Origin of the sequence: Klebsiella sp. Q2, from assembly GCF_009900705.1 — a bacterium.
GTDB lineage: Bacteria > Pseudomonadota > Gammaproteobacteria > Enterobacterales > Enterobacteriaceae > Klebsiella > Klebsiella quasipneumoniae.
In genome coordinates this window covers 1-53823 of the sequence record NZ_JAAABE010000004.1, presented here as the reverse complement: position 1 = coordinate 53823, position 53823 = coordinate 1, and the positions used below count along the sequence as shown (strand labels likewise).

Annotated in this window: 72 protein-coding genes and 4 pseudogenes (1 of these 76 only partly in view); 58 read left to right on the top strand and 18 right to left on the bottom strand. The window is 54.9% G+C overall.

Annotated elements, in window-relative coordinates; genetic code table 11:
- The 4 genes in view from GT756_RS15805 to GT756_RS15790 are tightly spaced (at most 9 nt apart) and all read left to right on the top strand, a layout consistent with a single transcriptional unit that may run on beyond the window.
- A protein-coding gene (locus GT756_RS15805; RefSeq protein ID WP_049093373.1) for a branched-chain amino acid ABC transporter permease crosses the window boundary here: on the top strand, window positions 1-720 show its 3' portion. The gene continues 195 nt to the left of window position 1, outside the view; only the last 720 of its 915 coding nucleotides appear in the window; its start codon lies off the left edge, out of view; it ends in the stop codon at window positions 718-720.
- Between the two features lie 9 nt (window positions 721-729).
- Entirely contained in the window at window positions 730-2016 is a 1287-nt protein-coding gene (gene livM, locus GT756_RS15800) for a high-affinity branched-chain amino acid ABC transporter permease LivM (RefSeq protein ID WP_004203256.1), read from the top strand.
- Window positions 2013-2888 (top strand): ABC transporter ATP-binding protein, encoded by an 876-nt coding sequence (locus tag GT756_RS15795; protein WP_004203255.1) that lies wholly within the window; start codon window positions 2013-2015, stop codon window positions 2886-2888. Before livM ends, GT756_RS15795 begins: the two co-directional genes overlap by 4 nt.
- Window positions 2885-3604, top strand: a complete 720-nt coding sequence (locus GT756_RS15790; RefSeq protein ID WP_032456283.1) for an ABC transporter ATP-binding protein — start codon at window positions 2885-2887, stop codon at window positions 3602-3604. The genes GT756_RS15795 and GT756_RS15790 overlap by 4 nt, the downstream gene beginning before the upstream one ends.
- A gap of 5 nt (window positions 3605-3609) precedes the next feature.
- Here the strand turns inward: GT756_RS15790 and GT756_RS15785 are convergent, their stop codons facing one another.
- On the bottom strand, window positions 3610-4503 hold the full coding sequence (locus GT756_RS15785; RefSeq protein ID WP_004203253.1) for a LysR substrate-binding domain-containing protein: 894 nt from the start codon (window positions 4501-4503) through the stop codon (window positions 3610-3612).
- A 283-nt stretch (window positions 4504-4786) separates the two neighbouring features.
- Between GT756_RS15785 and pckA the strand changes: the two genes are divergently transcribed.
- Window positions 4787-6430, top strand: coding sequence for a phosphoenolpyruvate carboxykinase (ATP) (pckA, locus tag GT756_RS15780; RefSeq protein ID WP_160124912.1), 1644 nt, complete (start codon window positions 4787-4789; stop codon window positions 6428-6430).
- Window positions 6431-6479: 49 nt separating this feature from the next.
- On the opposite strand, the gene GT756_RS15775 is transcribed toward pckA, so the two are convergent.
- Window positions 6480-6956: a GNAT family N-acetyltransferase gene (locus GT756_RS15775; RefSeq protein ID WP_004203250.1), complete on the bottom strand. Its 477-nt coding sequence runs from the start codon at window positions 6954-6956 to the stop codon at window positions 6480-6482.
- Window positions 6957-7055: 99 nt separating this feature from the next.
- Between GT756_RS15775 and GT756_RS15770 the strand changes: the two genes are divergently transcribed.
- The 3 genes from GT756_RS15770 (at window position 7056) to GT756_RS15760 (ending at window position 10431) form a co-directional block, all read left to right on the top strand.
- A complete protein-coding gene (locus GT756_RS15770) occupies window positions 7056-7988 on the top strand; it encodes a LysR family transcriptional regulator (RefSeq protein WP_025999206.1) in 933 nt (310 codons plus the stop codon).
- A 326-nt stretch (window positions 7989-8314) separates the two neighbouring features.
- Window positions 8315-9610 carry an MFS transporter gene (locus GT756_RS15765; protein WP_004203248.1) on the top strand — a complete coding sequence of 432 codons (1296 nt, stop codon included), beginning with the start codon at window positions 8315-8317 and terminating at the stop codon, window positions 9608-9610.
- A gap of 11 nt (window positions 9611-9621) precedes the next feature.
- Complete coding sequence (locus GT756_RS15760) at window positions 9622-10431, top strand: substrate-binding domain-containing protein (protein ID WP_174562444.1); 810 nt, start codon at window positions 9622-9624, stop codon at window positions 10429-10431.
- Here GT756_RS15760 and GT756_RS15755 read toward each other — a convergent pair.
- The 16 genes and pseudogenes from GT756_RS15755 to GT756_RS15695 all read right to left on the bottom strand — a co-directional run.
- A pseudogene (locus GT756_RS15755) lies at window positions 10406-10633 on the bottom strand (LysR substrate-binding domain-containing protein); the annotation flags it as partial. The gene GT756_RS15760 and the pseudogene GT756_RS15755 overlap by 26 nt on opposite strands.
- 38 nt (window positions 10634-10671) lie before the next feature.
- Complete coding sequence (locus GT756_RS15750; RefSeq protein ID WP_021312745.1) at window positions 10672-11934, bottom strand: site-specific integrase; 1263 nt, start codon at window positions 11932-11934, stop codon at window positions 10672-10674.
- Between the two features lie 42 nt (window positions 11935-11976).
- Window positions 11977-12222 (bottom strand): excisionase family protein, encoded by a 246-nt coding sequence (locus tag GT756_RS15745; RefSeq protein WP_016244760.1) that lies wholly within the window; start codon window positions 12220-12222, stop codon window positions 11977-11979.
- Between the two features lie 159 nt (window positions 12223-12381).
- Entirely contained in the window at window positions 12382-12600 is a 219-nt protein-coding gene (locus GT756_RS15740; RefSeq protein WP_160124910.1) for a TraR/DksA family transcriptional regulator, read from the bottom strand.
- Complete coding sequence (locus tag GT756_RS15735; RefSeq protein WP_160124909.1) at window positions 12597-13319, bottom strand: hypothetical protein; 723 nt, start codon at window positions 13317-13319, stop codon at window positions 12597-12599. Before GT756_RS15735 ends, GT756_RS15740 begins: the two co-directional genes overlap by 4 nt.
- Window positions 13316-13536, bottom strand: a pseudogene (locus GT756_RS26260) (hypothetical protein). Before GT756_RS26260 ends, GT756_RS15735 begins: the two are co-directional and overlap by 4 nt.
- Window positions 13533-14303 carry a dcm methylase gene (locus GT756_RS15730; RefSeq protein WP_086549568.1) on the bottom strand — a complete coding sequence of 257 codons (771 nt, stop codon included), beginning with the start codon at window positions 14301-14303 and terminating at the stop codon, window positions 13533-13535. The pseudogene GT756_RS26260 and the gene GT756_RS15730 overlap by 4 nt, the downstream one beginning before the upstream one ends.
- The gene (locus GT756_RS15725; RefSeq protein ID WP_160124908.1) at window positions 14300-14956 is read right to left on the bottom strand and encodes an MT-A70 family methyltransferase; all 657 of its coding nucleotides are present in this window, start codon (window positions 14954-14956) and stop codon (window positions 14300-14302) included. The genes GT756_RS15730 and GT756_RS15725 overlap by 4 nt, the downstream gene beginning before the upstream one ends.
- Window positions 14953-15381 carry a hypothetical protein gene (locus GT756_RS15720; RefSeq protein WP_032453664.1) on the bottom strand — a complete coding sequence of 143 codons (429 nt, stop codon included), beginning with the start codon at window positions 15379-15381 and terminating at the stop codon, window positions 14953-14955. The genes GT756_RS15725 and GT756_RS15720 overlap by 4 nt, the downstream gene beginning before the upstream one ends.
- Window positions 15378-16001 (bottom strand): lambda exonuclease family protein, encoded by a 624-nt coding sequence (locus tag GT756_RS15715; protein ID WP_160124907.1) that lies wholly within the window; start codon window positions 15999-16001, stop codon window positions 15378-15380. The genes GT756_RS15720 and GT756_RS15715 overlap by 4 nt, the downstream gene beginning before the upstream one ends.
- A complete protein-coding gene (locus GT756_RS15710) occupies window positions 15998-16333 on the bottom strand; it encodes a hypothetical protein (RefSeq protein ID WP_014342891.1) in 336 nt (111 codons plus the stop codon). Before GT756_RS15710 ends, GT756_RS15715 begins: the two co-directional genes overlap by 4 nt.
- Window positions 16303-16501 (bottom strand): annotated as a pseudogene (locus tag GT756_RS25915) (hypothetical protein). The gene GT756_RS15710 and the pseudogene GT756_RS25915 overlap by 31 nt, the downstream one beginning before the upstream one ends.
- Window positions 16502-16742: 241 nt before the next feature.
- Window positions 16743-17027 carry a host nuclease inhibitor GamL gene (gamL, locus tag GT756_RS15705; RefSeq protein WP_016529276.1) on the bottom strand — a complete coding sequence of 95 codons (285 nt, stop codon included), beginning with the start codon at window positions 17025-17027 and terminating at the stop codon, window positions 16743-16745.
- An 88-nt stretch (window positions 17028-17115) separates the two neighbouring features.
- Window positions 17116-17310 (bottom strand): hypothetical protein, encoded by a 195-nt coding sequence (locus GT756_RS15700; RefSeq protein ID WP_004151303.1) that lies wholly within the window; start codon window positions 17308-17310, stop codon window positions 17116-17118.
- Window positions 17303-17428, bottom strand: coding sequence for a hypothetical protein (locus GT756_RS25910; RefSeq protein WP_072140575.1), 126 nt, complete (start codon window positions 17426-17428; stop codon window positions 17303-17305). The genes GT756_RS15700 and GT756_RS25910 overlap by 8 nt, the downstream gene beginning before the upstream one ends.
- 335 nt (window positions 17429-17763) lie before the next feature.
- The gene (locus tag GT756_RS15695; protein ID WP_032453660.1) at window positions 17764-18453 is read right to left on the bottom strand and encodes a helix-turn-helix transcriptional regulator; all 690 of its coding nucleotides are present in this window, start codon (window positions 18451-18453) and stop codon (window positions 17764-17766) included.
- Window positions 18454-18580: 127 nt separating this feature from the next.
- Here GT756_RS15695 and GT756_RS15690 point away from each other — a divergent pair, with 127 nt between their 5' ends.
- The 50 genes and pseudogenes from GT756_RS15690 to GT756_RS26240 all read left to right on the top strand — a co-directional run.
- Window positions 18581-18814, top strand: a complete 234-nt coding sequence (locus GT756_RS15690; protein WP_004151299.1) for a helix-turn-helix domain-containing protein — start codon at window positions 18581-18583, stop codon at window positions 18812-18814.
- Window positions 18815-18854: 40 nt separating this feature from the next.
- Window positions 18855-19175, top strand: coding sequence for a CII family transcriptional regulator (locus GT756_RS15685; protein ID WP_004141720.1), 321 nt, complete (start codon window positions 18855-18857; stop codon window positions 19173-19175).
- 86 nt (window positions 19176-19261) lie between these two features.
- The gene (locus tag GT756_RS15680) at window positions 19262-20122 is read left to right on the top strand and encodes a replication protein (RefSeq protein WP_160124906.1); all 861 of its coding nucleotides are present in this window, start codon (window positions 19262-19264) and stop codon (window positions 20120-20122) included.
- A complete protein-coding gene (locus GT756_RS15675) occupies window positions 20119-20967 on the top strand; it encodes an ATP-binding protein (protein WP_160124905.1) in 849 nt (282 codons plus the stop codon). The genes GT756_RS15680 and GT756_RS15675 overlap by 4 nt, the downstream gene beginning before the upstream one ends.
- Window positions 20964-21266, top strand: coding sequence for a helix-turn-helix domain-containing protein (locus tag GT756_RS15670; protein WP_160124904.1), 303 nt, complete (start codon window positions 20964-20966; stop codon window positions 21264-21266). The genes GT756_RS15675 and GT756_RS15670 overlap by 4 nt, the downstream gene beginning before the upstream one ends.
- A 236-nt stretch (window positions 21267-21502) precedes the next feature.
- Entirely contained in the window at window positions 21503-22003 is a 501-nt protein-coding gene (locus GT756_RS15660; protein ID WP_254067482.1) for a hypothetical protein, read from the top strand.
- A complete protein-coding gene (locus GT756_RS15655) occupies window positions 22000-22218 on the top strand; it encodes a hypothetical protein (RefSeq protein ID WP_160124903.1) in 219 nt (72 codons plus the stop codon). Before GT756_RS15660 ends, GT756_RS15655 begins: the two co-directional genes overlap by 4 nt.
- Entirely contained in the window at window positions 22199-22405 is a 207-nt protein-coding gene (locus tag GT756_RS15650) for a hypothetical protein (protein ID WP_004178825.1), read from the top strand. Before GT756_RS15655 ends, GT756_RS15650 begins: the two co-directional genes overlap by 20 nt.
- The gene (locus GT756_RS26045; protein WP_216846591.1) at window positions 22402-22956 is read left to right on the top strand and encodes a hypothetical protein; all 555 of its coding nucleotides are present in this window, start codon (window positions 22402-22404) and stop codon (window positions 22954-22956) included. The genes GT756_RS15650 and GT756_RS26045 overlap by 4 nt, the downstream gene beginning before the upstream one ends.
- A complete protein-coding gene (locus GT756_RS15640) occupies window positions 22956-23249 on the top strand; it encodes a hypothetical protein (RefSeq protein ID WP_029602865.1) in 294 nt (97 codons plus the stop codon). The genes GT756_RS26045 and GT756_RS15640 overlap by 1 nt, the downstream gene beginning before the upstream one ends.
- Complete coding sequence (locus tag GT756_RS26255) at window positions 23246-24010, top strand: hypothetical protein (protein WP_254067474.1); 765 nt, start codon at window positions 23246-23248, stop codon at window positions 24008-24010. The genes GT756_RS15640 and GT756_RS26255 overlap by 4 nt, the downstream gene beginning before the upstream one ends.
- Window positions 24007-24309, top strand: a complete 303-nt coding sequence (locus GT756_RS15630) for a hypothetical protein (RefSeq protein ID WP_160124902.1) — start codon at window positions 24007-24009, stop codon at window positions 24307-24309. The genes GT756_RS26255 and GT756_RS15630 overlap by 4 nt, the downstream gene beginning before the upstream one ends.
- A gap of 84 nt (window positions 24310-24393) precedes the next feature.
- The gene (locus GT756_RS15625) at window positions 24394-24624 is read left to right on the top strand and encodes a hypothetical protein (RefSeq protein ID WP_160124901.1); all 231 of its coding nucleotides are present in this window, start codon (window positions 24394-24396) and stop codon (window positions 24622-24624) included.
- 45 nt (window positions 24625-24669) lie between these two features.
- Window positions 24670-24927 (top strand): DNA polymerase III subunit theta, encoded by a 258-nt coding sequence (locus GT756_RS15620; protein ID WP_088296077.1) that lies wholly within the window; start codon window positions 24670-24672, stop codon window positions 24925-24927.
- 201 nt (window positions 24928-25128) lie between these two features.
- Entirely contained in the window at window positions 25129-25596 is a 468-nt protein-coding gene (locus GT756_RS15615; protein WP_160124900.1) for a recombination protein NinB, read from the top strand.
- Window positions 25577-25744, top strand: coding sequence for a NinE family protein (locus tag GT756_RS15610; protein WP_012542614.1), 168 nt, complete (start codon window positions 25577-25579; stop codon window positions 25742-25744). Before GT756_RS15615 ends, GT756_RS15610 begins: the two co-directional genes overlap by 20 nt.
- Window positions 25741-26409: a metallophosphoesterase gene (locus GT756_RS15605; RefSeq protein ID WP_160124899.1), complete on the top strand. Its 669-nt coding sequence runs from the start codon at window positions 25741-25743 to the stop codon at window positions 26407-26409. The genes GT756_RS15610 and GT756_RS15605 overlap by 4 nt, the downstream gene beginning before the upstream one ends.
- On the top strand, window positions 26402-26983 hold the full coding sequence (locus GT756_RS15600) for a recombination protein NinG (protein ID WP_160124898.1): 582 nt from the start codon (window positions 26402-26404) through the stop codon (window positions 26981-26983). The genes GT756_RS15605 and GT756_RS15600 overlap by 8 nt, the downstream gene beginning before the upstream one ends.
- Entirely contained in the window at window positions 26980-27210 is a 231-nt protein-coding gene (locus GT756_RS15595) for a hypothetical protein (protein WP_160124897.1), read from the top strand. The genes GT756_RS15600 and GT756_RS15595 overlap by 4 nt, the downstream gene beginning before the upstream one ends.
- A complete protein-coding gene (locus tag GT756_RS15590) occupies window positions 27207-27347 on the top strand; it encodes a YlcG family protein (protein WP_114264758.1) in 141 nt (46 codons plus the stop codon). The genes GT756_RS15595 and GT756_RS15590 overlap by 4 nt, the downstream gene beginning before the upstream one ends.
- Window positions 27347-28036: a bacteriophage antitermination protein Q gene (locus GT756_RS15585; RefSeq protein WP_160124997.1), complete on the top strand. Its 690-nt coding sequence runs from the start codon at window positions 27347-27349 to the stop codon at window positions 28034-28036. Before GT756_RS15590 ends, GT756_RS15585 begins: the two co-directional genes overlap by 1 nt.
- A gap of 492 nt (window positions 28037-28528) precedes the next feature.
- Window positions 28529-28777: a phage holin gene (locus GT756_RS15580; protein WP_160124896.1), complete on the top strand. Its 249-nt coding sequence runs from the start codon at window positions 28529-28531 to the stop codon at window positions 28775-28777.
- A gap of 2 nt (window positions 28778-28779) precedes the next feature.
- Window positions 28780-29310: a lysozyme gene (locus tag GT756_RS15575; RefSeq protein WP_017898848.1), complete on the top strand. Its 531-nt coding sequence runs from the start codon at window positions 28780-28782 to the stop codon at window positions 29308-29310.
- Window positions 29307-29696, top strand: coding sequence for a DUF2570 family protein (locus GT756_RS15570; RefSeq protein ID WP_160124895.1), 390 nt, complete (start codon window positions 29307-29309; stop codon window positions 29694-29696). Before GT756_RS15575 ends, GT756_RS15570 begins: the two co-directional genes overlap by 4 nt.
- The gene (locus GT756_RS26250; RefSeq protein WP_243817496.1) at window positions 29581-29838 is read left to right on the top strand and encodes an Rz1 lytic protein; all 258 of its coding nucleotides are present in this window, start codon (window positions 29581-29583) and stop codon (window positions 29836-29838) included. Before GT756_RS15570 ends, GT756_RS26250 begins: the two co-directional genes overlap by 116 nt.
- A 137-nt stretch (window positions 29839-29975) precedes the next feature.
- Window positions 29976-30794 (top strand): hypothetical protein, encoded by an 819-nt coding sequence (locus tag GT756_RS26245; RefSeq protein WP_243817497.1) that lies wholly within the window; start codon window positions 29976-29978, stop codon window positions 30792-30794.
- A 61-nt stretch (window positions 30795-30855) separates the two neighbouring features.
- On the top strand, window positions 30856-31596 hold the full coding sequence (locus GT756_RS15560) for a hypothetical protein (protein WP_160124894.1): 741 nt from the start codon (window positions 30856-30858) through the stop codon (window positions 31594-31596).
- Window positions 31597-31599: 3 nt separating this feature from the next.
- Window positions 31600-32931 (top strand): terminase family protein, encoded by a 1332-nt coding sequence (locus GT756_RS15555; protein ID WP_004884204.1) that lies wholly within the window; start codon window positions 31600-31602, stop codon window positions 32929-32931.
- 11 nt (window positions 32932-32942) lie between these two features.
- Window positions 32943-34358: a phage portal protein gene (locus tag GT756_RS15550; RefSeq protein ID WP_160124893.1), complete on the top strand. Its 1416-nt coding sequence runs from the start codon at window positions 32943-32945 to the stop codon at window positions 34356-34358.
- Window positions 34355-35176: a hypothetical protein gene (locus GT756_RS15545; protein WP_160124892.1), complete on the top strand. Its 822-nt coding sequence runs from the start codon at window positions 34355-34357 to the stop codon at window positions 35174-35176. The genes GT756_RS15550 and GT756_RS15545 overlap by 4 nt, the downstream gene beginning before the upstream one ends.
- A 12-nt stretch (window positions 35177-35188) precedes the next feature.
- Window positions 35189-36808: an NUDIX hydrolase gene (locus tag GT756_RS15540; protein ID WP_160124891.1), complete on the top strand. Its 1620-nt coding sequence runs from the start codon at window positions 35189-35191 to the stop codon at window positions 36806-36808.
- Between the two features lie 15 nt (window positions 36809-36823).
- A complete protein-coding gene (locus GT756_RS15535) occupies window positions 36824-37684 on the top strand; it encodes a hypothetical protein (protein WP_160124890.1) in 861 nt (286 codons plus the stop codon).
- A gap of 13 nt (window positions 37685-37697) precedes the next feature.
- Window positions 37698-38729 carry a hypothetical protein gene (locus GT756_RS15530; protein WP_042632526.1) on the top strand — a complete coding sequence of 344 codons (1032 nt, stop codon included), beginning with the start codon at window positions 37698-37700 and terminating at the stop codon, window positions 38727-38729.
- A gap of 71 nt (window positions 38730-38800) precedes the next feature.
- On the top strand, window positions 38801-39283 hold the full coding sequence (locus GT756_RS15525; RefSeq protein WP_042632527.1) for a hypothetical protein: 483 nt from the start codon (window positions 38801-38803) through the stop codon (window positions 39281-39283).
- Entirely contained in the window at window positions 39280-39708 is a 429-nt protein-coding gene (locus GT756_RS15520) for a hypothetical protein (protein ID WP_065801574.1), read from the top strand. Before GT756_RS15525 ends, GT756_RS15520 begins: the two co-directional genes overlap by 4 nt.
- Window positions 39705-40139, top strand: coding sequence for a hypothetical protein (locus GT756_RS15515; protein WP_108704892.1), 435 nt, complete (start codon window positions 39705-39707; stop codon window positions 40137-40139). The genes GT756_RS15520 and GT756_RS15515 overlap by 4 nt, the downstream gene beginning before the upstream one ends.
- The gene (locus tag GT756_RS15510; RefSeq protein WP_001139600.1) at window positions 40123-41061 is read left to right on the top strand and encodes a hypothetical protein; all 939 of its coding nucleotides are present in this window, start codon (window positions 40123-40125) and stop codon (window positions 41059-41061) included. The genes GT756_RS15515 and GT756_RS15510 overlap by 17 nt, the downstream gene beginning before the upstream one ends.
- 4 nt (window positions 41062-41065) lie before the next feature.
- The gene (locus GT756_RS15505; RefSeq protein ID WP_155106104.1) at window positions 41066-42460 is read left to right on the top strand and encodes a hypothetical protein; all 1395 of its coding nucleotides are present in this window, start codon (window positions 41066-41068) and stop codon (window positions 42458-42460) included.
- Between the two features lie 3 nt (window positions 42461-42463).
- On the top strand, window positions 42464-42901 hold the full coding sequence (locus tag GT756_RS15500) for a hypothetical protein (protein WP_047048748.1): 438 nt from the start codon (window positions 42464-42466) through the stop codon (window positions 42899-42901).
- Between the two features lie 3 nt (window positions 42902-42904).
- Window positions 42905-43507, top strand: a complete 603-nt coding sequence (locus GT756_RS15495) for a hypothetical protein (RefSeq protein WP_160124889.1) — start codon at window positions 42905-42907, stop codon at window positions 43505-43507.
- 123 nt (window positions 43508-43630) lie between these two features.
- Window positions 43631-45517, top strand: coding sequence for a lytic transglycosylase domain-containing protein (locus GT756_RS15490; protein WP_254067480.1), 1887 nt, complete (start codon window positions 43631-43633; stop codon window positions 45515-45517).
- Window positions 45518-45519: 2 nt separating this feature from the next.
- Window positions 45520-46245, top strand: a complete 726-nt coding sequence (locus tag GT756_RS15485) for a hypothetical protein (RefSeq protein ID WP_160124887.1) — start codon at window positions 45520-45522, stop codon at window positions 46243-46245.
- Window positions 46242-46517 (top strand): hypothetical protein, encoded by a 276-nt coding sequence (locus tag GT756_RS15480; protein WP_160124886.1) that lies wholly within the window; start codon window positions 46242-46244, stop codon window positions 46515-46517. The genes GT756_RS15485 and GT756_RS15480 overlap by 4 nt, the downstream gene beginning before the upstream one ends.
- On the top strand, window positions 46517-47485 hold the full coding sequence (locus GT756_RS15475) for a hypothetical protein (RefSeq protein WP_160124885.1): 969 nt from the start codon (window positions 46517-46519) through the stop codon (window positions 47483-47485). Before GT756_RS15480 ends, GT756_RS15475 begins: the two co-directional genes overlap by 1 nt.
- A 2-nt stretch (window positions 47486-47487) precedes the next feature.
- On the top strand, window positions 47488-48204 hold the full coding sequence (locus tag GT756_RS15470) for a hypothetical protein (RefSeq protein ID WP_160124884.1): 717 nt from the start codon (window positions 47488-47490) through the stop codon (window positions 48202-48204).
- The gene (locus tag GT756_RS15465) at window positions 48201-48533 is read left to right on the top strand and encodes a hypothetical protein (RefSeq protein WP_004884185.1); all 333 of its coding nucleotides are present in this window, start codon (window positions 48201-48203) and stop codon (window positions 48531-48533) included. Before GT756_RS15470 ends, GT756_RS15465 begins: the two co-directional genes overlap by 4 nt.
- A complete protein-coding gene (locus GT756_RS15460) occupies window positions 48530-49948 on the top strand; it encodes a ubiquitin-activating E1 FCCH domain-containing protein (RefSeq protein ID WP_160124883.1) in 1419 nt (472 codons plus the stop codon). Before GT756_RS15465 ends, GT756_RS15460 begins: the two co-directional genes overlap by 4 nt.
- A gap of 1 nt (window position 49949) precedes the next feature.
- Window positions 49950-50654 (top strand): hypothetical protein, encoded by a 705-nt coding sequence (locus GT756_RS15455; RefSeq protein ID WP_160124882.1) that lies wholly within the window; start codon window positions 49950-49952, stop codon window positions 50652-50654.
- 55 nt (window positions 50655-50709) lie between these two features.
- Window positions 50710-51342, top strand: coding sequence for a hypothetical protein (locus tag GT756_RS15450; RefSeq protein ID WP_160124881.1), 633 nt, complete (start codon window positions 50710-50712; stop codon window positions 51340-51342).
- A 68-nt stretch (window positions 51343-51410) separates the two neighbouring features.
- Window positions 51411-53823 (top strand): annotated as a pseudogene (locus GT756_RS26240) (hypothetical protein); the annotation flags it as partial.

The following is a 53823-nucleotide window of genomic DNA, read 5'->3' as shown; positions in this document are numbered from 1 at the left end:
TTTCCGCTGCTGATTTTCGCCACCCTGGTGTTCACCATCGTGGTCACCGGCGTGTACGGCTGGGCGATCGAGCGCATCGCCTACCGGCCGCTGCGCAACTCGACGCGCCTGGCGCCGCTGATCTCGGCTATCGGGATGTCGCTGATCCTGCAGAACTATGTCCAGATGAGCCAGGGGCCGAACCAGCAGGGGATCCCGACGCTGCTCAGCGGCGCGCTGCGGATGACGGTGGGCGATGGGGTGGTGCAGATCACCTGGACCAAGGTGTTTATTCTCGTCGCGGCGCTGGCGGGGATGCTGATCCTGACCTGGATTATTCAGTACACCCGGCTGGGGCGCATCTGCCGTGCCACCCAGCAGGACCGGCGCATGGCGGCGATCCTTGGCATCAATACCGACCGGGTGATCTCCCTGGTGTTTGTCATCGGCGCGGCGATGGCCGGCCTGGCCGGGGTGCTGGTGACCATGAACTACGGCACCTTCGACTTCTACATCGGATTTATTATCGGCATCAAAGCCTTCACCGCCGCGGTGTTGGGCGGGATTGGCTCGCTGCCGGGCGCGATGCTGGGCGGACTGCTGCTTGGGGTGGCCGAAGCCCAGTTCGCCGGGCTGGTGAATTCGGATTACAAAGATGTCTTTTCCTTTGCGCTGCTGGTGGCGATCCTGATTTTTCGCCCGCAGGGGCTGCTGGGTCGTCCGCTGGTGGCCAAGGTCTGAGGGGGCTCTATGGGTGAACTGACGCGCCAGCCTGCGCGGGAAATCAAAAGCGCGCTGATCGACAGCGTGCTGGCCGGTCTTTGCGCATTAATTGTCTTTGGCCCGATCGTCGGCGTGGTGCTCAAAGGGTATGGCTTTACCCTCGCGCCCGCGCGGGTGGCGATCCTGGTGGCGGTGGTGATGGCCGGCAGGCTGGCGCTCAGCCTGCTGCTGCAGAGCCACAGGGGAAAAGCCTTTATTGCCCGCTTTGAGGGGGCGGATGACGGGGTGTACGTCCGGCCGCCGGGCTACCGCTCGCGGCTGCGCTGGATAATGCCGATGCTGGTGGGCCTGGCCATTGTCTTTCCGTTTCTCGCCACAAAATATCTGCTGACCGTGGCCATCCTTGGGCTGATCTACGTTCTGCTTGGCCTGGGGTTAAATATTGTGGTGGGCCTCGCGGGGCTGCTCGATCTGGGCTATGTGGCGTTTTACGCCATCGGCGCCTACGGCCTGGCGCTGGGCTACCAGTACCTCGGGCTCGGCTTCTGGGCGATGCTGCCGCTGGGGGCGGTGATGGCGGCCCTCGCCGGGGCATTGCTTGGCTTTCCGGTGTTGCGCATGCATGGCGACTACCTGGCTATCGTCACCCTCGGCTTTGGCGAAATTATCCGCCTGGTGCTCAACAACTGGGTGAGCTTCACCGGCGGCCCTAACGGCGTACCGGTGCCGTCCCCTACGCTGTTTGGCCTCGAATTTACCCGCCGGGCTAAGGATGGCGGCATCCCCGTCCATGAGTTCTTCCACGTCAGTTACAACCCCAACCTGAAATTCATCTTTCTCTACGCCGTGCTGTGCCTGGTGGTGATGCTGGTGCTGCTGGTGAAGCATCGCCTGACGCGGATGCCCATCGGCCGCGCCTGGGAGGCGCTGCGCGAGGATGAGATCGCCTGTCGGGCGATGGGGCTCAACCACGTGCTGGTCAAGCTCTCGGCGTTTATGCTCGGCGCGTCGACCGCCGGCATCGCCGGGGTGTTCTTCGCCAGCTATCAGGGATTTGTTAACCCGACGTCGTTCACCTTTTTTGAGTCGGCGCTGATCCTGGCGATTGTGGTGCTGGGAGGAATGGGCTCCACCCTGGGGGTGGTGCTGGCGGCGTTTGTCCTGACGGTCACCCCGGAGCTGCTGCGCGGGTTTGACGAATATCGCGTGCTGCTGTTTGGCGTACTGATGGTGATGATGATGATCTGGCGGCCGCGCGGCCTGGTGCGCACCAGCCGCAGCGGGGTAGCGTGGCGAAAAGGAGTCGCGCCATGACCGACAGCATCTTACGCGTTGAGCATCTGATGATGCATTTCGGCGGCATCAAAGCGCTGAATGACGTCAATCTGGAGGTGGAGCGGGGGTCGATCACCGCCCTGATCGGCCCCAACGGCGCGGGCAAAACCACGGTATTTAACTGCCTGACCGGCTTTTATCGGGCGACGGGGGGGAGCATCGTGCTGCGGGCGCGGGAAAAGGTCACCGATGTCATTCAGGTGCTGGGGCAAAAGCTTCACCCGGACGATTTTCTCCACCCGGCGCAGCTGGGGCGGCGGATCTATTACAAGATGTTCGGCGGCACCCATCTGGTGAACCGCGCCGGCCTGGCGCGTACCTTCCAGAATATTCGCCTGTTCCGCGAGATGTCGGTGATTGAGAACCTGCTGGTGGCCCAGCATACCCAGGTTAACCGCCATCTGCTGGCCGGGATCCTCAATACTCGCGGCTATCGGCAGGCGGAGAGTCAGGCGCTGGATCGCGCTTTTTACTGGCTGGAGGTGGTGGATATGGTGGACTGTGCCAACCGTCTGGCGGGAACGCTTTCCTACGGACAGCAGCGGCGGCTGGAGATCGCCCGCGCCATGTGCACCCGCCCGGAGATGATCTGTCTGGATGAGCCGGCGGCCGGACTCAACCCGGTGGAAACCCAGGCGCTGAGCCGGATTATCCGCTTTCTGCGTCAGCAGCACGGCATCACGGTGCTATTGATCGAACATGATATGGGGATGGTGATGGAGATTTCGGATCATATCATCGTGCTCGACCACGGGGACGTCATCGCCCGCGGCGCGCCGCAGGCGATCCAGGCCAACGCCAGCGTGATTGCCGCCTATCTTGGCGCTGAGGAAGAGGAGACCCGCCGATGAGCCAGCCACTGCTTGCCTTTGATGAGGTGGATGTCTTCTACGGGCCGATCCACGCCCTGAAGCAGGTCTCCCTCACCGTCAACGAGGGGGAGACGGTGGCGCTGATTGGCGCCAACGGCGCCGGTAAATCAACGCTGCTGATGTCGGTCTTCGGCCAGCCGCGCATTGCCGGCGGGGAGATTTTCTATCGCGGGGAGGCGATCAGCCGGAAATCGACCCACTTTATCGCCAGCAACGGCATCGCCCAAGCCCCGGAAGGGCGGCGCATTTTTCCCGATATGACCGTCGAGGAGAATCTGCTGATGGGGACCATTGCCATCGGCAACCGCTATCAGGCCGAGGACAAGGCCCGGATGTACCAGCTGTTCCCCCGGCTGGAAGAGCGGCGGGGACAGCGGGCGATGACCCTCTCCGGCGGCGAGCAGCAGATGCTGGCCATCGCCAGGGCGCTGATGAGCCGGCCGCGCCTGCTGCTGCTGGATGAGCCGAGCCTGGGGCTGGCGCCGCTGGTGGTGAAGCAGATATTTCAGATCCTGCGCGAGCTGACGGCCCAGGGAATGACGCTGTTTCTGGTGGAGCAGAACGCCCGCCATGCCCTCAACCTGTCGGACCGCGCCTATGTGATGGTGAACGGTCAAATCCGCCTGAGCGGTAGCGGCCAGGCGCTGCTCAACGACCCGGAGGTGCGTAAGGCGTATCTGGGGATCAGCGGCTGAGAGAGTTAATCCTGCGCTTCGTTACGGGTTTTAATGTGCTGCCAGAAACGTTCGGCGGCCTGGTTAAGCCGCGAGCCGGAGCGGTAGAGCCAGGCGCCGATCGGCAGCGACAGGCTCTCATCGAGGATCGTCAGTCGGCCTTCGTCCAGCTCGCGCTGAATAGAGTACTGCGGCAGCCAGCCCACGCCGTCGCCATTGAGGATCATGCGCTTGAGCAGCTCGCTCATGGAAGAGACAAAGGTGAGGGAGAAGGTGATCTCCGGCGTGCGGTCGATCACCTGGTTCACCTGGCGCCCCATATAGCTGTCGTTGGCGTATTTCATCAGCGGCAGCACGCCGCGATGTAAATGAAACAGCGGCCGGCCATGTTCGTCGCAGGGGGAGACCAGGTGTAGGTAAGAATCAAAAATTTTATGATTAATAAACGGATAGTTCATTAATTCTTCATTATAGAAGGAGAGGATAAAATCGCTTTTACCCTCTTTCAGGTTAAATACGGCGTCGTTGACGTTAATCGATTCAACATGAAAAGTCTTATTTTTACGGTCGGTGTAACCGGCGATAATTTCCGGCAGCAATAACACCGACAGCGAAGGGGCGGCGTCGATTCTTATTTTTTGCGTGGTGTTATTTAAACCTTTAATACGGCTGATCTGAAAATCCATATCGTCGAGCATATTTCGCGCATAGCCGACAAAAATTTTCCCGCGGTTGGTCAACTGCAGGGGGTTGGCGCTGCGGTCGAAGATGCTGAATCCGAGGGAAGCCTCCAGCGACTGGATGCGTCGGCTGAACGAGGACTGGGAGATATTGCGGGCTTTGGCCGCCAGGGTAAAGCTGCGTGACTCCTCGAGAGCAATCACATCATACAGCCATTTAACTTCCAGATTTGCCAACACCGATCCAGTCCTCAAAAACGCAATAAAGGCTATGCAATTTTAGCATAGCGCATAGAAACTATGCAATTAACATAATTATCGACAGGTGTTAACATTTTTTGGAAAGTTGAGATTTATGAATGCGTATCGGCGACCCTACATGAGCACGATATGAAATCGCGACTCACGGTTATTTATTGCTTTATTTCATTGCCCCGGAATTATCTTATTCAATAGCGGGCGACGAAGACGAAAGCAATGAATAACCCAGGCCTCTTACCTTAAATAGTTTGTCAGGAGTTCCATGTCACAACAAATTGAATCAGTAAAAATGGCTCTGCAGGAGCTGGGGATTAATGCAAGCGGCGAATTGTTTTACAACCCTGATTACGATTTGCTTATTGCACATGAAACCTCCCCTGAGCTGACCGGCGCGGCCCGCGGCGTGATGACCGACTCTGGTGCTGTGGCAGTGGATACCGGTATCTTCACCGGCCGCTCGCCGCGCGATAAATATATCGTCAGAGACGAGCAGACGCGCGACACCGTATGGTGGGCTGACTCCGGCCTCGGCCGCAATGACAATAAGCCATTATCGCCAGACGTGTGGCGCAGCCTGAAAAGCCTGGTCGCAGGCCAGCTGAACGGCAAAAAACTGTACATCATCGACGCCTGGTGCGGCGCCAGCCCGGACACCCGCCTTGGCGTGCGCTTCGTTACCGAGGTGGCGTGGCAGGCCCACTTTGTCAAAAACATGTTTATCGTGCCGAGCGCCGACGAGCTGGCCAGCTTTACGCCAGACTTCGTGGTGCTCAACGGCGCCGGCTGCACCAATGCCAACTGGCAGGCGCAGGGCATGAACTCCGAGAACTTCGTCGCCTTTAACCTGAGCGAGCGTATTCAGCTCATCGGCGGCACCTGGTACGGCGGCGAAATGAAAAAAGGGATGTTCTCGGTCATGAACTACCTGCTGCCGCAGAAAGGCATCGCGTCGATGCACTGCTCGGCCAACCGTGGCGAAGCAGGGGACGTCGCGCTGTTCTTCGGCCTCTCCGGTACCGGCAAAACCACGCTGTCCACCGACCCGCATCGTCAGCTGATTGGCGATGACGAGCACGGCTGGGACGATGACGGGGTATTTAACTTCGAAGGCGGCTGCTACGCCAAGACCATTAATCTCGACCCGCAGGCGGAGCCGGAGATTTATGGCGCCATCCGCCGCAATGCGCTGCTGGAAAACGTGGTGGTGCGCGCCGACGGCAGCGTGGATTATGCCGACGGCAGCAAAACCGAGAATACCCGCGTCTCCTATCCGCTGTCGCATATCGACAATATCGTCAAGCCGGTGTCCCGCGCAGGCCATCCGTCGAAGGTCATTTTCCTTGCCGCTGACGCGTTTGGCGTCCTGCCGCCGGTCTCCCGTCTGACCACCGAGCAGATGCAGTACCATTTCCTGTCGGGCTTCACCTCGAAGCTGGCGGGCACCGAGCGTGGCATTACCCAGCCGACGCCGACCTTCTCCGCCTGCTACGGCGCGGCGTTCCTGCTGCTTCACCCGACCCAGTACGCCAGCGTCCTGGCGGCGAAGATGGCGGAATCCGGTGCGGAAGCCTGGCTGGTCAACACCGGCTGGAACGGCGAGGGCAAACGCCTGTCGCTGCGCGATACCCGCAGCATCATTAGCGCAATCCTCAACGGTACCACCGGCCCGCTGCGCGATGAGGCCATCCCGGTATTCAATCTTGCGATCCCGCAGAGCATTCCGGGAGTCGACAGCGCGGTGCTGGATCCGCGTAATGGCTGGAGCTCAGCGGATAAGTGGCAGGAGAAGGCGGAGAGTCTGGCTCAGCTGTTTATGGATAACTTTAAGCAGTACAGCGATACCGAAGCGGGCGCGCGTCTGGCGCTGGCCGGTCCGCAGCTGCAGAATAGCGCGGTCGAAGCCTGATCCGCGGCCGGCAGGTCGACGCCTGGCGCCGACCTGCTGGCGAGCCGCTTTACTCCGCAAAGGCCCGCAGCGCATCGCCCGTGAGGCGATAACGCACCCACTCATCCTGCGGCTGCGCGCCAATGCTCAGATAGAAATCAATCGCCGGCTGGTTCCAGTCGAGCACGCTCCACTCCAGACGCCCGCACTGACGCTGTACAGCATATTGCGCGATGGTTTTCAGTAGCGCTTTCCCGGCGCCGATCCCGCGATAGTCGGGGGTCACGTACAGATCTTCCATATAGATGCCATTGCGGCCAAGCCAGGTGGAGTAGCTGGTGAAGAACACGGCGTAGCCCACCGCTTTGCCCGCCACTTCGCAGATCAGCGCCTCAGTTTTGCTGCTGCTGGCAAACAGCGTCTCTCTGATCTCCTCTGCCGTCGTCACCACCTCTTCGGGGGCTTTCTCGTAGACCGCGAGTTCATAAATCATGTCGTAAATGGCGGTGGCGTCGTCCGGGGTGGCCTGGCGGATCGTGATGCTCATGGGTCGTCCTGTCTGAATGGTATCAAGGAAAGCAACATTGCTGACCCAGAGCATAAGCGGTATTGTGAAAAGAATTAAGTGCAATGAAATCAGCAAATGATGAATATTATGCATCCAGTCCTGCGCCGGATTGACCTCAACCTGCTGCCGGTGTTTGACGCGGTCTATCGCTCCCGCTCGGTGCGCCTGGCAGCGGAAGAGCTGGCGATGAGCACCTCGGCGCTGAGCCATGCGCTCTCCCGGCTGCGCAGCGCCCTCAACGACCCGCTGTTCTATCGCGAAGGCCACCGGATGTGTCCCAGCGTCTATGCCAGCCAGCTGGCGCCCTCTATCGCTTCGGCGCTGAAATTTCTCAATCAGGAGCTGACGCCGCCGGCGGCGTTTGTGCCGAGCGCCAGCACCGACTGCATGCAGATTGCGATCACCGATTTCACCGCATTCTGCGTCTTTCCGACGCTGATGCACCGCCTGCAGCGGGAGGCGCCCGGGCTGCGGTTTGAGCTTCGTTATCTGCCCCATAGCCCGGCGCTGACCGAGCTGCTGGCGGGCGAGGTCGACCTGGCTCTCGGGTTCAACACCCCTGACGAGCCAGCCCATCCCGATCTTGAGGAGATCAACTGGCTGCGGGACGAATATGTGGTCATCAGTCAGGCTGACCGCACGGCGCTGACCCTGGACGCCTATCTTGCGGCCCGTCATCTGGTGGTAACCCCGTGGAATGAGCGGCAGGGGGTGCTGGACTGCGAGCTGGAGCGGCAGGGCTATTCGCGGCAGGTGGCGGTGAAAACGCCCTCGATGCTGAGCGCCCCCTTTATTATTGAGCAGAGCGATCTGCTGATGGCGCTGCCCCGGCGGGCGGCGGAGACGATGGCCCGCGCCGCCCGGCTGACCATTTTCCCGCTGCCGTTTCCGGTTCCCCCGTTTGACGTCAAGATTTACGCCCATAAACGCAGTGGGAAACGCGAGGCCACCCGCTGGCTGATCTCCCTGCTGCAGACGCTGGGGAACGTCGCCGCGGCGCCGGCGCCCTGAGGCCACATCCAGGTTATTAACCTGTCGCCGCTGCGCATCGCGTTAACCGTCCCGGACCGGGCATGTCTTATACCGTCGGGGGCGCAACCGCGTACCCTAGCCTCGGTCACAAAACGGAAAACTCACATTTTCATCTCCACCACCGATGCTGAGGGTACAGAAAGTGTTAAATGATTGTATATAAAAGTAATGTTAATTAGCTAAATGTTATTTATGCGTAAATTGCATCAATGGATGCGTTTATTACGCTTATTTCATACCGGGTTCTGTTTCAGTCTTCAGCAACAGGCGCGCGACAACGCGTGGATAACAAACTGGAGACCTGCATGCATTCGACAACCTCACTGATGAGTACCCGTGATCGGCTCGGCGCCATTCTGCGCGTCACGTCCGGTAACTTTCTCGAACAGTTCGACTTTTTCCTGTTCGGGTTTTATGCCACCTACATCGCACATACCTTTTTTCCGGCCAGCAGTGAATTCGCCTCGCTGATGATGACCTTTGCGGTCTTTGGCGCCGGCTTTCTGATGCGGCCCATCGGCGCCATCGTGCTTGGCGCCTATATCGACAAGGTAGGGCGGCGCAAAGGGCTGATTGTGACCCTGACGATCATGGCCACCGGCACCTTCCTGATCGTGCTGATCCCCTCTTACCAGACCATTGGCCTGTGGGCGCCGTTGCTGGTGCTGATCGGCCGTCTGCTGCAGGGCTTCTCCGCCGGCGCTGAGCTGGGCGGGGTATCCGTCTATCTGGCCGAGATCGCCACCCCGGGCCGCAAAGGGTTTTACACCAGCTGGCAGTCGGGCAGCCAGCAGGTCGCCATCATGGTGGCGGCCGCGATGGGCTTTGCCCTCAACGCCGTACTGGAGCAGAGCGCCATCAGCGACTGGGGATGGCGTATTCCGTTCCTTTTTGGCTGCCTGATCGTGCCGTTCATTTTTGTGCTGCGCCGTAAGCTGGAGGAGACTCAGGAGTTTACTGCCCGCCGCCATCACCTGGCGATGCGCCAGGTGTTCGCCACCCTGCTGGCGAACTGGCAGGTGGTCATCGCGGGGATGATGATGGTGGCGATGACCACCACCGCGTTCTACCTGATCACTGTCTATGCGCCGACCTTTGGCAAAAAAGTGCTGATGCTCAGCGCCTCTGACAGCCTGCTGGTCACGCTGCTGGTGGCGATTTCCAACTTCTTCTGGCTGCCGGTGGGTGGGGCGCTGTCCGACCGCTTTGGCCGCCGACCGGTGCTGATTGCCATGACGCTGCTGGCGCTGGCTACTGCCTGGCCTGCGCTGACCATGCTGGCGAACGCGCCGAGCTTTTTGATGATGCTGAGCGTGCTGCTGTGGCTGTCGTTTATCTACGGCATGTACAACGGGGCGATGATCCCGGCGCTGACCGAAATTATGCCCGCCGAAGTGCGCGTGGCAGGCTTCTCGCTGGCCTATAGCCTGGCGACCGCGGTGTTTGGCGGCTTCACGCCGGTGATCTCCACGGCGCTGATCGAATATACCGGTGATAAAGCCTCCCCTGGCTACTGGATGAGCTTTGCCGCCGTCTGCGGTCTGCTGGCCACCTGCTACCTCTATCGCCGCAGCGCCGTCGCGCTGCAGACGGCACGTTAATCAGGGAGAGGATGATGCGTAAAACGACAGGAACCCTGCTGGCCACGCTGCTGCTGGCTGCCACCGGCGGCAGCGCGCTGTCCGCTGAGGTCACCGTGATGATCTCCGGCAGCTTCAAAGCGGCGCTGGAAAAGCTGGCCCCGGCGTGGGAAAAACAAACTGGCAACCATCTCGTGGTGATCCCCGGCCCGTCAATGGGGAAAACGCCGCAGGCGATCCCTAACCGCCTGGCGCGGGGCGAACACGCGGACGTGGTGATTATGGTCGGTGACGCGCTGACCAGCCTTGAGAAAGCGGGCCGAACGCAGCCGGATTCGCGCCGGGAGCTGGCCGACTCGCCAATCGGCGTGGTGGTGAAAGCGGGAGCGCCGCTGCCGGCCATCCGCAGCGCAGACCAGCTGCGGGCGGCGCTGCTGGCTGCCCCGTCGGTCGCGTACTCCGACAGCGCCAGCGGACGCTATGTCAGCTCGACGCTGTTCCACCGCCTGGGCATTGATGAGGCGATGCAGAGCAAAGCGCAGATGGTGGAGCGTATTCCGGTGGCCTCGGAAGTGGCGAGGGGAAGTTATGCGATCGGTTTTCAGCAGGTGAGCGAACTGCTGCCAGTGCCCGGAGTAACCTTCGTCGGCGAACTGCCGGATAACCTGCAGTACATCACCCGCTTTGCCGGGGCGGTGACCGTCAGCGCCGACCACCCGCAGGAAGGAAAGGCGCTGCTAACCTATCTGGCCTCACCGGCGGCGCAGGAGACCATCCACGCCACCGGTATGCGAAGCGTGGCCGCCGCTGCGCCGGTCAGCCAGAAGGATACTGTTCAATAATCAGCTTCTCCAGCTCTGCCGCTACGTAGGACTGAATACGGCCGCTGAGGCGGATCAGGCCTACCGTGCGGGTGACCACCGGGTCGGTGAGCGGCACGGCGCGGAGAACGGAATGCTCCCCAGCGGGCATTGACATCGCGGGCACGGCGGCAATGCCGATGCCCGCTTCCACCATCCCCAGCATCGTGGTGATATGACGAGAGTGATTAATTACCTTGTTGATATATAAGCTTATTGTTCTCAAATAACTATGCATTGGGGCATGGATGGGGCAAAGTCCGATAATTTCTGGTTCAACATAGCAATCTGATCGCTGTTACTGTCGGCCATCCAGGCGCCGTAGACATTGAAAACCATTTGGGCGCTTGTGTGCCCCATCTGGCTAGCAATGAAGCTGGGGTTGGCCCCGGCTGACAGTGACCAGCAGGCATAAGTGTGTCTGGACTGATATGCTTTGCGATGCCTTAAACCAGCTCGTTTCAGCGCCGCCTCCCATGAGTCACCAATTGAATCAACCTTGTAATGATAACCAACGTTACTGCTTTTTCTGACCAGCTGAGGATTGAACACAAATGTACAGTCATGAATAGCCGTTCGGCCATACTCCCGTAGTTGTACCTCAATCTGATACTGCTTTCCCAGTCTGGTCATTTCCGCCTGGTTCCTCAAAGCGTCAATGGCTGGTTTGATCAGATGCACGACCCTGTCGGTGCCGGCTTCGGTTTTTGGTGGAGTGAAATCACCGAGTTTCGTATAATTTCGGCGTATGGTCATCGTTCCAGCTTTCAGATCTATGTCTTCCCATGCAAGGGAGACCAACTCACCGTGGCGTAATCCTGTGTAAACCGCAACGGACCACAGGTTTTTCGTTTGCTGATGCGGGCAGGCATCTATGAAACGAATAAATTCGTCACGAGTGAGTGGATCAGGTTCTATCCTGGCCCTTTTAAGCGGCCTGATTCCGTTAAATGGGTTTTCCCGGATATAACCATTATCAGCGGCAAACTGAAACATGCCCGCCATGGTGGTCATGTAATAGTTTGCTGTCGCCACACTCAAACCGTTCTTCACCGATCCCCCCGACAACATATCTTTCCTGACATACAACAGATCTTCCCTGTTCACGGATGAAGCAAGCTTGTTTCCACCAATCCTCAGCAGCATATTCCTTACAACCGATTCATATCGGTCCAGAGCATTAGCGCAGATCTCCAGCCGTTTCAGCTCCAGCCATTTTTCAGACAGAAATTTCACGGTGATATCTTTCTTGCAGATGCCGAAAGTTTTCAGGTTTGGCGAATTGGGGAATTGCGCCGCATAGTCAAAGGTCCCCATGCGGATAGCGAAACAAACTGACGTTCGCAGTTCCCCGGCCACCTTCCTGTTTTTAGCGGTGTCAGGGACACCGAGATTTTCCCTGACACGCTTACCTTTAAAAATGAACCATATGCGGAGTGATTTTCCGTGGTTCTCAACGCCCGTTGGGTATGATTCTTTACTCATTGTTCCCTCCCGACGTCCAGGAGCGGTGTAAGCTTACCTGTTTCATACCGCCCGATCACCCAATGGTTGCTTTTGAGCCTGAATCCATGCGTCCACCGCTTTGCGGTTGTACATGCATTCGCTGGTTGGCTTGGGATCGCCTTCAGGGGAAACGTGCTTATACTCACGCCCAAGCAGCCAGGATGATTTGCGGGCCCGTGTAATGGTGCCGCGTTTCATCCCTGTGACTGCCATCAGCAAGTCCTCTGAAACCCATTCGTTTGGCTCGATCTGGATTATTGTCTGCATGCATCACCTCTGCTGCACTCTTTATCTGATATAGAATTCCCAGCTGCTGGCGACGGCGTTCATAACCTTAATTGCCATTTCAGCCGTTTCCCTGCTGTCGTAACACTGGAAATACATCTCCTGACCAGTACGTTTAAGCTTCATCATTACCCACATACATCACCTCAGGTGCTTACCACGTTCTTCAAACTCTTCCTGACAGTCAGCACAGCGCTGACATCCCGCCACCAGTTCCCGGCGCCGCTCGGGTATCTCTTCCCCACAGTCGCGGCAGTGAGTAGCCGATACCGCCGCATGGTTGATGCGCATGTTCTGGATGGTAATTTCCAGCCGGCGCTCTGCCAGCTCGTTGGCCTGATCGATGATTTCTGCGCTCATACTGCACCACCTTCAACGCGCTTGAACTCGATAACCCAAACCCAAGGGTTGGCCTTCCAGCTTTCCTCGCCATAGATGGATTCCCACAGACGCTGGAATGCAACCTTGGCCGTTGCAAAATCACCCTTCGGAGTCAGGAATGTTCCCGGGTAATCAGGAAGCAAACTTCCTGCAGGCGGAACACCTTCTGCAGTGGCATCTTCCTCGCTGATAGCGTTTAGCCGCTCAACCCGCACGTCGGTGATTTCCAGTAGAATGCGGCTTGCTGCTTTCGGCATATGAATGGATGGCTTCCAGCACGAACGGCCATCTTCATAACCATCGTCATCACCCCAGGTAAAATCACCATCAGCTGCATAAATGGCGTAGCCAGAGTAATAGCCATTGCCAAACGGCATTGCGTGGATGGCAGTCGCTGGACGATCAGGAACCCAGTCAATCATCAAGCCATCGTCACTAAAGGCGTGACTGACAACGCCCCAAGTTTCACGCACCCAGATACGGTCTCCTGGTTTTCCGTAATGGCAAAAATGAGCAGTGGTGCTGCCATGCTTGTGCCTCAGAGATGATTTCCAGCCAATTGCTTCTGGATTAGGGAAAGTGCAACGCTCGATGTCGTCCGCTGGTTGTGGTGCCATAATCCTCCGGGTCTGCGTCTTCCGGCCATCGAGCAGTGCCCGCACCATCTCCCCGCTGAATATCATTCCGCGTTCTTTCATGATTCCACTCCATAGCGGCCGCTGAGCCGCCCAATAACACTGACAAATTTCACCAGGCTGACACCCATCGGCTTTACCTTCTCGTAGTGCTTGCGAAGGATGGGGGGCATACAGCGTTCCACTTCGGTTTAGGCTTTACGCTCATCGCTTTGGTTATCTCTTCTGCGCAGCGACGAGCCTGGGCGCGGAGAGCGTTTTCTTTTTCTTCTGGCGTCATGCTGCCTCCCGCTTCTTGTTGGGATGGGGTGCATTCGAAAGGAAAACCGCCTTTGCAAATCCAAGAGGCGTTGCGCTGCGAATGTTGGCGCGCTCGTCGCTGGGCGGACATTCGTGAATTCGGTTGTCCGGATACCAGTCAGTCACCAATCCGGCAAAGGACGTTCCGGATATAGCCTCGATCGCCTTTTTCTTCGGCACCATGCGGCCGCAGGCCACCTTCACGGCGTCGATAGCCGCTTCAACCATCGGGTGCATATTCTCTGCCGGCGCCTTGAAGCCGTTACCCGTCCAGAGGCAGGTCTGCTTCGTGTAATTGTCATCCGTGCACAGCCCAGTGAACTGGTATGGATGGAACGTGTAATCGGCCGAGCCGAAGATGCTACTGAACACGCTCACCGGGTTTTCGAATGCCCACGGGCAGCCGGCCGCCAAGCCAACCATCCGGCATTGCTCAGCGACCAGCGCGGCCTTGCCCTGGAAATGCGGGTCTTTGGCGCGCTTGGACTCGAACCAACGGGACCCGGAAACAGCCACGTCCGTGCATGGTGGGAAGCCGATGACGATGACGACGTTCTCAGAGCGGATGATCTGAGATAGCCGCGGCATCGCCTCAAGGATGGTTGCCGATATGCGCTCAACAGGACCGTCGATCGAAGTTTCAGGGTGCTGCGGGTCCACCAGGACGGCGCGATAACCTGCTTCGACCCATGGCTCAGCCATGACGCCAGTGATATCGCACAGGCAGATAATGGTTCCCTTGCTCATGCTGCCTCCGTCTTAACAACGTCGATGGCGCATCCAGGTATCAGCTCAACTGAAGCGGTGGCGCATTGGTTCCCCCAGTGGCTCCAGCCTGGCGCTGCACTGCGACTGAACAGCTCAATCCGCGGCACGTCGCCGTAGAGAAGTTCCAGGCGGTGGCGAACTTCCCACGGCTTCTCGCTGTGCGCGCCGAGTGGGCTGTAGACCACCTGCTTAATTCCAGCGTGCTTGCGTTCCAGCCCGGCGCCGCGGGTGGCGATCAGCACGTCTTCGGTATTGGCTCGGGTATGGTTGCCACCGTTCATGCGCGTCTCGGCATTCAACAGGTCGAGGAAGTCGTAAAAGTCGGTCACATCTCCATCTGCCAGAGCCTTGGTAATGCGCAGCTCAGCCAACTGATTCAACTTCACCCAGGTGAAGCCCTTCATCGTGCGCACCGTAAAGCCCCAGGCCTCGGCCAGCTCGATCGCCTCCTGGTTGTGGGTGCCGGTGTACCACATCGCCAGAACAGCGTTATCCGCGGCGAGCTCCCATACCGGGAGCCGCTTCATATCGAGCAGGCTCATGGTGGGGTAGTGATCGACGGCGGCGCCATTGCTGATCGTGTTCCCGTAAGACCAGGCCGGGTCAGCATAGATAAGTGAGTAGCGGTTCATAGGACTGACTCCATTTCATCGATATAGAGGCCAGATGCGATAAGCCGGCGGCGCCGGGCCGCTTTATCAATACATTTCTGGCGGTTGCCAGAGGCGGCCTGAGCTATCGAGCGCTTAGTGAACAGGCGCGTTTTACCCTGCGGGGTAATGACCTTTGGCCTTGTGATCAGGTCAAAGGTGCGATCACAGATGCCGTCTTCGTTGAGCCAGGTTTCCGATGCAATCAGCTGCGCAATGCGGCCTTCTCCCCTGGTTATACCGTTCGCAACGCGGTTAAATTCAACAAGCGTTACGCCGAACTTCTCCGCTATTTCGCTGCCGGTAACAGGGCGGCCGCGCGTCTGGATCATCCAGATCACACGCTCGCGAAGGCCGGAGAATTTTCCTGCTTTGCCGGGCCTGCGGTAAAATGGAGTGCGTTTCATTCGAGCTCCAGTATCATTCGCTTAGTCTCTGCCACAAGGGACAGGAACTCATTCCTTCTCGCGCGAAGGCGGGCTATCTCTGATTGACACTCAGCGGCCGTCAGGCGGTAAACAATGAGTTGCTTTCCGTCAGGGAAATCAGAGCAGTAGCTGATGAAGTCAACCCAATCCCGGCCAGAGCAATCAAGGTGACCGATTAGTTGCCATCTGTATGCCGGATCGAAGGAGCCGCGGGTGAGGGTGGCGTAGTGAGTAGCGGCAATTACCGACTTAATCTCAATCACCCCATCCCGGCCTACGAGTCCGTCTGGACTATCCCCATACGTTTCGTGATCAAAGAAACCGCCGTTATCCACGTCGACGAAGTTCATCTCTTCATACAGCATGCGAGCGATTGGCTCCTGTTCATGCCCGCGCTCCATATGGTCGTTTGTGAAGCCAAACTCAGATTTGCACCCTTTAATCTGCTCAAGAGCTAACTGAAGCGCATAACGCTTGGCTGGCTCACCAAACGCCTTGCCATCGTTAGCCATAATCAAGCCGAAGTTTGAAGCGGTAGCCTTCCCCAGGCGAAGAGCATCCCACTCTTCCCCGTTTTGCTCGACGTCATGCCAGATCATGCTGAGCACTCCTGTTCCAGTTGGCGGCGATGCTCTGGAGAAATGTCCATTCTCGCTAGCACTGCATCCAGGTTGCCATCGCGCTTGAAGGCGGCCTTAGCGTTATTCCATGCCTGCGTTTTTTCCGGCGAAAGCACAGGTTTTGAAACGCGCGCTGGGCTTAAGCGGAGACCTTCAACCGATTCCTTTCCGAACCTGACATTTTTATCGACGTAAACAGTGACTTTCACGCCGACCCAATCCTCAAGGAATGGCGATCCGGTAATGCTTTTCAGCATCTTGCTGTTGGTGGCATTCAGGATCATTGGCTTAAGCTTTTCGCCAGGGCGCAACTCGCGCTCCTCAAAATAAGCGGTGTTAAAAACGTCTTTAGTTTTTTTGGTTTTGTCGCTTTCTAATGTTGCCCGGGCGATCGTCAGCACCGTGGGTTCAACGATATCGGCACTGCTCAGGTATGGAGAATCGAAAGCCTTGCGGTAATGTGTTTTTGAATCTGTCATTTTGCAGCCTCTCTGATGAATCTGTTTACCAAAGGCCTGAGAGCATCCTGAATAGTGAAATGCTCGCGTCGCTCTTTGCTGCTGTCATAAATCGGTGTCCAGCCGCATCCCGTATTCACCTGGATTACCTGGTAACTACCTTTCCCATCTCTCCACTGAATTCCGTTCATCGAGAGCCACTCCTTGAAGTCGGCTAATTTCGATTTGTGGAGTAAATTTCTTCGGGCCATTAACTCTCTCCTTAAAACGGGCAGCCGGTGCGGTGATCCCAGTCGTATTCCGCCTGGGCGTAAGCTACTGCCGAGATGAGGTCGTTATATGCCTCGCCAGCTGCATCGCTGCGGAGGCCTTCGTATGGACTTTTATCCATCGGCACAGAGAAGCGGAACAGGCCTGACGGCTCTTTCGGCAGGGCGTCGATAATTTCCTGCGCACGATCGTCAATCCACTTTTGCTTCTCTTCGGTGAGCGACTGTTCAGCCCATTTCCGTTCTTCGATAGCGTCGTATGCGCGGTATGCGTTCATAGCTCGCTCCTGAAATTTGGTTGTAAGAATCCCGGCACCGTAATGGCTGCCTGATAGCTCAGTTAAATTCGTGCGCTGATATGCGCGGTTAATGCGTCCCGGCTGGAACCAGGTTCGGTTCGATACTGCGTGAAGCATATGGCCGGCGGATGTGGCGCAGATTTCCCTGCGGCTCATGCCAGTAGCTGCCGTCGCGATAGTCGAAGCTGACCAGCCAGGCGGCGCCGGTGCGGCGATTGCGCATCATCACGGCGCGTCCGTTGTTAGGAATTGAGTTAGCCATTGAACACCCCCGTCACGTGCAGAATTTTGATAATCAACGCTGTCCAGATAACGCCGCAGATCAGCAGGCAGTAAATCAGTGAACGAATGCCTTGTTTGCTCATGCCGCACCCCAGCACGGATAGCTAACTGCGATAACAGCAACCAAAAACGGAACGACCTTTAACCAAAAATTACGCCATGCAGGCTTGTCTTCTTCGCGGATCATCTCTTCACCTTTGCCTTAAAGCCGGCCAGCTGAGCGTTTGACTTACGTCCGGCGTTGCCGGTGTTGTTTGGATGGATTGATAATAGCCAAGGCGATTATTCAGGTCAATCGCTAAAACGATATTAACAATCGGAAAAGTGATAAGTGCGTGATTGCTAAAGTAATTATTTTAAGAAAAAAATTTATGCAGGCGTTTTTACGAAGGGTTTGGCGGAGGGATGGCGATAAAAAACCCGCCGAAGCGGGTTATGCGAATCGTTTATATTCGATCGATTGTCTGAGAAGGACTCTGGCCATAACGTAGAACTGGTCTTCATCACCTGGCTCTACATACCATTTTTCATAGATAGGGTTATCCGAAATTACAGCCAGACGGTCCCTTTGCATCTGCAAGCGCTTGACGTGAAGAGTTTTACCAAAGACAAATACATAAACGCCATCACTGTCAAAATGGGTGACACTGATGTCTACGAAAATTTCATCGCCGGGTGATATTGTCGTGTCCATGCTATCACCGGTTACGGTGATTACTTTTATGTGATGAGCTGGCCGATTCCCAAATAGAGATCTGGCCTGCTCTGATGTGTATTCAATCGCACGAATGGTCTCTATGAAATCGTTAGTGATAAGTGCGCCGGGTCCTGCGCTGGCTTTTACATCGAGGACATCTACCCGATAAATGCCATTTTTCGGTGTTACAGGCGTCTGCACTTCCGTGATCTGTATGGAGTCAGCAAGCATTTCACCTGCTCCAGTGGAGAGCCATTCAGGACGCACGCCTAACACAGATGCTATTTCCACTGTTTTGCGAGAGCCGTTGGCGCCATTAAGCAGCTTGTTCACGCTTGACTGAGCCATGCCAACCTCTTTGGCAAGCCTACCTTGCGTATAACCAGCTAATGACATTGCTCGAGCAAGACGCTCAGAGAAATCCATAACACCTCCTCAAAGTAACTCCTTTAATCCTATCGCCATAGCGATTGCTTGGCAAAAAATCGCATAGGCGATTGACAATCTCTTTTGCGATAACCATAATCATCAAAAACCAATAGCTGAGGTGATTATGAAAAACCCCGCAGTAGAAAAAGCGATTTCCATCGCCGGCAGTCAGAAAGAATTGGCCAAGCGATGCGGCAAAGCGCAGTCGACGATCTGCGACTGGCTAAACGGGAAAAAGAGGATTTCTCCTGTGCATGTTCCCGACCTTGTCGCGGCCGTAAATGGAGAGATTAAGGCATATGAGTTTCGCCCTGATCTGCCTTCAATTTTTCCGCCACCAAACAATAGCGCCGCCTGACTGGCGGCCATTCCAAACAACACCAGAGGAAGTATCACAGATGGAGAATGCAATAGCCCGAAAGTTAGAGCCGCCAATCCTCAACCCAATTGAGATTGAAGGCATTTTGTTAAACCGGCTTTTATCCATTGGCCAAAAGGTTTTTGCGGAAATGCGAGGGGTTAGCGAGTCGACAATCAGTCGCCGCAAGAGCGAGGGGTATTACGCCGAGATGGCGAAGGAAATATCAGCGCTGGGTTTGCAGGTTGTTCCGCCGGAGGCGGTGGTAGTTTCCCGCCACTACCTGCAGTCAGTAGAAACGCTGGCGGATATCGGTTTGCGTGCGGAGCGGTGCCGCCCTGGTCCGTTAGGGTGGGACTGATGAAGTGCGCAAAAGGCGAAAGCCGCAGTGCGCGAACACTAACGGCTTTCTACGCGAATTAACTGGATCAATTCACAGGAGTAATTATGGCAAATACTGCCGAAGTAATCAATTTCCCTGTGCCTGTCGTGGCACTACAGGAGCTGCGAGTGGCAGATCTCGACGATGGGTTTACGCGCATCGCCAATGAGCTCCTTGAAGCTGTCATGCATGCGGGTCTGTCGCAGCATCAGCTTTTGGTGTTCATGGCTGTCATGCGCAAAACATACGGCTTCAACAAGAAATCTGACTGGGTCAGTAACGAGCAGATCTCCGTGCTGACCGGCATTCTTCCGCACAAGTGCTCAGCTGCAAAAAGCACCCTGGTAAAGCGGGGGATATTAACCCAAACCGGTCGCGTAATCGGGATTAATAAAGCGGTCAGCGAATGGTCATCTTTACCCGTAAAAGGTACAGAAAAAAAACCTTACCTGAAAAAGGTAACATTACCCGAATCAGGTAAGAAAAGTTTACCCGAATCAGGTAACGCCTATTACCCGTATCAGGTAAACACAAAAGACAAACATACAAAAGACAATAAAGACAATATTAATAACCCCCCTAAATCCCCCCGGGCGGTTTCGTTCGATGCGTCAGCTGTTCAGTTGCCTGACTGGCTTTCTGCAGAGATCTGGTCGTCATGGGTGGCATACCGTCGCGACCTGAAAAAACCGATCAAGTCTCAGCAGACAGTCACCCAGGCTATCAACCTGCTGGACCGCTGCCGGCTGAACGGTTACTCCCCTGAAGAAATTATTAACCAGAGCATCGCGAATGGCTGGCAGGGCCTCTTTGAGCCGAAAGGCGCCAGGCCGCAGCGCCGGCAGGAGTCCCGCGTCACTGAGCGGTTCGCTGACAAAGACTACGGAAAAACCGAAATTCCGGACTGGATGAGGGATCAACAATGAACCTGGACGAACGAATCACCCTGGTCGAAAAACAGCTGCAGGAGCTGTCACAGCCAGCGCTGGACATCCCAAACACCGAAGTCATTAAGCAGTTAGTGGTCTGCGAAAAGCACGGCGACTATGAGCAACGCCAGCGCGTATCAACTGGCCTTGTCCGCCTGCCAGGGGCGCCGACAAGCTGCCCGGGATGCCTGAAAGATGAGCTCGTTTTCCTGCGAAACGAGAAGGCCAAAACGGATGACAGAACTCGCACTGCGAATGTTGAACGCCTGATGCTGGAGCTCAAGATCCCGGCTCGGTTCGAAGCCTGCACGCTGGATAACTACCTGCCGGTGAGCGAAGAAGCAGCGCGGGCGCTAAAAGTCTGCCGAGCGTATGCCAGCCGCTGGCCAGATCGCCGTAAAAACGGCGGCGGCCTGGTTATGTGCGGCAAACCCGGAACGGGTAAAAACCACCTGGCCTATGCAATTGCGAAAAGCGTTATCGCAGAGCACCAGAGTCCGGTCGTGTTCACCACCGCGCTGAAAATCGCCCGGGAGTTTAAATCCACCTGGTCAAAGACGGCGACCCGATCCGAGGAAGAGGTGATCCGCTTCTTCACCAAGCCGGACCTGCTGATTATCGACGAGGTAGGTATTCAGTTTGGTAGCGAAGCCGAGAAGATGATCATGTTTGAAATCATCAACACCCGCTACGAGCGCCTGAAGCCGACGATCCTGATCAGCAACCTGCCGAAGGATGAGCTGACGCAGTTTATCGGCGAGCGCGTCATCGACCGCATGAACGACGGCGGCGGATGCACGATTTCGTTTACCTGGGACAGCTATCGGGAGAACCGGTCATGAAAAAGAACTCTGGCAAACAAGCCGTTATTAACTTCATCGGCCAGCATCCTGGCTGCAGCTTTCAGGATATCCGCCGAGGAACCGGGCTTGACTCTTCAGTGGTCAATTCCTCCCTTTGGCAGATGAACAAAGACGGCCAGGTTAACCGTGAGGGTGAGTGCAGGAGCTATCGCTACACCCTGATCGACACGACAGCCGTAACAGAAAGCGATCCGTCTGTTCAGTATCGCCAGCGTCCTGGCGGCGTAAACCCAATGACCAAACTGTTTAACTATTGCCTGGCGGGAGTAAGAAAATGAAAAACGAAATCGAATTCAAATTTGGTGATTACGCAATCATCGAGCAGAAACGCCACGGTGTACCTAACGAGATGTTTGTTCACAAGGTGGTTGGTCAGCTTCGTTCTAACACCTGGGTTGATGTTCCGGTTAGTGTTCCGGCGACTGAGACACTGCACGGTGAGATGGAGGACATTTGTCTTTGCATCTGCTGCGGAATTGACGAGACCAAAGTTCGCCGTTATCGCGTCAAGGATATGCGACGCCATTCTCCTGTCTCTTTGGTGGCTGATGAAAAGAGCGGGTCGACTATCACACTACAGGCAGTTAACGAGCTCATCGCCTCCCTAGAGAGCGCAGGCGAGCTGTCGATAAGAGAGAAGAAGTTCCTTAAGCTGGCGAAAGCGTTTAAGCAGCTGGCTGCGGAGAATGTGGCGCTGAAAGGTGCATTAACCGGCAGCGCTTACATCAGCTTTATCAAGGCCAACGGCTGGAATACGTCTGCAAGCACCGTAAACGGCAAGTTCGTCAACTTCGCTGACCCTGAGGTTGATTTTGGTTCTATGGTCTTTGCTCACGCCAAAAAGCTTATCGAAGCAGTCGAAACCCCCGCCACCGATCGCATCGTAGCCGAAGCCGAGGCGCGCGGAGTTGAGAAGGCCATCGCCCACCTGGAGAAGAAGTTTAGCAATATCGGCGTGCAGATTATGAATCTGCAATGGCTGGCGGATTCGCTGCGCGAGGGGGCCGACAAATGATGAAGCCGAATCACGTCTATATCGAGGTATCTCATAACCAGAGCGGCGGCCTGTCTCTCTGCGTCAGCAATGACGACTATGGCTATCGTATTTCGGGTGACAAAGTTGGCGGGTGCAAAACGCTGGCTCGCTTTGAGGTCGACGCCAGCGCGCTTATCAAGCAAATTCGCGAGCATGCAAATACAGAGGGGCTAAATGAGCAATCGCATCCCTAATTTCGGCTGGAACCGCCTGAAACTGGCAACGCTCACCTATGAGCAACTGGCGGAGCTTGAGGAGCAGGTTAAGGCCGAGCACGCCTGCAAAAACGGCATTCACCTCTTCGACAAAGCCGGTCAGCGCAAACTCGATGCCCTTAGCTGGGCCGTATACAACAAGCAGAAGGCGGAGCGTGCCGCATGACAACTGATATCACCGAACTGGCGCATGGCAATTCGCTGCGCAAAAAGCTTAATCGCCGCCTGAATGATGCTTATGGGTTTCAACGAACATCAGGCGGCAAACACACCACAATCAGCCTAAGCATTGCTGAGTGCAAATCTGTCATCGCAGCTTTGGATGAGCGTCTCGCGCTGGTAGAGGCGCTGGAGAAGGCGCAGCGTGCGAACGCTGCACAGGACGACCATATCAACCAGCAGCAGGACCGTATTGATCAACTGGAAAAAGGCCATCAGGAAGCCGCAAAGCAAATCAACTCATGGCGTCGGATGGCGAAGCAGAATATCGCTGAGCGTGAAAAGGATATAGCTGAACTGGATGCTGCCCGCCAGCGCATCGCCGAGCTGGAGTCCCGCATTGTCACCGTGAAGATACCATCTACAGTAGAGCCAAGCCCGTTTGCTCCATGGATAGCCAAAGCCTTTTACCAGTTTCACAAAGATACGGTTAATTCATGTGTTACGGTTTTTTCAGATGCGTGCGCCGCCGCCGGCATCAAGGTGGAGACTGAGTGATGTGGAGAGGAACCGATCGCACCAGAAGCCAGATGATACTGACCGAGTATCGCTACGACCCTAAAGCTAAAGACTCCAAATCCGTTTACCTGGTGCGGCATAACAGCCGCATTCATCAGACTGTTCTGGAGCAGCATTTGACAATAGAGCGCGATAGTTTCGGTCGTTTCATACCGACTATCGAACTGAAAGACTTTCCGGAAGGACTTAGCGACCGCGAGTCGATGCTCAAACTTGCCGACTGGCTGCACCGTTTAGGTGTGGCGATCGAGGATAACTGGAGTCAACCATGACCAAATCAACCATAACCAGAGAAGAAAGCATTCAGGCCGTATTTGATTTAAAGGTTGGCTATCGTCTTGGGTTTGCCGACATAGAGATTCTCAAGCGAGTGGCCCGAATGGCGCTGGCCGCAATGGACAGCGAGCCGGTGGCGCTTGACTACCTGCAGGGACACAAAGACGGTCTGGAATGGGCCGCCCTACTGGCAGAAGCCAATCACCCTGAAACAGGAGACTGGCTGTACGATGACCCTATCGAGCTGTCAAAAGCTATTCGCAAAGGTCCAGATATGCCGCCAGCGCAGCCGGCAGCGGACAGCGAGCCGGTGGCGTGGACATGGCACTATCGTGAACAATGGCATGTTACAAACGATTCTCGTCGCGCAGAATTTGTCGCAAAAGATGGTGATGTGGCTGTACTGCCGCTCTATCGCCACGCGCAGCCAGCGCCGGTAGCAGAACGTGAGCCCATCGCCTGGCTCAATGACGCATACTTAGCTCGTGGCGTAGTTGACGGTGAGGCTGGTAGCGAAGATGCAGGCCCCGGATATATTCCAGTGTATCGCGAAGCAGGACCACAGCCAGCTCCGGGAGTGCCTGATGATGTGCTGGACGCATTGCAGAAGGTTGCACGAATACGCCTCAACCTGAATGACTTCGACGGCGATCGCCGCGGTATTGCTGATTGCCTGTGTGATGCCGAAGAGGCGTTAATCGAGGTGGTAAATCGCCGCGCCGCCATGCTCGCCCCCGCCCTGCAGGAGGGAAAATGACGATTGCAATCGATCGACTTAAGGAAGTGACAAGGGACTTTGGTCGCAGGCACATCGCCTACCAGATGGCCAGAGAACTACTGGAGATTTATAGCGGTAACGGCCCGACTGTCTGGAATGTGTTGAGCGATTTCCCTCCTGAAGTTAACGGAAAATATCTGGTGATGACCAGCTATGGTGATATTCGGACCGCCTGCTATGACTGCGAATCAGGGGAATGGAGGGCTTCAGATGGCACCATTACCGGAGTTATCAAATGGATGGATTTGCCAGCCTCCCCGCAGGAGCCAAAACCATGACAGAGGGAATGCGACAGCACCGCGCTTTCGTGCTGACTTGTTGGCTGGCAAGAGCTAAGCGCAAAACCGCGCAGGAGATAACGAATGGAAAATAAACCAGAGTGGCAGAAGCAGGCTGAGAAATTTGCTGAGTTGTACGGAGCAAGCTTCGTGATATTCAGGAATGGAATGGAGCCTGAGTGTCTCGATCCCACAAAAGTGGTGCTTTCATTTGATGAAGAAAGCAAAAGGCGCTTTGAGGAGTCAAGAGAAGCCATGCGTCAGGAGCACGCGATGGCATCCAGACTGACCAAGCATCGCTTTATTCCGAAATAAGGTTGATAGTGGTATATAATCCCCTCCACAGCAGAGGGGATTTTTATGTCAAAGTGGAACATTGCAGCCAAATCGAAAGACGAGCAGGACAAGGTCAACGTCGACCTTGCGGCGTCCGGCGTCGCCTACAAAGAGCGGCTGAACATGCCGGTTGTCGCCGAAGTGGTAGCCAGAGAGCAGCCTGAACACCTCAGGGACTACTTCATGGAGCGCGTCCGCTACTACCGAGAGCAGAGCATCCAGCTACCCAAGGCATCCGATCCGCGCTATCTGGAAATGGCCGAGCAGAACGCCAAGAAATAGCGATTCCCTCGTATATGCTCATTTTGCTTTTATCCCCGGGAAGGGCGATAATTCCCTAGTCAGCCTGAGCAACTGACAACTTACTTCCGGCGCCAAGTGGGGACACATGGCGCACAAAACCTTACAGCAATCCCTGTCACCGATGGCGAAAGCCACCGGCGATTTTCTGCATTCAGCGTTTGACCTCTGCGGAGGTGAAGCGTGAAGCAACAATTCTGCCTTATCAACGACAACGTTAAGCGTAACGTCGTCAGATTCATCCAGTCTCTGCCCGTCGACCACCGATCGCCGCTGATTATTGAGGCGCGAGAAGAAAGCCGCACCGACAAACAGAATCGTCTCATGTGGCCACTTTTGAAAGACCTGAGCGATCAGGTGATCTGGTACGGTGAAAAGCTGGAGCCGGCGGAGTGGAAAGACCTCATCACCGTACTGGTCAGCCAGATGCAAAACCCGGAGCGTAAGCAGAAATCCGCCCCGGGCATCAACGGCGGCCGCGTCTACTTCGGCGTTCGCACCTCACAATCCAGCAAGCGCTACATGGTCGAGGTAATCGAGGCGATTTACTGGTTTGGCACAGAGCACAGTGTGAAGTTCAGCGAGAAGTCCAGCAGTCGGATTGCATGGGCCCAGGAATGGAGGGCTTCGCATGCACAGTCTGCTCGCTAAGGTCATGGATCGCGGCATCTTCCGCGTACCTGCGCGCCGCAAGCGCAAGGTAGAAGTTAAGCCTTCCGATATCCCCACCTTTCACTATACGGCTCACCTGGCAGATGTCCGCTGGCTGCGTCGTGCTGCCAGAAGGAAAATTGCATGAGCCTCTACCGAAGCATTAATGGTGCTATCTGGCGCAACATCTGGGTTGTTGGAGATCTGCATGGGTGCCATACGCTGCTGATGAACGAGCTGGAGAGGGTCAGTTTTGACCCATTGTGTGACCTGCTGATTTCAGTAGGTGACCTTATCGATCGCGGGGCGGAAAACGTCGAATGCCTTGAGCTAATCACAATGCCCTGGTTTATGGCCGTTCGCGGAAACCATGAGCAGATGATGCTCGACGGACTATCCTCGTCCGGGAACGTGAATCACTGGCTCGCTAACGGTGGCGGATGGTTCTTTAACCTTGACTACGACAAAGAACGCCTGGCTATCGCGTTGGCGCATTTGGTTGCTGGTTTGCCACTCATTATCGAGGTAATGACCGATGGTAAGAGGGTGGTGGTCTGCCATGCTGACTACCCGCATAACGAATACTCATATGGCAAGCCCGTCGATGCAGAACAGGTCATCTGGAATCGTGAGCGAGTGAGCGCGGCTCAGGATGGGATTGTGAATGAAATATCCGGTGCAGACCTGTTTATTTTTGGTCACACCCCGGCACATCAGCCAAGTCAGTACGCCAATCAGATGTATATCGATACCGGTGCTGTATTCTGCGGCCGCCTGACCTTGGTACAGATCCAGGGTGGTGATCATGCTTAAACGTACTCAGCGCCGGTGCAAAATCTGCCGGGCAAAATTCACCCCAGCATTCGAAAACCATCGTTGGTGCTGCCCTGAGCATGGCGCTGAATTTGCCATGCAGGAACTGGAGAAGAAGCGCGAAAAACAGGCCCAGGCGAAAGCGAAGAAAGAGCGCGCAGCCTGGCGCAAGCGCAAAGCCGCGGTGAAGCCTCTCCGGCACTGGGAAGATATGACCCAGCGTGTCGTTAACGACTATATCCGCGAGCGTGACCACGATCTGCCGTGTATCAGCTGCGGCACGTTCGAAACGGTTCAGTGGGATGCCGGGCATTACCGATCCCGCGGTAAAGCGTCTCACCTGCGCTACAACGAGGACAACATTCACAAGCAGTGTCATCACTGCAACGTGCAGATGTCAGGGAACCAGCAGCAGTACCGCATCGCTCTGGTAGAGAAAATCGGAGCTGAGCGCGTCGAGGCGCTCGAAAACAACAACACCCCTCACCGATACACCATCGAAGAACTGGAAGGCATCAGACGCCATTACAGCGCGCTACGCCGTGCGCTCATAAAACAACGGGAGGCTGCATGAAGATCACCTATAGCGACGAAGGGGCTTATTCCCGCATCTGGCTGACTGGCCCGTTCTGGCAGCTGGCTATGGCTAGACGCATTGCGGATGCTGGTCTGGACGCTTCTCCGGTCAATACCTGGGAGTCTCGCGGCATTACCTTCCAGATCACCCTGTACGGAAAGAGCGCGTATGTGCTCAGGGCATATAAGGCGATGGCCAAGGCCATGGCGAGGAGTGGCAAATGAGACGTGACGTTATCGAACGCATCCGCGACCGCTGGCAAAAGCTCCGCCTCTGCCGTCACCGCGGCACCGTACTGGTCGACTACCGCATACTGAGAAATTTCGTTCGCATCTATCAGACCCTGGGAGAGACAGCATGATAAATACCCAATACCTCCAGTATGTTCGTCAGCAGCTGATAGTGGCCACCGCCGATCTGAGCGGTGCGACGAAAGGGCAACTGGTAGCCTTTGCAGAGAATGCACAATTCACCGCCACGGCGCGCAGCCGGGGGCGGAAGAAGGTGTATAGCGAAGTGAAGCAAAAAATGGTTAACCCGGATGGGCCGCCGATGAGTGGCAGCCAGTCACGCGCTAAGGGTTCCTCAATCGCTCTCGTTCTGCCCGTTGAATACTCGACAGCCAGCTGGCGCCGCGCCCTCCTGTCGCTGGAAGACCACCAGAAATCCTGGTTGCTGTGGAACTACAGCGACAATATCCGCTGGGAGCACCAGGAGACGATCACCCGCTGGGCATGGGAGCAATTCAGCGACAAGCTGGCCGGCGTGCGCATTGCAAAGAAAACAGTCGATCGCCTCCGTCAACTTATCTGGCTTGCAGCGCAGGATGTCAAAGCCGAACTGGCAGGGCGGGAGACGTACGAATACCAAAAGCTTGCCGCCCTGGTCGGTGTGAACCCGAAGAACTGGTCAGAAACGTTTACGGAGCGGTGGGAGGAGATGAAAACTACCTTGCGGCGCCTTGATAGTGATGCCCTGTTGCAGGTGACGCGATCACGTTCACAACAAAAGGCGACAAATTTTGACTCAAGTCTTGCAAAACTGGATTAAATGCGTCATATTTGAGTCTACTTTGATATGCTGCCTTAACTTTAAGTGGCGGCATGAAGATGATAGTCACATACCAGTTTGTAAAATTAGCCTCGGCATCCCGCCGGGGCTTTTTTATGCCTGCGATCCGGTCAGGGCTCTTGGGTAGAGACGTGCTGCACGACACGTCGACACCCGCCGCGCAAGAGCCCTGAACCAGATTGTTGGTTCAACCAGCACCAGATAATGGCCTGACCTGATAACGGGTTCATACCCCAACTTATCAGGGGCGCTGCTGCAACAGCGTCGCAGGCCGCCAGACCCAGCCAGGGTATTTTCGGTCATCACCGACATTGCTATTACCCTCATGCTTATTGCCCGCCTTTTTGCGGGCTTTTTTATTTTCAGGGTCGCGGGAATCACCCTCGACGCTTTGTTGGTAAATCAGCCCGACGGCCCTGAACCTTTTACTGACTACAGATAGCACCCCGAACATTATCGGAGGTGGAGACTATGAAAATGCCTGACAAAATCTTTTCGGCGGCCTCGTACTGCTCGTCAGGCGGCCTGATATGCACCGGGCTGGCAAGGACCTATGACTGGTTTCATGGGCTTGACTGGAATTTTATTGCCCTGGCCAGCGGCGTGATAATCGGTGTAGCGACCTACCTGACCAATCTCTACTTTAAGCGCCGCTGGACGAAGATGTATCAGCAGTCCCTCGATCGTGGTTGTGGTGGCCCGCCACCGCAGGATGAATAGCGATGGCTAACCTGAAAACGAAACTCAGTGCGGCCATGCTGGCGCTTATCGCTGCTGGCGCATCAGCTCCCGTTCTCATGGATCAGTTCCTGAATGAGAAAGAGGGCAATAGCCTCACGTCATACCGCGATGGCTCCGGCATCTGGACGATATGTCGTGGAGCAACCCGGGTAGACGGAAGGCCTGTAACGCAGGGGATGAAGTTAACCCAGGCTAAATGCGACCAAGTTAATGCCGTCGAGCGCAATAAAGCGCTGGCATGGGTTGATCAGAATGTGCGGGTTCATCTTACGCCTCCTCAAAAGGTCGGAATTGCCAGTTTCTGCCCCTATAACATCGGGCCAGGTAAATGCTTTCCTTCCACTTTCTACCGCAAGCTGAATGCCGGTGACCGGAAAGGCGCCTGCGCTGAAATTCGCAGGTGGATTTTTGATGGCGGAAAAGATTGCCGCGTGCGTTCCAACAATTGTTACGGCCAGGTCTCTCGTCGTGATCAGGAAAGCGCACTGGCATGTTGGGGGATAGATGAATGAGCCGGTTAACCGCCATTATCAGCGCGATTGTGATCTGCCTGGTTGTTTGCCTTGGGTGGCTGGCAATGCATTACCACAATGCTGCTGCTGAGCAGAAAACCAGAGCCGATAGCGCTGAGCAGCAGGTAAACGCAGCACAGGCGATCACCTCCAACGTTCTGACCACCATGACCATCTTCAACACCATCGTCGAGGCCAATCAGCATGCAAAAGAGCAGATCGCACTGGACGCATCGGGAGCCGCGGCAGATATCAAGGTGGCTGTTGCGAATGATGATTGCGCTCCCCGTGATATTCCTGTTAGCGCAGTTAAGCGGGTGCAGCAATACAAAAATAGTTTACGTCAAAGTGCCAGTGGTGCCGCTACCGGCCAGCCTGACAGCTGAGACGCCATATCCCGATATCCCCGACAAAATGACGTGGGGCCAGAGCCTTGATTTAAACGTCAGTCTGCTGTCAGCGCTCGGACAGTGCAACCGGGATAAAGCGGATATCAGGCAAGCAGAGAAAAAACGAGCCTCGCAATAGCGGGGCTTTTTAATGCGTATCGTACACGCAAACCATCGAGAGTCTTTCAGTCGTGAGCCTGAGGAACGCCGTTAAAGGTGGCGACCTCTCTCGGGCGGCGTTCCTGTACGACAGGCTCACATCTAAAGGAAAACAGCATGAAAGTTATCAAGTATTGGAAAGTTCAGCTTCTGCAGCTTTCTCAGCCTTCCGGCAAGCTTCACGGCATTATCAACGCCAGCAATCTGGTCGAAAGCCTGTTATTTGAGGGGTACTCAAAAGATAAACCGAAAATTAATCTCGGTTCCGGGGTTCATATTGAGTTGTTTACAGCACCCGATTCGCTGGAAACCCGTATCTTTCGTGACCACCTCGTTGACAGTGTGCGTTGCTTCCCGGTGTGTGAAGATGATGGCGACAAAAGTGAGAGGGTAGAGTTTACCATCTGGCTTGAGCCTCAGATTTACAACTGCCGAGCCGTCATGGGTGGTGCTGGCGCAGCAAAAGCACCTGAAAAGCATGAAGGTGACGACGAAACTGACGGAACTCAGGAAGAGCAAACTAAGCCTCCCTCACGCGAAGCCATGATTGAATATATCAAGCAGGCCATTGGGGAAGGCTATCAGCCTAAAATCTGCCATGAGCTCATTAGCAATCCTGATCTGCTTTGGCAGTTGCATGACGAGGCGGTAGATTATGAATATCGCGCTTGTTGGAAATGGTACCAAAGCGGCCATGGTTTTCATGAGACCTTTAGCGCCCCTGAGAAAATCCACGATCACTCCTGCGACAACTGTTTTGCCGATACCGATGTTAATAAGGCTCGCAGTTCCTCCTTCGAAGACGTCGTGAAGCCGGTAATCAAATGGCTTAACGAAAACGCCAACCCTCATACATCAGTGAGCATCGACGCGACCAGTGCTCATCTGCTTACTGGCGAAATCGGCATTCACACGGAAGAGTTCATTAAGGACTGATCGCGGCATTACAGAGCCACTTCAAGAGGTGGCTCGATAATGTCACAACGAGGTAAGGACTATGGCAAAACCGGACTGGGGAGCACTGCAACACCAGTTCCTCGCCGAGCATGCCAAAACAGGAATATCCCCGAAAGACTGGTGCGCAGCGCAGGGACTGAATTACTCATCTGCGAAACGCTATATCAAAGTAACGACCTACGGTGCGAATTCGCAAAAAAAAACTGCGAACAAATCTGCGAATTCGCAGAAGGAGAAAGGCGGGGCCAGTAAAAACGGGAAGGTGAAAAAAAACCAGCCCGACACAGGCACCCGCTCAAAATCTCCAGAAACGAAACCGATACGCGGATCACGAACCGCACCGCCGACGAACGCTTTCCAGCCTGGCAACCAGAACGCATTAAAGCACGGTGGCTACGGCCGCCGGATGCTACTCTCTGACGCTATCACCGAAGATGCCCAGATGCTCACGCTCGACGATGAGCTTTTCTGGCTGCGTGCGGCGAGCCTGACAGCTGCGGAGAATATCGGGCGCTGGCAGACGGATCTGGAGACGGCAGGCAGCGAACAGGCCAAAGACCTGCACGACCTCATCTCCCAGGCGCAGAAAGCCATGCATCGCAACACTGCGCGCATTGAGTCGCTGGAGTACACCAAGGCGGCGATAATCAAGCAGCGCGTCGATGCTGCTTACCGCGAAGCTGCGACCGAAAAGGTTGAGCTCGAAATCGATGTGCTGAAAGACGGCGACAAGGATAACGCGATCGTCGTGCATAACTCGCTGCCAATCCCGGGAAGATAAATCATGGCCGACATTTACCTACCCACGCTACACAACGGGCAGTTAACGGTCTGGTCTGACTCCTGGGATCACCAGCTGAATGCGGTTCGCTGTGGTCGACGCTGGGGGAAAACCTTCATGCTGTCGAGCGCAGCGGTGACCTACGCAACGTCACAGTTCCGGCGCCCGGGCATGGACATCGAGCTGGGCGGGCGGGTCGGTATCTTCACTGCCGAGTATCGACAGTACCAGGAGATCTACGACAAGCTGGAAGAAATCCTTCTGCCGCTGAAAAAGAGCTTCAGCCGGCAGGAAAAGCGCCTGCTGCTGAAGAACGGCGGGAAGATTGATTTCTGGGTCACCAACGACAACAAACTGGCCGGTCGTGGTCGTGAGTACGAAATTATCCTGATCGATGAGGCGGCTTTTACCAAGTCGCCTGAAATGTTGAAGGAGATTTGGCCTAAGTCGATTAAGCCGACGCTGCTGACGACTAAGGGCCGGGCCTACGTATTCTCAACGCCTGACGGTGTGGACGAAGAAAACTTCTTCTATGCCATCTGCCATAACAAAGACCTCGGCTTCCATGAGCATCATGCTCCGACGTCATCAAACCCCTTTGTTCCTCCCGAGGAGCTGGAGAAAGAGCGACAGAACAACGACCCACGCGTTTTCCGGCAGGAGTTCCTGGCCGAGTTCGTCGACTGGTCCGCTGCGTCGCTGTTCGACGTCCGCAAATGGTTCGAGGGTGAAAACCAGGATCAGCCTGTCGATTACCCTGAGATGTGCCAGGCCGTCTTCGCTGTCATGGATACCGCCGTTAAGGGCGGTACTGAGCACGACGGCACGGCGGTGGTTTACTACGCCGTCGACACCCGGCCCGGCATTCAGCGCCTGACCATTCTCGACTGGGATGTGGTGCAGATCGATGGCGCGCTGCTGGAAGAGTGGATTCCGTCAGTTTTCACCCGGCTGAATGAGTTGTCCGGCCAGTGCGTCGCTGTAAATGGCAGCCTCGGCGTTTTCATTGAAGATGCCAGCATGGGCAGCATCCTCCTGCAGAAAGGTGAAAGCCTGGGATGGCCGGTCAACAAAATTGAATCCGCCCTGACCAGCAAAGGGAAGGACGAACGCGCAATTATGGCCTCCGGTTATCACTACCGCGGGCTGGCGAAAATATCCCGATACGCCTACGAGAAGACGGCCGTCTTCAAGGGCGAAACAGCAAACCATCTGCATAAGCAGGTGTCACGATTCCACCTTGCCGATAAGAACGCGCACAAGCGCGCCGACGATTTGCTGGATGATTACACCTACGGGCTGATCATCGCGTTCGGTAGCGGCGACGCACTCTAGCGAGAAAACCAATGAACGAAGATGATATCGCAATCGGCAGTTGCTCGCCGGAGCTGATCACGCTCCTGGACAGCGATGATATTCAGCCGGGTATGTCGGCTGGTTATCAGACCTGCAAAACGATTTACCTCTTCCACCCGTTGGGCGGGAAGATGGTGGATCGACCGATCAAGATGGCGATGAACGAATCGCGCACCGTTCACATTTCGCAGGCGTATGGCATTGAGCAGCGTCTCCGCGATGCGTTTGAGCGGGAGTGGAAAGCACTTGGCGCCGATAAGCACATCGCTAATGCGGCGCGCATCTCTCGCATTTACGGTGTTTCGGCGATCGCAATGCTGGTTGATAACCAGGAGCCGTCCACGGCGGTGGACTACCGCACGCTGTATAATCACAACGTGACATTCAACATTCTCGATCCGCTGAACACCGCGGGGAGCATCGTGCTTAACCAGGACCCGAACGCGCAGGACTTCCAGAAGGTTGACGGGATCAGGGTGGCGGGCAAGCCGTATCACAAATCCCGCTGCGTTGTGCAGCAGAACGAGGACCCGATTTATCTGGCCTATAACTCTGCGGCCTTTGGCTTTACCGGTCGCAGCGTATACCAGCGCGCACTGTTCCCGCTGAAATCCTTCATCCAGACCATGCGCACCGACGACATGGTTTCCGTGAAGGGTGGCTTGCTGGTAACGAAGATTCAGGGACCGAGCTCAGTCGTTAACAACATGATGCAGAAGCTCAGCGGCATCAAACGAATGATGCTGAAGCGAGGGAAGACAGGCGAGGTCCTGCAGATCGGCGCAAATGACAGCATCGAATCCATCGACCTGAGCAACCTGGAAAAGCCGCTCGACTCCTCCAGGAATCACATTCTGGAGAACATCGCGGCGGCAGCTGATATGCCGGCTATCATCCTGAACTCGGAAACGTTCGCCCAGGGCTTCGGTGAGGGGACGGAAGACGCTCGATCCGTTGCAGTCTACATCGACAACATCCGCGAGTGGCTTGAGCCACTGTATGACTATTTCATCCGTATTTGCCAGTATCGCGCCTGGAGCATTGAGTTTTTCAATTCTCTGCGTGCTGACTTCCCGGAGCTGAAAAATACCTACAGCCTGTACTTCTCATCGTGGATTAACAACTTCGAATATCGCTGGCCGTCATCCCTGAAAGAGCCGGAAAGCGAAAAAGTGAAGGTCGACGAAATCCGCTTTAAGGCGATCGTCAGCATGCTGGAAGTGCTGCTTCCACAGGTCAACACGGATGATGAGAACCGCGCTCTGCTTATCGAGTGGGCGCAGACCAACGCGAACGCTAACGAAAGCCTGTTCCCGCAGCGGCTCGATCTCGATATCGACTCGCTAAAAGCTAACCGCCCTCAGCAGCCGCAGGGAGAAGAGCCAGGCGGCGGGATGATGCTATGAAGACTTTCACGCGCACCGTACGCGAGGCGGTGAAGTTTTTTCTGCGCAATGGCTACACCTCGCGGCAGGAGCTGGAGCAATGGCAGGCCATTATCCGGCAGGCGGCCGAAAGCGAAACTGATGACGACTACATGAGCATGGTGTCGGATCGGTTGCGTAAGACCTATGACCTGCAGGTGAGCAAGGCTGGAGCGCTGGAGCGCCACAAAGGGCTTTCACGCTTCACGCTGAACTACATGGAGCCGAAGTTACGCAGCGAGCTGGATCGCCGCATCCTGGCCAGCGCTGACCTGATAAAGCTGAATCGCAAGAAAGCCATCGACACTACTCTGTCGCGGTTTAGCGGATGGGCCAGCAGCATTCCCTCAGCAGACAGCATTGCGCTGACCGGCATTCAGGGAACGATGCGGGAGACGGCGGCGCACATTCAGAAGGCCGCCGAGAAGGTGGACTATGAAGCGCGCCGCGTGATGATTGACCAGAGCCATAAGCTGATCGCCAATATCGACAACATCATCGCGACGGGCAACAACGCGATTGCTGCCGAGTGGCATAGCCACTGGCGCCAGCCAGGATACGACTACCGGGAAGATCACAAGGAGAGGGACAAGCAGATCTATCTCATCCGCGGGAACTGGGCGCAGAAAAATGGCTATGTCAAAGCTGGCCCTGCCGGCTATCTCGACGAAATTACGCAGCCTGGCGAAGAGGTTTTCTGTCGGTGCTACGTCACCTATCTGTACAACCTCCGCAGCATTCCCGAGGACATGCTGACCCAGAAGGGCCGCAAGTTCCTGGAGTCCATGAAAGCAGCATAGGAGCATTAAAACGTGGCTATTTTTGGCAGCGGGATAATGTTCCGTCAGGGGAAGTTCGTCTTCCTGATTCAGCGCTCGGATGATGGCACATGGTGCCAGCCGGGCGGGACGATAGAGCCGGGAGAGTTAGCCATAGACGCCGCACGGCGCGAGGTGCTGGAGGAAACAGGCTATCAGTACGATGGCCCGCTGACGCCGCACAGCGTACATGGTGACTACCTGACCTACCGCGCCGACGTGCCAGAGCAGTTCGAAGCGAAGATAAACGACGAATCGCTGGCCGCCGGATGGTTCCATATTGACGATCTGCCAAAGCCGCTTCATCAGCCATTCGCTGAAATGCTGGCGCAGCAGGCGCTCAATGAAACCGACGTGGCCGCGCTCATCGCTGACGGAACCCTCAGCAGCCCGCAATATTTTTACAACATGTGGATGTTCGCCATCCGGGTGACCGGAACAGGGGTTACCTGGCGATCTGCAGATCAACAGATGACCTTCCGTAACCCGGATGATTATCTCACCCCGGAATTTCTTCAGCGGGTTGCCGGACTACCCCTTATCTGGCTGCACCCGGAGAAAAATACACTTGATAGTGACGAGTTCGCGAAGCGCGTTATTGGCACCCTGACAAATGCCTGGGTTGCCGATAAGGGCGAAGTGTGGGCCGTTGCGCGAGTGTATGACGCTGAAGTCGCAGAAATTATGGCGACCAGGCAGTTAAGCACCTCACCAACCGTCAGGTTTTTTGAGGTTCCCGATTCAATCATCGAAATAGACGGTCAGCCTCTGTTAGTGGAGCCATCCCCCGAGCTGCTCGACCACGTTGCAATTTGTGAACAGGGCGTATGGGACAAGCTCCTTAACCCCACCGGTGTTAAATCTGATTCCATTCCCAAAGAGGCTGAAAAGATGGACGAGGAAAAAATCGTAGCGCTGATTAATAAGGCGATCGATGCACGTTTGGCTAAGGCTGATTCAGAAGCAGCAGACCTGAAAGCCAAAGCTGATGCCGAAGAAGCAGCCAAAAAAGAAAAGGCTGATGCTGAGGCAAAAGAAGCGGAAGAGGCGAAAGCTAAAGCCGACGCGGAAGAGAAAGCCGCGAAGGAAAAAGCTGACGCTGAAGCCAAAGAAAAGGCAGATGCCGAAGCGGCTGAGAAAATGGCAAAAGAAAAAGCCGACTCTCAAATCCGCCAGGAAATTGCAGAGCTTCGCTCCCGCATTCCTACCGAACTGAGCGACGAAGAGCGCAACGAAGTGGCAGAAGCGCAGGTGAAAGCCGATAGCGTCTTCTCCAGCTTTGGCAAGCGCGCCCCGATCCCGCTGTCCGGTGAAAAACCGATGGCGTATCGCCGCCGGCTGATGATTCAACTGCAGGAGCATTCGCCGGACTTCAAAGCCGTCGATCTCTCTGCCATCGCTGATTCGCAACTGCTGAGCACTGCCGAAAAGCATATCTACGCTGATGCGCAGAAGGCGGCCAGCCTGTCAGTCGGCCCGGGCATGTTGCGCGAGATTAAGCGCAAGGATGCTACCGGTCGCGAGATCAGCACCTTTGAAGGCGATCCCGCCGTCACCTGGGCGCCGTTCCAGTCTGGCAAGCGTCAGGTCACCAGTTTTAACAACCAGGCTTAACGGGAGCTCTGAAGCATGGCTAATTTATCTCTTAACCCGATGGCGACCACGAATGCCGCTGGTTCCTTCGGTGTGCAGTCTGATGGCTTCATTCAGGGCGTTGCTCTGGATGATCCGGCAAACCGCTTTAACCTGGCGTCAGGCACCGTCGCCGCCACCGAAACCAAGCCGCTGTGGGGTGGCCTGCCGGTTGCCGAGTTGCTGCCCGGCGTGAACTCCAGCCCTCGCGGGTCGACTATTCGTCGCGCTGTATCACTGGCTGAGCTCGAAGGCTTCACCGTCTTCAACCAGGCCCACAACGGGCTTACCACTCCGCAATCACCGGTTCCGCTGTATGCGTCCGGCATGAGCGTTTCATTCTATCGCCTTGGCTCCAACATGCGCGTTCCGCTGAAAGCTTCAGCGCAGGTGGTTGCGCTCGGAACCGCTGGCGCATCGGTGAAAACGCCGCTGGCGTGGGACTTCGTCAATAACCAGGTGACCACCGCAGCCGCGGCGGCTTTTGCCGGTGCTGACATTGCCACGACCGCTGTTACCTATTCGAACGGCGTGGCCACCGCCACCACCGCCTCTGCGCATGGACTGACCGCTGGCCAGTACGTGAAGATCAGCGGCGTAGCTCCGGCTGCCTATAACGGCACCGTCGTTGTGCTGAGCGTACCGAGTGCGACAACCTTCACCTATGCGCCTGCAAGCGCGCCGGGCGGCTCCGCAACCACGCAGGGCAATATCGGCGCTGTGGCTCAGGCAGATATCACCCTGCCGGTGAAAGTCATCTCCATCGAGAGCGGGAACTCGAAAACTGTCAACTATGACAGCGCTACGGGCTTCCTTACCTGGAACAACACCGACAGCTGCGCGCTGGTCTTACTTTAATCGGGAGCTTTAAATGGCTGCAATTACCCCCAGCTACACCATCGTCAACCCGTCGTACATTGCGCCGGAGTTGATCATTGGTTACCAGCAGGCGTCCGGTGCGTTCGAAACCATCGCCAGCGGTAACCCGCAGGTCCGCCTTGGCGTAGGCGACCAGTATGTTTATATGCGCCGCCTGGATATCCGCACCCAGGTGACCTCAAGCCAGTCCGGTAACGCCAACCAGCTGCCGAGCGTGGCGCTCGAGGCGCGCATGATCTCCACCCCAACCTACCTGTTCCGCTGCCGTGGTATCTACGATCACCACGACACCGCGGCGGCCGGCAACTGGAACGTGGCACTGCCAGAAGCTCAGCGTCTCGGCATGCGTCAGGGCATCTTCCAGCAGTTGCGCTCTGCGCTGCTGTACGGCATGAACCCGGCAGGCGGCGAAGGTCTGCTGAACACCGCAGGCGCGACCACCGAAACCCTTCCTGCGGACAGCAGCGGCAATACCACTGTGCTGACCTATGACCACGGACAGATGGCGGTCTATCTGCTGGGCCACGTGCAGGCCGCGCTGACCCGCACCATGCAACTTGGTCGCCAGCAGCGCGTCGTTATCCTCGGGCCGCAGCGCGTGCTTGGCGCGATGGAGATTCAGCAGATCGTTCAGCTGACCTCTTATCAGCGTCCTGGCGGCGGTACTGATACCGTCGGTGGAACTGTGAAAGAGGTGCTCCGCGGCGCGAATGTCCAGGTTGACTGGGTATACGACGACACGCTGATCGGCGCCGGTGCCGGCGGTACTGACGCGGTGGTTATCACCATCCCGGAAGTGGAAGTACCGATGGTCAACTCCACCGTGAACACCAACGAATTCGCCAAACTGAGCCCGTCTCTGGCGGCGAACGCCCTGATGTTCACCGACATGGCGGCACCGATGGAAATCCCGACGCCAATCCCCGGGGGCGCTATCGACGTGCTGTCAGAAATGCGCTCTACGGCTGGTTGGGCAGTCCGTCCGGAAGCTATCACCATCCTGTCGATGGCATACAGCTCCTAAAAAACGAAATTGAGAAGTGCTTAAGCCTCTGCATGGTTCGCTGTGCAGGGGCTTTTTTACGAGGGTAAACAATGAAACTGTTCATCGCCAACACTACCAAGCAGCGCCACATCTTCACTTTCCGCCAGCTGGAAACCGGGCGCCTCCGCCAGATCCCCATTGAGCACGGTTCGCAGATGCAGGTTCTGGATGGTTCGACCGAAGAAGTCGAAGCGGTTATTCAGCATCATCAGGTTTACGGCCTGGTTGACTCAACCAAAATCGACCAGAGCCAGGCATTTGTCGGCCTGTGCTACAGCATCAACAAACCAGTTTCCGCCAGCGTTATTGAGAAAACCATTCGCGATAACGATGGCCATCTTACCCGCGGCGCACATAACCGCCGGCAGGCATCCGTCGCTGCGCTGGATAACACATTGCGCGAAAGTGGTATCGGCTACGAGGGTGACATGGAATTCAGCGCAGAGCAGGCCAAGGGGCGCGATGACCATTCTGACGATCCGACCATCAACGAAAAAATTGTCACGCCGAAAGCCGGGAGCAAGAAGAAATGACCACCAGTCTGTCGGGATTTATCGAATTCGTTCGATCTGATATGGGCATCACCCCCGACCAGGTTCCCGACGACTCGCCGTCTTTTTCTCTCGCCTATGGCGGCGCCGTTGAATGGGTAAACCCTGACATCGCGTGCGTTATGCCGAACATGTACAGCATCGCGGTTTATAACCTTGGGGCGTCGTTTCTCATCAATTACGGGACAGAGGCCGTGTTCGCCAATTTCCGTAGCCAGTATGGGTTGAATGACTTCAAGGCCGGGGTTATCACCGGAGCAGGGGATAACTCTACCAGCGCACAGCGCCTGGTACCTGATTTCTTCAAAGACCTGTCGCTGGCAGACCTGCAGATGCTCCAGGACCCGTGGGGGCGCCGCTACCTGATGATCGCTCAGCAGTTCGGGAGTCTGTGGGGCTTGTCATGATCACCTTTCATCTGGGCGTTATTGATATCCCCTACGAGGGCGAGGACACCACGACGGGGAGCGTAGCGGAAGAGCTGGAAGCAAGGTATCAGATTATGCAGACGTTCTTTGACCGCTACGGGAACGACATCGCTGAGCTGATGAGCAAAGACCTCGCCGCAGCGCTTGAAAACATGTTCGCCGGCGCGCCGCCGGCCAAAGACCCGCTCGCTGAGTCAATGTCCAAAGTTCACGATCTCTTTGTCGGATTCCTCGATAACACTGAGATGAACGGCCTCCCTGGCGTACCAACGCGCCGCGCGCTTGAGGGCATATCGAAGCGCTTTAAAGGCAAAAAGGGGCCGCCGCGCCCTTCGTTCATTGATACAGGAACCTATCAGGCTGCTATGAGAGCCTGGGTAAGCGGGGTGCTGAATGCCTTCCCTGAGTGAGTTACAGAACGCCAAAACCGAGCTTAACGCTACCCTGACGCAGGGTCTGGATGATCTGAGCCGGTTTCAGGTGGTGACGTTCACGAAGTACATCAGAAAGGTGCTTCCGCTTGATGGATTCGTGTTCTGGGTGAAAGCCTCGGTCCTGTCTGACGATCCGAACAATGAGCCGGATACGGTGGATGTGAAAGGTTATTTGCACCTGACGACCGAAACCATTCAGGACGACGAGCAACTGTACGATCGCAACGTGGTGACGTTCACCGCGCAGGCGGACATCGACCCGTTTAACGACATCGGGTCAGAGGTGCTGTACATCGGCGAGTTTTTTGGCGTGCAGTTCTCGTTCTCCCGGCGTACCGGTCTGAATGAACCGGCGAACCTGTACCACTACACCGGAGAGGCTATTTTCCCGCACATGCGGTCGCAGATCATCAACTCTGCGGATGACATAGACCTCTCTGACGTGGTGGTGTCGAGCTCGTTGCCGATCTGGTTGGCCCTGAATCAGTACATGCCGATGTTCCCGGCGATGCTCTCAACGCAGAACCTTTCGCCGCCCTATGCGACAGTGAAATGCAGTAACACGTCACCGATCGCCGGCGCGTTCTATCTGGACGAGAAGCAAAACCAGTATCAGCTGGTATCGGAAGATGTGACGCTTTCGGTCACCGGCCTGCGTAACGCCAGCATTGAAGACTTTGTGCGGTATGTGCAGGACTACACGACCGGCGATGCCCCGGAGATGGGGATCATGAATATTCCCGTCGTGCAGGATGAGCGAGTCACTCAGAACGAGCTCAACATCATCGCCATGCGTAAGACCATCAAATTCAAAATCAATTATTACCAGCAACGGATGCGTAACTTAGCGCGCCAGCTGATCACGTCTGCAATTCCGTCCATTGACCCGGAGAAATAAGTAAATGGCAATTGTTAATATTAACGTGTCGGTGACGAATCCGCCGAAGCCCTCGCAGTTGTTAAAGTCCGGGGCGATGATTTCTATGGGCGGCACGACGCTGAATGCCGGTGAATATCAGCTGCTGACCAGCGAAACCGACCTGGCCGACATCCTCGCACCGGCGAAGACTATCTCAACGCTCGCCTGGGCTACTGGCGTGGTAACCGTCACGCTGGCTGCCGCTCACGGATGGACTAACGGATCACAGGTCCCGGTGATCATCTCCGGAGCGACTCCAGCGGGTTACAATGGCGCCTATACCGCAACGGTGACAGGTACCAACACTTTCACCTATCCGCTGACGACCAACCCCGGTACCGCAACGGCAATGGGTACGGTAAAAACGGTAGTACAGACCGAAATTTCCCAGATGAATACCTCGTTCTGGGCCCAGGGTAAAACGCGGGCTGTTTATGTTCTGGAGCTTGGTGCCGTGTCCATGACGGCAGCTGTCGCAGCGCTGACAAGCTTCATCGCTGAAGACGTCTCCCTGGGCAACACCTACCAGAAGTTTTTCTCCTATCTGGTACCGCGAGAATGGGATTCGGTTGCTGAATTTAAAACCCTGACCGGGCTTTATACCTCACCGGGAAGCCTGGTTTACTTCTTTGTCACCTCGACGATCGCCACCTATGAAGCGTGGACTGCGACGAAAAACAAAACTGTCTTTGCCGGCGTCGAGGCTCCGGATATTCCGGCGAGCGAGTTTTCCATGGCCGGCCCGTTCCAGTCGTCCCTGGCAAACGACCCGGGGTCGAGCAACATGGTGCCGCCGATGTCGTACCGCTTTATGTACGGCCTGACTGAATACCCGCTGGAAGGCAACAGCGCGCTGCTGAAATCGCTGCAGGACAGCAACATCAACTACATCGGCACCGGCGCCGAAGGTGGGCTCAGTAACAAAGTGCTGTTCACCGGCCGCATGCTCGATGGTAACCCGTTCAACTACTGGTATTCGGTGGCGTGGACGGCGATCAACCTTGAGCTCGACCTGGCGAATGAAATCATCAACGGCTCCAACACGACCGTTAACCCGCTGTACTACGAGCAGAAGGGCATTGACCGCCTGCAGCGTCGCGCTCTGAAAACCTTGCGTAATGGCATCAGCTACGGGCTGATCCTCGGTCGCGTCATTGACACGCAGCTGACGCAGGAAGATTTCAACACCGAGTATGACAAAGGCACTTACGCCGGCAACGCCGTGATCAACGCCGTTCCGTTCAGTAACTACAACAGCCTGAACCCCTCCGATTACCAGGAAGGCAAATATAACGGGCTGAGCGCCGTCATGACGCCGCGCCGCGGCTTCGAATCCATCACGTTTAACGTGAACGTAACGAACTTTGTAGGGGCGTAAAAAATGGCGAACCCATTAGTACCGCAGGGCTTTCTTAACCGCGTACGCGGGGCTCTTTCCGTCACGGATACACCGGCGCTGAACGTCTCGGCGTCGTACCTGGCAAAGGACGGCATTAGCCTGCGTCCGGACGGCCCGGCGACCGACATCATCCCTACGATGACCGGCACCGTCGGAAGCCAGGCACCGTATCAGCAGGTAACGCTGACCGTGCATCTCCTGAAAACCCAGGGGTTGGGCGAAAGCTACCGGCAGCGCTTTTTAACCGACACGTCGCTGGGTGAGCTCGTGGTGACGCCGGATGCAACGACGTTCGGCAATATCACGCTGCTCAACTGCTACCTGGTCAACTTCAATGAGCTGGCTTTCAGCGGGATGGACCCGGCTTTTGTGGTAACCATCAGCGGCTATATGGTTACCAACGACAACATGTGGGTGTAATGCATGAAAATTGACAAGAAACTGAATCTGGTCACCAACATTACCCGTGATGACGGCTCGATCGTCTACCTGCATGTGACGCCGTTCCCCTATGAGGTGGTAGAGGAATACTGTGTGTTGCTGGGTAATCTTTTTACCAACTTCATCACGCAGGTTGGGCCTCTTGGATCGGCGCGCGTGGCTGCCATGATGCTGAAAAAAAGGTTAAAGCAAGAGCAGGAGGCTCGGTTAGAGGACGGCAAATCACTTTCTGATCTGCCAAAGAGTTTAACCCTCGTTGATGAAATTCAGCGACTGACAGTCGTCATCCATAACGTCGGCGGCCAATGGAAAACCACGCCCCTTGAGGTGGCATTCAATCAGGGGATTATCGACCCTGATGAGTATCGCGAGGTCGAAGGCGAAGTGGTTTTTTTTATGGTTTCCTCTGCTATTCAGAAGGCAAACCTGATCGCGCCGACCGTGGGAACGGTGATCAAAATGTACGATGGGCAACTAACCTCATCGAGCGTTACGGCGTTCCGCGATTCGTTGCAGACGTCGAAGCCGGATACCGATACCCCGACCCAGAATGCCCCGCCGGAAACGTCATTTATACCCTCTTAGACTGGGCGTCTAATGAGGGCTTCTGGCAGGTGATAAGGGAGATCTCCGGCGAGGAGTATGCCAGCCCGGCGCAGTACCGGCAGCGCTACCTTCTCGCCGCGCTCAAAGAAAGAGGTTTCTTCAATGGTAGCTAAGTCGATCGTCGACATTGACGTAAATGACGACAAGTTTGTCGCGTTTATGGAAAGGTTTCGCGAATACCAGAGCGCGCTGGATGATTTACCGGAAGCCTGGCGGGTAGCTGCCGTTGGTATTGGCGAAAGCAGCAAGCAGACCGAAAAAGCCAAAGGTGAGGCGAAGGAGTTAGGCGCAGAGTTTAATGCCGTGGCCGAGGCCATTCTGACCATCAACAGCGGTATCGATCGGCTCAATACCAACCTGGAAGACTCGAAGAAAAAGCAGGACGAATTCAACAAAAGCACCCGATCTGCGAAGGGCTTCCTCAGTGATGCGACGAAAGACGCTAAATCGCTGGCAGGTCACATCAAGGAAGCGACGGCCAGCCTTCTTTCCTGGGGTGGCATTGTCGGGATATTTACCGGCGTCCTGGGCGTTGGCGGCCTGTTTGGCATCAACCGCCTGGCTGCCACCACCGGTGCCCAGCGGTTTACTTCTCTCGGGCTTGGGACGAGTATCGGCGCACTTGATTCCACCGCTATAAACTACCAGAAAGCGCTGGGTAATCCGGCGGGGACGCTGGGCGCTATCCGCGATTCACAAATGGACCTGTCGAAGCGCTGGACGTTTCAGGCGATGGGGATTAACAATCCCGACCAGGACCCTGCCAAACTGCTCCCGCAGATGATCCGCAACGCGCGCGATATCTTTGTGCAGAACGGCAGCACACTGCAGGGCGCACAGGCGCACGGCCTGACAAACTTCTTTACGCTGGACGACCTGAACCGCTTCAAAAACATGAGCGATGAGGAGATCACCGCCATGGAGAAGCGCGCGCAGCAGGATGCGCGCATGTTGCAAATTACCGACCAGCAGGCGCGCCAGTGGCAGGATTTTAACGTCCAGCTCGACTACAGCAGTCAGAGTATCAGAAACACGTTTGTGCGTGGCCTGGGTCCGCTCACGCCGCAACTGAGCAAGCTGTCTGATGCGCTGTCAGGCGCGATCGATACGGTCCTGAAATCCCCCGAACTCGGCAAGTGGATTGATGCGCTTGCCGGCGGCATTGAGCGGTTCGGTAATTACCTGGCTTCGCCGACGTTCAAAAGCGACGTTGAGTCGTTTATGTCGGGCGTTGAGCGGCTGGGGCGCGTCATCATGAAAGTGCTCGGCTGGCTCGATGGCGGATCGTCGGCGATGGACGATATAAAGTCCGGGTCCTCATTCCTGAATAATGACGTCCAGACCGATGCCGGCGGAAACCACTTCGTAAAAGGCGGTCTCAGCGACCCGAACACTCCAGCATTTTCGAAATGGCTGACTCGCCACCTCTACAGCTGGAGCGGAACGGCGCCGAAGGAGTATGACCAGTATTTCCTTGATGCAGCCAATAAGTACAACGTCGACCCGCGCTGGCTTAAAGCCATCACCGCGGGGGAATCTTCTTGGGATCAGAATGCTGTCAGCAAAGCAGGCGCTAAAGGGTTAATGCAGGTAATGCCTGGCAACTTCCAGCCGGGAGAAAATCCATTTGACCCGCGGGACAACATCATGGCCGGCGCTCGCGTTTTCTCCTGGGCGATGCAGAGCGCGAATGGTGACCTCGACGAGGCGCTGCGTTATTACAACGGCGGAAGCCGCCGCGGTAGTGCAGAAAACAGGGCTTATCCCGGCAGGATCAGGGAAAAGTATGCTGAGATGTATGGCGCACCGAAGAGCAATGATGCTACCGGCGTCGATAGTTCAGAGATTGCCAAGAACACCTCGAAAACTAACCAGCTCCTGCAGCAAATCGTCGATAACCACGGTAATAGCGGTAGGGAGATCGTCGTTTACAACAACACGGGTGGGAACGCCATTGTCTCCGGCGCCCTTCTTAGCGGAGTGCGATAGATATGGGATTCACTCGCGAACTGTATAAGCTGGGTTTTGAAGTCTCGCCGGTGATTCTGTGCAACGGGATTGCGCAGAGCATCCCCGGCGGAATGCTGCCCATTGTAGCTTTGACGCAGAGCGCGAGCTTTGTCACAGGGCTTTTGGGCGGCGCATTCAACCTTACTGACCTCGATAAATATTTTTGCCACTGGAAGCCGGTTCAGGGTGGGACGATGGTCGATTACGACATCGCCAAATACCCGTTTGCTAACCAGACCGTTGCCGCTAACGCGCTACTTGCTCAGCCTTTGCGCATTACGTTGATGATGGATGCTCCGGTGAATGAAAATACTGGAGCGATGACAAAATTCGTCACTCTCAGTGCGCTGCAAGCTGTTCTTCAGGCGCATGCAAACCTTGGCGGCACCTATATAGTCGCTACGCCAGCGCTGTTTTATAGCGGCTGTATATTGCGTACGGTTAAGGACATGACCAGTTTTAATGAGGCTGTGCCTCAGCGATCCTGGTTATGGGATTTTGAGCAGCCGCTGGTATCTGAAACAGGGGCCGAGCAGGCGGTTAACAGTTTCCTGAGCAAAATCAATGGAGGAACCCGGCAAACGGATGCGTCATGGACAAACACTGTCGCAGCCCTCGGGAATACCTCTCTCGGCGGTACCGTGTCAGGCGCCGCGAATGACATAGTAGGCCTCATCGGTAAGCTGAGCGGGGAGTTTGGCCTATGACGACGGATACCTACACGTTTACCGGCAATGAAAGAGAGAGCGTAGCTTTTACTCCGACGCTGGATGGAACGGTTTATAACTGCCAGGTGAAGTGGAATATCGCGGCGCAACGCTGGTACATCCTGATCACCGACAATTCCGGCAATACTATTCTGAACACCCCCGCGGTGGGCTCTACCAATGGAGCCGGCATAAATCTGATAGCTGGCGTTTTCTCCGGAACAACCATGATCTGGCGGGAGCAAAACGGCGTAATTGAGGTGACCAGCTGATGAGGTATTACGATTTCCAGATTTTTGACCAGAAAGGGAAGTTATACCGCCAATACAAAAGCCTTGATGCCTATGGCAATTATAACCCTGGATGCCTGATGGTGGAGTTCGACATTCAGCGATATGGAATGTCCACGCCTATAGGGTCAAGTCTCGTAAGGGTGTATGGCGTCAGCATTAAAGAAATGCAGCAGGCAGAGCAAAACATGTTCGGCATGACCATTAAGGGATTTGTCGGTATGTCGAAAGGTTTGCCGCTGGCCAAATCCTCCCAGAGCGGGATGATTCTGGAAGGCATTATTCAACAACCATTCGGTAACTGGCAGGGGCTCGATCTGTCTCTGGACATGATTATTACGGCTGGGGCTGGATCAGTGGATAATCCGGCGAACATTACAATGCCGTGGATAAAGGGGCAAAAGCTGTCTGTTGCGCTATTTTTTGCGCTTCAACGCGCCTTCCCAGGATACAAAATAAATATCAACATCAGCGATTTACTGGTTCTGAATTACGATTCGCCGATTTACTGTTCAACCATGCAGCAACTTGCGTCTAACCTGAAAAATCTGAGCCGTAGCATTATCCGTGATGAGAATTATCTCGGCGTGGAAATGGCCATGTTCCCGGGAAAAGAAATCAGGGTATGGGACAGCGCCGCTACTGAGAAAAAGAAAACTCCCATTCAGCTCGAGTTTACCGATCTCGTCGGCCAGCCGGTGTGGATTGAATACAACCGGGTGATGATCACCTGCGTGATGAGGGCTGATATTCAGGTGGGCGACTACGTGAGGATGCCTGCAGGCGCAATGGCAGTAACGCAGGCCTCATCATATTCTCAGTATCGCAGTAAAAGCGCCTTTTCCGGCGTGTTCGCTGTGCAGACCTGCAGATGTGTAGGAAACAGCAGGCAGCCAGACGCTGCAAGCTGGGTAACCATCTTTGAGGCGTATGTGACGCAGGAGGCCTGATCGTGACTATAAGTCAGCGGCTTAACTTCGCCAAGAGCATGAACAATTTCGCTGAGGTAAAAATTGCCGAAGCGATGGAGTTGGTCGGAAAGATATTGCCTGCAACTGTCGTCAGGCAGTCAGGGAAAATGATCACTGTCTCGTTCAGCCTGACTAATATCCCATTCACCTTGCCACAGGTAACTATTCCTCTTTTTGGTCCGGAGTACGTGCGCTATCCAATGCAGCCAGGAGATCGGGGGATTGTGATCCCTGCTGATACCTATATCGGCGGGATGAGCGGCCTTGGTGGCGGCGTTGCCGATCTGACTCAGCCGACGAACCTCAGCGCACTGGTTTATCTGCCGATCAGCAATACCGAGTGGCAGGATGTCGACGGGCAGGTGGTGACGGTATACGGCCCTGAGGGTGTAACGCTGCGCGACAGCGGCAGCAACACGACGTTTCTCCTGAAGCCTGACAGCATCGCTATTTCCACACCTGACAGCTTCACCGTCACCGTTGGCGGGACAGTTTTCTCACTGACCGGTAGCAAATGGAGCCTTTCAGGAGAGGCAGGTCACCTGCAGGATTCAGTGGCCAGTACCAGCCCGGCAATCATGCACGCTGGATGGCAGTCGCTTCTGGCCTGGCTTAACAGCCATGAACATTCAAACGGCAACGATGGAAATGATACCGGGGGGCCGACTTCAACGTTTAACGGGAGTATCACCGAGTGAGAACTTATGGCCGAAACTCTGAGGGGAAGTGGGTCCTGGTGGAAACCGACGAAAATGGGTTTAATGACTCGGTGTATTTGACCACCCTGATCCAGAATCTGAAACTGGCGCCGCAGGAGTCGCCATTTTACGCCAATAACGGAATCCCGGCCGCCGGGTCAGTGATCCAGCAAATCCTGCCGACGTATTACGTAAACCGTATTCAGAAACAGTTCAGCCAGTATTTTTCCTCGCTGCAGATTGCGCTGATCAGCGACGACCCGCCTGTTTATAACATCTCGGCAATCACAAACGCAGGTTCAAAAATAATTACACAGGTGGCCGTATGAGCGATTTACCAGTCAGCTATACGTCAGCAGGCCCGGTGCCTCTGACGGCGGAAGAGCTACGAGCACAGCTCGTCTCTCAGGCCATTGCGTTATCTCCCGGCCTCACTACTGATTTGCCAGGCTCTCTGATTGAAGACGTGGCCAGCACCGATGTCGGCGCGCTTATCGTCTGCGATCAGGCGAGGGTTGACCTGATTAACTCAGTGGGGCCGCTAAAGGCTAACCTCGCCATGCTGGCGCTTCTCGCGCAGCAGGCTGGTATCCCTGGGCAGAAAACGGCTGGCACGACAACAGTCCCTGTTCAGTTTTCCGGCCCGGCTGGGTTTGTTATCCCACAGGGGTTTATTGTTTCTGATGGCACACATACTTATTCCGTTAGTGATACTACGATAATCTCGTCGTCCGGTGTATCTGCCAGCGTGTCATGCGAAGGAACGGAGACCGGGACCTGGGCGGTGCCGGTAAATACGGTTAACCAGATAATCACTAGCCTTCCTTCTGACGTCACCATCACCTGTACCAACCCGATCGCCGGTACTCCGGGTGCTGACCCGGAAACGAACTATCAGTTTCGTGATCGAGTATGGCAGGCGCAGATGGCCACAGTTCAGGGATATCCTGGATTTATCCGGCAATATCTCACCAGCCTTGATAACGTGCAGGCGCGCCTGGTTTCTGTCATTCAGGACGGGGATAAGTGGATAGTCATGTGCGCCGGCGGTGATATTTACGATATTGCTGGCGCGCTCTATAAGTCGGCGGGGGATATCAGCCGGCTGAAAGGGTGTTCACTGAACGTAACGGGGATCACGAATGCAAATCCTGGCGTCGTCAGCACAGACCTGACTCATGGCTACACTGACGGACAGGTTATCCGGATCACTGGCGTTACCGGGATGACGGGCATTAATGACGTTCCTCTGACCGTGACGGTACTGTCTACTCACACTTTTTCCATCGGGATTGACACCACTTCATCCGGGACCTGGGGAGGCGGCGGCGAGGTGACGCCGAACTTCAGAAACAATACCGTGACGGTGAATGACTGGCCTGATAACTACGTGATCCCGTTCGTGACACCATTGCTGCAGCGGGTTACAGTGACGTATCAGTGGAGGACAGAAAGTGTTAACTACCTGACAGATGCCACGGTCGCCTCTCTGGTCTCGTCGCCTACGATTCAGTATGTGAACGGCATATTCGCCGGGAAACCTCTGAACGTTAATAACCTGAAAGACGCATTTTTGCAGGCGATTAACTCGACAATCGACATGGGGCTGATCAGCACTTTAAACGTCGTGGTCACCATCAATGGTGTGATAACACCACCGGATGCCGGGACGAATATTATCAGCGGCGATAAGTTCAGTTATTTTTATATCGCGTCGGATGGCGTGATCGTAACAGGGGCGTAGCATGCTGGACGATATCATCCGGTCGTATATGTATACGCAATACAACGACGATGACAATCTGCGGGCGTTTTTTACTGCGTATAACTCGATAGCGCAGGGCATTTATGACTGGATGGTTAATGCCAACCTGCCGATTTTCATCGGTGAATACAATACCGGTGACCAGCTCCGGTGGATTGCCCATGGCATCTATGGCGTGTTGCCGCCGGTGATTTCCAGCAGCGAACAGCAGGAGATAGGCCCATATAACACCTTCGAATTTAACCAACTGGCATTCAATGAGTACCGGGTGATTGACCAGTCGAACCAGGTTGTTGTCTCCGATGACCTTTTTAAGCGGATCATGACCTGGAATTTTTACAAAGGTGACGGCTTCTGTTTCTCTATTCCATGGATAAAGCGGCGTGTTCTGCGGTTCCTGTTGGGAGTGAATGGCACCGATATCCTCAATGACCAGCGGTGGAGTATATCGATCCAGTTTGTGGATGGCGGGATCGTGATATCCATCTATAAGGGGCGCCGCAGGTTCACGCGGAGCGCTATCTACAACGCATCGGCCTATAACTCCAGGAAGTACAACCAGAAGGACACGGCCTTTGTGATCACCGAGGATTTCGAGTTTGCCATATTCTTCAAGCAGGCCATGGATAGCGGGCTGCTGCACATGCCGTTCTATCAGACAGTAACCGTTGAGATTATTGATTGATGCAATGCACTAATAGTGTAGAATTTATGAGTCAATAAAATTCTCCGGGGTCGTTATGAAAAGAATGATACTTGTATTAACAATTTCATTTTTTCTTGCTGGATGTGGAACGAATGCTTATAAAAAATCTAGAGATTTCTCTTCTGCTGAAACTTTGCAAGAAAAAAGAGATGCCTTAATTAAATGGATGCCATCATATAATGGTCAATTGCAAAATTTCCCAAAAATAAGGAATGAGTTAATTGGTTTGAATGGCGAGAATGAAGCATTTCTTAATGGTCTTGTTTTAACCTGCTTCAACTCAAAAGATGAAAGTTGCACTTATGATTACTATTCAAAAGAGGTTGATAGGCTAAATAATCAGAAGTGCGACAAAGACATTTCATGTGTTAGAAGCAGGGAAGTAATGAATGCATCGAATGAACTCAATAGCGTTTATTACTTGGTTATGGCCAGAAATAAATATGACCAAGCTGAGTTTGATTTGTATATAAGGAACCTTTGCCGTGCTGCTGGTATCGGTCAGAGGCGAGGGATTTCTTTGGAGCAAATGTTAAATGACGTTAACCAAGAGCCAGGGTTATCACCTGAAGTAAGAAGTCAATTTGCTGATGTTGCAAGATCATGTTGGATTCTAAGCAAGAACGGAATTGATGATGCAACAACAACGATACGAAACGCATATTAAAACAAGAGTAATCAACAAAAAATAACCCGCTTCGGCGGGTTTTTTTATGCCTATATCCCGGAGGAGACATGGCACTAACCCTTTTGGCTACAAACAACGCAGAAAGCACGCTGGCTTCTGCTATCAGCGCTACCGACACGTCGCTGATCGTTAGCGCTGGAACTGGTGCCGAGTTCCCTGACGCTGTGGCAGGCGAGAGCTACTTTAAACTCACTCTCACCGATGCCGCCACCGGCTCACAGGTTGAGATCGTGAACGTGATAGCCAAGGCTGGGGACATCTTCACGATTGAGCGTGCACAGGAAGGAACGCTGGCTCGTGCGTGGGCGGCAAACGACATGGTTGCCAACATGATGACGGCGGATACGCTGAACATTATCGCTCAATATTCCCAGCAGGCAGCTGCATCAGCGGAGCTGGCTGGAGAGTATGCAGGTGATGCTTCTGACTACGCACGGAATAAGTTCACGTTCTTTAAGACCGCCAGCGATCCTGATGGCACGATTGCCGGGCTGGCCGCAACGACTGAGGGGCAGTCATTCTGGGTAGCCCAGGGCCCAGATGCGCTTTCTGCTGCATGGCAGTATCAAAACAAAGCTGGCGTGGCCGTGTTACAGGCAAAACAACCAGGCACCGCGGCTATAACCAGCACTATCCGTCTGTATGAAAACCTTGCTGCCGCTCAGGCCGACGTTGCGGCGGGAAATATCCTCGCAAATGCTCGTTGTTATGTCCGGGAAGTGGGTGAAACCATATCATCAGCAGAATATCAGAACATTTCTGGAGTGTTGCAGGAAACTGGCGTAGTAATTCCTGTTGGGGAGTCTTTAGTTAATCTTTCAGGACTTAACAAATACACTCGTTTTATTTTTCCTGAAGATGGAGAGTATGATTTCGGAATTCCATTTGATGTGCTTTTGGAGGACGCAGAGCACAATATAATTTACACTTTAAATGGTAATAAGTTTAAATTTTATGGAGATGTTGAGTTTGATTCAGTTGAAACAGGTGTCATAACTGTAAATGGTGTACCTGTTGATTTAAGCGGAATTCTTTCGCCAGATGAAAAAGAAAATCTCGTTGCCTTTAGTGATATGACTAAGTTTAGCTCCGCTGATGATACTGGTGAATTTGAGTTCGGTTTTGGTTTTGACGTTATCCTTGAAGATATGAACGGAAATCTTGTTTATGGCATAAAGGGAACCGAAATACGATGGTTCACGTCCGCAAGGTTTCCTGCTATTAATTGTGATTCATTAATGGTTGAAGGTGTTAACGTTGACCCCAATGGCATTCCTACAGCTAGTGAAAGGGATGCCCTTAACGCGTATTCGACATCGACAGTGATAAGAGACCCTGCGGAGTTCGCATTCAATCCTAAAGTTGCTTTAATGGATTCTCAAAATAATACTCTAATTGATTACGAAGAGTACAACGAGAAGAAAAAGAACTGGGATGAAGCGTGGGAAATAACTCAACAAATAAAACCACAGGAAACAAACCAACTTTGCCCGTGGTCTGAACTTGACTCAAATGGTAAGTACCAGGTATCCGTAATGGATATTTCCACTAACCAGCAGATACAGGTAACGAGCGGGACGAGCAATGAAACCAGCCCACGCCCTGACGTTCTGGATCGTATCGTGTGGCAATCAGACCGTGCTGACCCTCCTCCGGGAGGCCTGTTTTACGCACAACTACCCGACTTTACTCCGCATGCTTATATTGCGCGTAAAAAAATCGTTGGATGGGGTCATTCATTTATTAACAATGGAGCATTCCTGCGACGGATTTACCAGCTTACCGGGTTGCCTACCTACAACTTTGGACTAGCCGGGCAGACCAGTGATGCTATCGCGGCTCGCCAGGGTGGAGCACCTGCATATTACGCCCCAGTCGGTGGATCTATACCGGCAAGTGGCGCGGTGACACTTACCCCTGCTGTCCCTGGGCCATGCCGCTCCCTGGCTGCTCCGGTTGCTTTAAAGGGCAATCTTGCGGGAGTTGACGGCACTTTTACCTGGGATGGAACAAGCGCTGTATTTACCCGTGAAACAGCAGGAGATGCTGTTCCTGTATCGGTGCAAGTGCCTTTATTTGTGTACCCAATAACAACCGTTAACGTAACGGGTAGTATATCCAAAGACACGCAGTTTGATCTGCACGATGAATGCATAAACATTTTCTGGATTGGGCGAAATAATCTAAGCGAAACCGATTTGATTATGCAAAACATGGTGTCTATGGTTGAATATGTTAAAAACATTGGTCAGAAAATCGTGATTCTGGCTGAATTTAACTCATCCGGAGAGCCAACCGGATCAGCTGGTTTTAATCAGATGACAGAGTTAAACCGACGCTACAAAGAAAAGTATCCGGATTTTTATTGTGAAATTGACGGTGTGGATGTTCTCCAGAATTTCATTAATAATGCAAACCCGGATTCACCAGATGATATGTCAGACGTTGCCTCGGGATTAA

Excerpts from the sequence above, each read along its gene's own strand:
- GT756_RS26250 (WP_243817496.1), top strand. The coding sequence starts at position 29,581 with ATGATGATTGCGCTCCCCGTGATATTCCTGTTAGCGCAGTTAAGCGGG.
- GT756_RS15495 (WP_160124889.1), top strand. The coding sequence starts at position 42,905 with ATGAAAATTGACAAGAAACTGAATCTGGTCACCAACATTACCCGTGAT.
- GT756_RS15625 (WP_160124901.1), top strand. The coding sequence starts at position 24,394 with ATGGAAAATAAACCAGAGTGGCAGAAGCAGGCTGAGAAATTTGCTGAG.
- GT756_RS15480 (WP_160124886.1), top strand. The coding sequence starts at position 46,242 with ATGACGACGGATACCTACACGTTTACCGGCAATGAAAGAGAGAGCGTA.
- GT756_RS15740 (WP_160124910.1), bottom strand. The coding sequence starts at position 12,600 with ATGAGCGCAGAAATCATCGATCAGGCCAACGAGCTGGCAGAGCGCCGG.
- GT756_RS15700 (WP_004151303.1), bottom strand. The coding sequence starts at position 17,310 with ATGGCTAACTCAATTCCTAACAACGGACGCGCCGTGATGATGCGCAAT.
- GT756_RS15715 (WP_160124907.1), bottom strand. The coding sequence starts at position 16,001 with ATGATCTGGCATGACGTCGAGCAAAACGGGGAAGAGTGGGATGCTCTT.
- GT756_RS15795 (WP_004203255.1), top strand. The coding sequence starts at position 2,013 with ATGACCGACAGCATCTTACGCGTTGAGCATCTGATGATGCATTTCGGC.
- GT756_RS15670 (WP_160124904.1), top strand. The coding sequence starts at position 20,964 with ATGAAAAAGAACTCTGGCAAACAAGCCGTTATTAACTTCATCGGCCAG.
- GT756_RS15690 (WP_004151299.1), top strand. The coding sequence starts at position 18,581 with ATGAAAAACCCCGCAGTAGAAAAAGCGATTTCCATCGCCGGCAGTCAG.
- GT756_RS15535 (WP_160124890.1), top strand. The coding sequence starts at position 36,824 with ATGGCTAATTTATCTCTTAACCCGATGGCGACCACGAATGCCGCTGGT.
- GT756_RS15555 (WP_004884204.1), top strand. The coding sequence starts at position 31,600 with ATGGCCGACATTTACCTACCCACGCTACACAACGGGCAGTTAACGGTC.
- GT756_RS15505 (WP_155106104.1), top strand. The coding sequence starts at position 41,066 with ATGGCAATTGTTAATATTAACGTGTCGGTGACGAATCCGCCGAAGCCC.
- GT756_RS15575 (WP_017898848.1), top strand. The coding sequence starts at position 28,780 with ATGGCTAACCTGAAAACGAAACTCAGTGCGGCCATGCTGGCGCTTATC.
- GT756_RS15730 (WP_086549568.1), bottom strand. The coding sequence starts at position 14,303 with ATGAGCAAGGGAACCATTATCTGCCTGTGCGATATCACTGGCGTCATG.
- GT756_RS15500 (WP_047048748.1), top strand. The coding sequence starts at position 42,464 with ATGGCGAACCCATTAGTACCGCAGGGCTTTCTTAACCGCGTACGCGGG.
- GT756_RS15775 (WP_004203250.1), bottom strand. The coding sequence starts at position 6,956 with ATGAGCATCACGATCCGCCAGGCCACCCCGGACGACGCCACCGCCATT.
- GT756_RS15520 (WP_065801574.1), top strand. The coding sequence starts at position 39,280 with ATGACCACCAGTCTGTCGGGATTTATCGAATTCGTTCGATCTGATATG.
- GT756_RS15765 (WP_004203248.1), top strand. The coding sequence starts at position 8,315 with ATGCATTCGACAACCTCACTGATGAGTACCCGTGATCGGCTCGGCGCC.
- GT756_RS15725 (WP_160124908.1), bottom strand. The coding sequence starts at position 14,956 with ATGAACCGCTACTCACTTATCTATGCTGACCCGGCCTGGTCTTACGGG.
- GT756_RS15545 (WP_160124892.1), top strand. The coding sequence starts at position 34,355 with ATGAAGACTTTCACGCGCACCGTACGCGAGGCGGTGAAGTTTTTTCTG.
- GT756_RS15790 (WP_032456283.1), top strand. The coding sequence starts at position 2,885 with ATGAGCCAGCCACTGCTTGCCTTTGATGAGGTGGATGTCTTCTACGGG.
- GT756_RS15510 (WP_001139600.1), top strand. The coding sequence starts at position 40,123 with ATGCCTTCCCTGAGTGAGTTACAGAACGCCAAAACCGAGCTTAACGCT.
- GT756_RS15460 (WP_160124883.1), top strand. The coding sequence starts at position 48,530 with ATGAGCGATTTACCAGTCAGCTATACGTCAGCAGGCCCGGTGCCTCTG.
- GT756_RS15720 (WP_032453664.1), bottom strand. The coding sequence starts at position 15,381 with ATGAAACGCACTCCATTTTACCGCAGGCCCGGCAAAGCAGGAAAATTC.
- GT756_RS15530 (WP_042632526.1), top strand. The coding sequence starts at position 37,698 with ATGGCTGCAATTACCCCCAGCTACACCATCGTCAACCCGTCGTACATT.
- GT756_RS15630 (WP_160124902.1), top strand. The coding sequence starts at position 24,007 with ATGACGATTGCAATCGATCGACTTAAGGAAGTGACAAGGGACTTTGGT.
- GT756_RS15620 (WP_088296077.1), top strand. The coding sequence starts at position 24,670 with ATGTCAAAGTGGAACATTGCAGCCAAATCGAAAGACGAGCAGGACAAG.
- gamL (WP_016529276.1), bottom strand. The coding sequence starts at position 17,027 with ATGAACGCATACCGCGCATACGACGCTATCGAAGAACGGAAATGGGCT.
- GT756_RS15490 (WP_254067480.1), top strand. The coding sequence starts at position 43,631 with ATGGTAGCTAAGTCGATCGTCGACATTGACGTAAATGACGACAAGTTT.
- pckA (WP_160124912.1), top strand. The coding sequence starts at position 4,787 with ATGTCACAACAAATTGAATCAGTAAAAATGGCTCTGCAGGAGCTGGGG.
- GT756_RS15770 (WP_025999206.1), top strand. The coding sequence starts at position 7,056 with ATGAATATTATGCATCCAGTCCTGCGCCGGATTGACCTCAACCTGCTG.
- GT756_RS15650 (WP_004178825.1), top strand. The coding sequence starts at position 22,199 with ATGAGCAATCGCATCCCTAATTTCGGCTGGAACCGCCTGAAACTGGCA.
- GT756_RS15675 (WP_160124905.1), top strand. The coding sequence starts at position 20,119 with ATGAACCTGGACGAACGAATCACCCTGGTCGAAAAACAGCTGCAGGAG.
- GT756_RS15485 (WP_160124887.1), top strand. The coding sequence starts at position 45,520 with ATGGGATTCACTCGCGAACTGTATAAGCTGGGTTTTGAAGTCTCGCCG.
- GT756_RS15590 (WP_114264758.1), top strand. The coding sequence starts at position 27,207 with ATGAGACGTGACGTTATCGAACGCATCCGCGACCGCTGGCAAAAGCTC.
- GT756_RS15745 (WP_016244760.1), bottom strand. The coding sequence starts at position 12,222 with ATGCAGACAATAATCCAGATCGAGCCAAACGAATGGGTTTCAGAGGAC.
- GT756_RS15595 (WP_160124897.1), top strand. The coding sequence starts at position 26,980 with ATGAAGATCACCTATAGCGACGAAGGGGCTTATTCCCGCATCTGGCTG.
- GT756_RS15750 (WP_021312745.1), bottom strand. The coding sequence starts at position 11,934 with ATGAGTAAAGAATCATACCCAACGGGCGTTGAGAACCACGGAAAATCA.
- GT756_RS15640 (WP_029602865.1), top strand. The coding sequence starts at position 22,956 with ATGTGGAGAGGAACCGATCGCACCAGAAGCCAGATGATACTGACCGAG.
- livM (WP_004203256.1), top strand. The coding sequence starts at position 730 with ATGGGTGAACTGACGCGCCAGCCTGCGCGGGAAATCAAAAGCGCGCTG.
- GT756_RS15680 (WP_160124906.1), top strand. The coding sequence starts at position 19,262 with ATGGCAAATACTGCCGAAGTAATCAATTTCCCTGTGCCTGTCGTGGCA.
- GT756_RS15450 (WP_160124881.1), top strand. The coding sequence starts at position 50,710 with ATGAAAAGAATGATACTTGTATTAACAATTTCATTTTTTCTTGCTGGA.
- GT756_RS26045 (WP_216846591.1), top strand. The coding sequence starts at position 22,402 with ATGACAACTGATATCACCGAACTGGCGCATGGCAATTCGCTGCGCAAA.
- GT756_RS15605 (WP_160124899.1), top strand. The coding sequence starts at position 25,741 with ATGAGCCTCTACCGAAGCATTAATGGTGCTATCTGGCGCAACATCTGG.
- GT756_RS15610 (WP_012542614.1), top strand. The coding sequence starts at position 25,577 with ATGCACAGTCTGCTCGCTAAGGTCATGGATCGCGGCATCTTCCGCGTA.
- GT756_RS15455 (WP_160124882.1), top strand. The coding sequence starts at position 49,950 with ATGCTGGACGATATCATCCGGTCGTATATGTATACGCAATACAACGAC.
- GT756_RS15515 (WP_108704892.1), top strand. The coding sequence starts at position 39,705 with ATGATCACCTTTCATCTGGGCGTTATTGATATCCCCTACGAGGGCGAG.
- GT756_RS15655 (WP_160124903.1), top strand. The coding sequence starts at position 22,000 with ATGATGAAGCCGAATCACGTCTATATCGAGGTATCTCATAACCAGAGC.
- GT756_RS15525 (WP_042632527.1), top strand. The coding sequence starts at position 38,801 with ATGAAACTGTTCATCGCCAACACTACCAAGCAGCGCCACATCTTCACT.
- GT756_RS15685 (WP_004141720.1), top strand. The coding sequence starts at position 18,855 with ATGGAGAATGCAATAGCCCGAAAGTTAGAGCCGCCAATCCTCAACCCA.
- GT756_RS15475 (WP_160124885.1), top strand. The coding sequence starts at position 46,517 with ATGAGGTATTACGATTTCCAGATTTTTGACCAGAAAGGGAAGTTATAC.
- GT756_RS15570 (WP_160124895.1), top strand. The coding sequence starts at position 29,307 with ATGAGCCGGTTAACCGCCATTATCAGCGCGATTGTGATCTGCCTGGTT.
- GT756_RS15760 (WP_174562444.1), top strand. The coding sequence starts at position 9,622 with ATGATGCGTAAAACGACAGGAACCCTGCTGGCCACGCTGCTGCTGGCT.
- GT756_RS15550 (WP_160124893.1), top strand. The coding sequence starts at position 32,943 with ATGAACGAAGATGATATCGCAATCGGCAGTTGCTCGCCGGAGCTGATC.
- GT756_RS15695 (WP_032453660.1), bottom strand. The coding sequence starts at position 18,453 with ATGGATTTCTCTGAGCGTCTTGCTCGAGCAATGTCATTAGCTGGTTAT.
- GT756_RS26255 (WP_254067474.1), top strand. The coding sequence starts at position 23,246 with ATGACCAAATCAACCATAACCAGAGAAGAAAGCATTCAGGCCGTATTT.
- GT756_RS15600 (WP_160124898.1), top strand. The coding sequence starts at position 26,402 with ATGCTTAAACGTACTCAGCGCCGGTGCAAAATCTGCCGGGCAAAATTC.
- GT756_RS15735 (WP_160124909.1), bottom strand. The coding sequence starts at position 13,319 with ATGAAAGAACGCGGAATGATATTCAGCGGGGAGATGGTGCGGGCACTG.
- GT756_RS15560 (WP_160124894.1), top strand. The coding sequence starts at position 30,856 with ATGGCAAAACCGGACTGGGGAGCACTGCAACACCAGTTCCTCGCCGAG.
- GT756_RS15660 (WP_254067482.1), top strand. The coding sequence starts at position 21,503 with ATGCGACGCCATTCTCCTGTCTCTTTGGTGGCTGATGAAAAGAGCGGG.
- GT756_RS15580 (WP_160124896.1), top strand. The coding sequence starts at position 28,529 with ATGAAAATGCCTGACAAAATCTTTTCGGCGGCCTCGTACTGCTCGTCA.
- GT756_RS26245 (WP_243817497.1), top strand. The coding sequence starts at position 29,976 with ATGAAAGTTATCAAGTATTGGAAAGTTCAGCTTCTGCAGCTTTCTCAG.